At 66.3% G+C, this 56712-nt stretch carries 55 protein-coding genes (1 of these 55 only partly in view); 17 read left to right on the top strand and 38 right to left on the bottom strand.

Features of this window, described 5'->3' with window-relative positions; translation table 11 throughout:
• A protein-coding gene (locus JWN03_RS41215; RefSeq protein WP_297627499.1) for a hypothetical protein crosses the window boundary here: on the bottom strand, window positions 1-54 show its 5' portion. Its footprint begins 183 nt before the window's first position; 54 of the gene's 237 nt are visible here — the first part of the coding sequence; the start codon lies at window positions 52-54; its stop codon lies off the left edge, out of view.
• 66 nt (window positions 55-120) lie between these two features.
• Here JWN03_RS41215 and JWN03_RS41210 point away from each other — a divergent pair, with 66 nt between their 5' ends.
• Window positions 121-2172, top strand: a complete 2052-nt coding sequence (locus tag JWN03_RS41210) for a glycoside hydrolase family 15 protein (protein ID WP_441343160.1) — start codon at window positions 121-123, stop codon at window positions 2170-2172.
• 166 nt (window positions 2173-2338) lie between these two features.
• Here the strand turns inward: JWN03_RS41210 and JWN03_RS41205 are convergent, their stop codons facing one another.
• The 3 genes from JWN03_RS41205 to lepA form a co-directional block, all read right to left on the bottom strand.
• Window positions 2339-4126: a hypothetical protein gene (locus tag JWN03_RS41205; RefSeq protein ID WP_297627494.1), complete on the bottom strand. Its 1788-nt coding sequence runs from the start codon at window positions 4124-4126 to the stop codon at window positions 2339-2341.
• Between the two features lie 23 nt (window positions 4127-4149).
• Window positions 4150-6420: a hypothetical protein gene (locus tag JWN03_RS41200; protein ID WP_297627491.1), complete on the bottom strand. Its 2271-nt coding sequence runs from the start codon at window positions 6418-6420 to the stop codon at window positions 4150-4152.
• A 383-nt stretch (window positions 6421-6803) separates the two neighbouring features.
• Window positions 6804-8657: a translation elongation factor 4 gene (lepA, locus tag JWN03_RS41195; protein WP_297627488.1), complete on the bottom strand. Its 1854-nt coding sequence runs from the start codon at window positions 8655-8657 to the stop codon at window positions 6804-6806.
• 156 nt (window positions 8658-8813) lie between these two features.
• On the opposite strand from lepA, the gene JWN03_RS41190 reads away from it, so the two are divergent.
• On the top strand, window positions 8814-9392 hold the full coding sequence (locus JWN03_RS41190; RefSeq protein ID WP_297627485.1) for a type II toxin-antitoxin system PemK/MazF family toxin: 579 nt from the start codon (window positions 8814-8816) through the stop codon (window positions 9390-9392).
• A 52-nt stretch (window positions 9393-9444) separates the two neighbouring features.
• Here JWN03_RS41190 and JWN03_RS41185 read toward each other — a convergent pair whose 3' ends face one another.
• The 4 genes from JWN03_RS41185 to JWN03_RS41170 all read right to left on the bottom strand — a co-directional run bounded on the left by JWN03_RS41185 (window position 9445) and on the right by JWN03_RS41170 (window position 13780).
• Window positions 9445-10224 (bottom strand): aquaporin, encoded by a 780-nt coding sequence (locus JWN03_RS41185; RefSeq protein ID WP_297627482.1) that lies wholly within the window; start codon window positions 10222-10224, stop codon window positions 9445-9447.
• 63 nt (window positions 10225-10287) lie between these two features.
• Entirely contained in the window at window positions 10288-11130 is an 843-nt protein-coding gene (locus JWN03_RS41180) for a transglutaminase family protein (protein ID WP_297627480.1), read from the bottom strand.
• The gene (locus tag JWN03_RS41175) at window positions 11127-12095 is read right to left on the bottom strand and encodes an alpha-E domain-containing protein (protein ID WP_297627478.1); all 969 of its coding nucleotides are present in this window, start codon (window positions 12093-12095) and stop codon (window positions 11127-11129) included. Before JWN03_RS41175 ends, JWN03_RS41180 begins: the two co-directional genes overlap by 4 nt.
• Window positions 12096-12142: 47 nt before the next feature.
• A complete protein-coding gene (locus JWN03_RS41170; RefSeq protein ID WP_441343158.1) occupies window positions 12143-13780 on the bottom strand; it encodes a circularly permuted type 2 ATP-grasp protein in 1638 nt (545 codons plus the stop codon).
• Window positions 13781-13986: 206 nt separating this feature from the next.
• On the opposite strand from JWN03_RS41170, the gene rpsT reads away from it, so the two are divergent.
• Both rpsT and JWN03_RS41160 read left to right on the top strand, forming a co-directional pair.
• Window positions 13987-14250, top strand: a complete 264-nt coding sequence (gene rpsT, locus JWN03_RS41165; RefSeq protein ID WP_297627475.1) for a 30S ribosomal protein S20 — start codon at window positions 13987-13989, stop codon at window positions 14248-14250.
• A gap of 355 nt (window positions 14251-14605) precedes the next feature.
• Window positions 14606-15361, top strand: coding sequence for an LGFP repeat-containing protein (locus JWN03_RS41160; RefSeq protein WP_297627472.1), 756 nt, complete (start codon window positions 14606-14608; stop codon window positions 15359-15361).
• Here JWN03_RS41160 and holA read toward each other — a convergent pair.
• The 16 genes from holA to JWN03_RS41080 all read right to left on the bottom strand — a co-directional run bounded on the left by holA (window position 15358) and on the right by JWN03_RS41080 (window position 29526).
• On the bottom strand, window positions 15358-16329 hold the full coding sequence (gene holA, locus JWN03_RS41155; protein WP_297627470.1) for a DNA polymerase III subunit delta: 972 nt from the start codon (window positions 16327-16329) through the stop codon (window positions 15358-15360). The genes JWN03_RS41160 and holA overlap by 4 nt on opposite strands.
• Before the next feature lie 67 nt (window positions 16330-16396).
• Window positions 16397-17725, bottom strand: a complete 1329-nt coding sequence (locus JWN03_RS41150) for a ComEC/Rec2 family competence protein (protein WP_297627469.1) — start codon at window positions 17723-17725, stop codon at window positions 16397-16399.
• Window positions 17726-18170: 445 nt separating this feature from the next.
• Window positions 18171-19316, bottom strand: coding sequence for a ComEA family DNA-binding protein (locus JWN03_RS41145; RefSeq protein ID WP_297627468.1), 1146 nt, complete (start codon window positions 19314-19316; stop codon window positions 18171-18173).
• Between the two features lie 150 nt (window positions 19317-19466).
• Complete coding sequence (locus JWN03_RS41140) at window positions 19467-20309, bottom strand: DegV family protein (RefSeq protein WP_297627467.1); 843 nt, start codon at window positions 20307-20309, stop codon at window positions 19467-19469.
• 32 nt (window positions 20310-20341) lie between these two features.
• Window positions 20342-21244, bottom strand: a complete 903-nt coding sequence (gene octT / locus JWN03_RS41135; RefSeq protein WP_297627465.1) for a diglucosylglycerate octanoyltransferase — start codon at window positions 21242-21244, stop codon at window positions 20342-20344.
• Window positions 21234-21893: a histidine phosphatase family protein gene (locus JWN03_RS41130; RefSeq protein WP_297627462.1), complete on the bottom strand. Its 660-nt coding sequence runs from the start codon at window positions 21891-21893 to the stop codon at window positions 21234-21236. Before JWN03_RS41130 ends, octT begins: the two co-directional genes overlap by 11 nt.
• Window positions 21893-22327 (bottom strand): ribosome silencing factor, encoded by a 435-nt coding sequence (gene rsfS, locus JWN03_RS41125; protein WP_297627459.1) that lies wholly within the window; start codon window positions 22325-22327, stop codon window positions 21893-21895. Before rsfS ends, JWN03_RS41130 begins: the two co-directional genes overlap by 1 nt.
• Complete coding sequence (nadD, locus tag JWN03_RS41120; RefSeq protein ID WP_441343157.1) at window positions 22324-22965, bottom strand: nicotinate-nucleotide adenylyltransferase; 642 nt, start codon at window positions 22963-22965, stop codon at window positions 22324-22326. The genes rsfS and nadD overlap by 4 nt, the downstream gene beginning before the upstream one ends.
• A gap of 33 nt (window positions 22966-22998) precedes the next feature.
• Window positions 22999-23181 carry a hypothetical protein gene (locus JWN03_RS41115; RefSeq protein WP_297627457.1) on the bottom strand — a complete coding sequence of 61 codons (183 nt, stop codon included), beginning with the start codon at window positions 23179-23181 and terminating at the stop codon, window positions 22999-23001.
• A gap of 182 nt (window positions 23182-23363) precedes the next feature.
• Window positions 23364-23708 carry a type VII secretion target gene (locus JWN03_RS41110; RefSeq protein WP_297627453.1) on the bottom strand — a complete coding sequence of 115 codons (345 nt, stop codon included), beginning with the start codon at window positions 23706-23708 and terminating at the stop codon, window positions 23364-23366.
• Complete coding sequence (locus tag JWN03_RS41105) at window positions 23709-24083, bottom strand: hypothetical protein (protein WP_297627451.1); 375 nt, start codon at window positions 24081-24083, stop codon at window positions 23709-23711. It abuts the gene before it with no gap.
• On the bottom strand, window positions 24080-25363 hold the full coding sequence (locus tag JWN03_RS41100) for an amidase domain-containing protein (protein WP_297627449.1): 1284 nt from the start codon (window positions 25361-25363) through the stop codon (window positions 24080-24082). Before JWN03_RS41100 ends, JWN03_RS41105 begins: the two co-directional genes overlap by 4 nt.
• Window positions 25364-25479: 116 nt before the next feature.
• Entirely contained in the window at window positions 25480-25833 is a 354-nt protein-coding gene (locus JWN03_RS41095; RefSeq protein ID WP_297627448.1) for an MmcQ/YjbR family DNA-binding protein, read from the bottom strand.
• Window positions 25834-25843: 10 nt separating this feature from the next.
• Window positions 25844-27343 carry a vWA domain-containing protein gene (locus tag JWN03_RS41090; RefSeq protein ID WP_297627446.1) on the bottom strand — a complete coding sequence of 500 codons (1500 nt, stop codon included), beginning with the start codon at window positions 27341-27343 and terminating at the stop codon, window positions 25844-25846.
• Window positions 27344-27347: 4 nt separating this feature from the next.
• The gene (locus JWN03_RS41085; RefSeq protein WP_297627443.1) at window positions 27348-28232 is read right to left on the bottom strand and encodes an AAA family ATPase; all 885 of its coding nucleotides are present in this window, start codon (window positions 28230-28232) and stop codon (window positions 27348-27350) included.
• A 25-nt stretch (window positions 28233-28257) separates the two neighbouring features.
• Window positions 28258-29526 carry a glutamate-5-semialdehyde dehydrogenase gene (locus JWN03_RS41080; RefSeq protein ID WP_297627440.1) on the bottom strand — a complete coding sequence of 423 codons (1269 nt, stop codon included), beginning with the start codon at window positions 29524-29526 and terminating at the stop codon, window positions 28258-28260.
• A 178-nt stretch (window positions 29527-29704) separates the two neighbouring features.
• Between JWN03_RS41080 and JWN03_RS41075 the strand changes: the two genes are divergently transcribed.
• Both JWN03_RS41075 and JWN03_RS41070 read left to right on the top strand, forming a co-directional pair.
• Window positions 29705-31240 (top strand): MFS transporter, encoded by a 1536-nt coding sequence (locus JWN03_RS41075; RefSeq protein WP_297627437.1) that lies wholly within the window; start codon window positions 29705-29707, stop codon window positions 31238-31240.
• Between the two features lie 153 nt (window positions 31241-31393).
• Window positions 31394-32251, top strand: coding sequence for a ribokinase (locus tag JWN03_RS41070; protein ID WP_297627434.1), 858 nt, complete (start codon window positions 31394-31396; stop codon window positions 32249-32251).
• Window position 32252: 1 nt separating this feature from the next.
• On the opposite strand, the gene JWN03_RS41065 is transcribed toward JWN03_RS41070, so the two are convergent.
• Complete coding sequence (locus tag JWN03_RS41065) at window positions 32253-32825, bottom strand: TetR/AcrR family transcriptional regulator (protein ID WP_297627431.1); 573 nt, start codon at window positions 32823-32825, stop codon at window positions 32253-32255.
• Window positions 32826-32943: 118 nt separating this feature from the next.
• On the opposite strand from JWN03_RS41065, the gene JWN03_RS45900 reads away from it, so the two are divergent.
• The gene (locus tag JWN03_RS45900) at window positions 32944-34644 is read left to right on the top strand and encodes a nitroreductase family deazaflavin-dependent oxidoreductase (RefSeq protein WP_297627428.1); all 1701 of its coding nucleotides are present in this window, start codon (window positions 32944-32946) and stop codon (window positions 34642-34644) included.
• 301 nt (window positions 34645-34945) lie between these two features.
• Here JWN03_RS45900 and JWN03_RS41055 read toward each other — a convergent pair whose 3' ends face one another.
• From JWN03_RS41055 to JWN03_RS41025, 7 genes are all read right to left on the bottom strand, one after another.
• A complete protein-coding gene (locus tag JWN03_RS41055; RefSeq protein ID WP_297627425.1) occupies window positions 34946-35977 on the bottom strand; it encodes a zinc-binding dehydrogenase in 1032 nt (343 codons plus the stop codon).
• A gap of 1 nt (window position 35978) precedes the next feature.
• On the bottom strand, window positions 35979-37205 hold the full coding sequence (locus JWN03_RS41050; RefSeq protein WP_297627422.1) for an LLM class flavin-dependent oxidoreductase: 1227 nt from the start codon (window positions 37203-37205) through the stop codon (window positions 35979-35981).
• A gap of 123 nt (window positions 37206-37328) precedes the next feature.
• A complete protein-coding gene (locus tag JWN03_RS41045) occupies window positions 37329-38207 on the bottom strand; it encodes a VOC family protein (RefSeq protein WP_297627419.1) in 879 nt (292 codons plus the stop codon).
• An 18-nt stretch (window positions 38208-38225) separates the two neighbouring features.
• Entirely contained in the window at window positions 38226-39494 is a 1269-nt protein-coding gene (locus tag JWN03_RS41040; protein WP_297627416.1) for a ferredoxin--NADP reductase, read from the bottom strand.
• The gene (locus tag JWN03_RS41035; protein WP_297627414.1) at window positions 39495-39740 is read right to left on the bottom strand and encodes a hypothetical protein; all 246 of its coding nucleotides are present in this window, start codon (window positions 39738-39740) and stop codon (window positions 39495-39497) included.
• 11 nt (window positions 39741-39751) lie between these two features.
• Window positions 39752-40912, bottom strand: coding sequence for a Rieske 2Fe-2S domain-containing protein (locus tag JWN03_RS41030; protein WP_297627411.1), 1161 nt, complete (start codon window positions 40910-40912; stop codon window positions 39752-39754).
• Between the two features lie 85 nt (window positions 40913-40997).
• Window positions 40998-41510, bottom strand: a complete 513-nt coding sequence (locus JWN03_RS41025) for a flavin reductase family protein (RefSeq protein WP_366914553.1) — start codon at window positions 41508-41510, stop codon at window positions 40998-41000.
• 246 nt (window positions 41511-41756) lie between these two features.
• On the opposite strand from JWN03_RS41025, the gene JWN03_RS41020 reads away from it, so the two are divergent.
• The 6 genes from JWN03_RS41020 to JWN03_RS40995 all read left to right on the top strand — a co-directional run bounded on the left by JWN03_RS41020 (window position 41757) and on the right by JWN03_RS40995 (window position 48192).
• Complete coding sequence (locus JWN03_RS41020) at window positions 41757-42593, top strand: IclR family transcriptional regulator (protein WP_366914552.1); 837 nt, start codon at window positions 41757-41759, stop codon at window positions 42591-42593.
• Window positions 42594-42627: 34 nt separating this feature from the next.
• Complete coding sequence (locus JWN03_RS41015; RefSeq protein ID WP_297627408.1) at window positions 42628-43308, top strand: PadR family transcriptional regulator; 681 nt, start codon at window positions 42628-42630, stop codon at window positions 43306-43308.
• A gap of 73 nt (window positions 43309-43381) precedes the next feature.
• The gene (locus JWN03_RS41010) at window positions 43382-45106 is read left to right on the top strand and encodes an MFS transporter (protein ID WP_297627406.1); all 1725 of its coding nucleotides are present in this window, start codon (window positions 43382-43384) and stop codon (window positions 45104-45106) included.
• A 137-nt stretch (window positions 45107-45243) separates the two neighbouring features.
• Window positions 45244-46464 carry a bifunctional 3,4-dihydroxy-2-butanone-4-phosphate synthase/GTP cyclohydrolase II gene (locus JWN03_RS41005; protein ID WP_297627404.1) on the top strand — a complete coding sequence of 407 codons (1221 nt, stop codon included), beginning with the start codon at window positions 45244-45246 and terminating at the stop codon, window positions 46462-46464.
• Between the two features lie 32 nt (window positions 46465-46496).
• Complete coding sequence (locus JWN03_RS41000) at window positions 46497-47192, top strand: VirB8/TrbF family protein (RefSeq protein WP_297627402.1); 696 nt, start codon at window positions 46497-46499, stop codon at window positions 47190-47192.
• 31 nt (window positions 47193-47223) lie between these two features.
• Window positions 47224-48192 (top strand): alpha/beta hydrolase fold domain-containing protein, encoded by a 969-nt coding sequence (locus JWN03_RS40995; RefSeq protein WP_297627398.1) that lies wholly within the window; start codon window positions 47224-47226, stop codon window positions 48190-48192.
• Window positions 48193-48207: 15 nt separating this feature from the next.
• On the opposite strand, the gene JWN03_RS40990 is transcribed toward JWN03_RS40995, so the two are convergent.
• Window positions 48208-48567, bottom strand: a complete 360-nt coding sequence (locus JWN03_RS40990; protein ID WP_441343159.1) for a hypothetical protein — start codon at window positions 48565-48567, stop codon at window positions 48208-48210.
• A gap of 258 nt (window positions 48568-48825) precedes the next feature.
• Between JWN03_RS40990 and JWN03_RS40985 the strand changes: the two genes are divergently transcribed.
• The gene (locus JWN03_RS40985) at window positions 48826-51129 is read left to right on the top strand and encodes an ATP-binding protein (protein ID WP_297627392.1); all 2304 of its coding nucleotides are present in this window, start codon (window positions 48826-48828) and stop codon (window positions 51127-51129) included.
• Between the two features lie 13 nt (window positions 51130-51142).
• Here JWN03_RS40985 and JWN03_RS40980 read toward each other — a convergent pair whose 3' ends face one another.
• Both JWN03_RS40980 and JWN03_RS40975 read right to left on the bottom strand, forming a co-directional pair.
• Window positions 51143-51901: a trypsin-like serine peptidase gene (locus tag JWN03_RS40980; RefSeq protein ID WP_297627389.1), complete on the bottom strand. Its 759-nt coding sequence runs from the start codon at window positions 51899-51901 to the stop codon at window positions 51143-51145.
• Window positions 51902-52184: 283 nt separating this feature from the next.
• The gene (locus JWN03_RS40975; protein WP_297627387.1) at window positions 52185-52850 is read right to left on the bottom strand and encodes a hypothetical protein; all 666 of its coding nucleotides are present in this window, start codon (window positions 52848-52850) and stop codon (window positions 52185-52187) included.
• Window positions 52851-52868: 18 nt separating this feature from the next.
• On the opposite strand from JWN03_RS40975, the gene JWN03_RS40970 reads away from it, so the two are divergent.
• The 3 genes from JWN03_RS40970 to JWN03_RS40960 all read left to right on the top strand — a co-directional run bounded on the left by JWN03_RS40970 (window position 52869) and on the right by JWN03_RS40960 (window position 53995).
• Window positions 52869-53105, top strand: a complete 237-nt coding sequence (locus JWN03_RS40970) for a hypothetical protein (protein WP_297627386.1) — start codon at window positions 52869-52871, stop codon at window positions 53103-53105.
• Window positions 53106-53180: 75 nt separating this feature from the next.
• Complete coding sequence (locus JWN03_RS40965; protein ID WP_297627384.1) at window positions 53181-53660, top strand: hypothetical protein; 480 nt, start codon at window positions 53181-53183, stop codon at window positions 53658-53660.
• The gene (locus JWN03_RS40960) at window positions 53657-53995 is read left to right on the top strand and encodes a transcriptional regulator (protein ID WP_297627382.1); all 339 of its coding nucleotides are present in this window, start codon (window positions 53657-53659) and stop codon (window positions 53993-53995) included. Before JWN03_RS40965 ends, JWN03_RS40960 begins: the two co-directional genes overlap by 4 nt.
• A 16-nt stretch (window positions 53996-54011) precedes the next feature.
• On the opposite strand, the gene JWN03_RS40955 is transcribed toward JWN03_RS40960, so the two are convergent.
• The 3 genes from JWN03_RS40955 to hsaA all read right to left on the bottom strand — a co-directional run bounded on the left by JWN03_RS40955 (window position 54012) and on the right by hsaA (window position 56664).
• A complete protein-coding gene (locus JWN03_RS40955) occupies window positions 54012-54536 on the bottom strand; it encodes a DinB family protein (RefSeq protein WP_297627379.1) in 525 nt (174 codons plus the stop codon).
• A 112-nt stretch (window positions 54537-54648) separates the two neighbouring features.
• Complete coding sequence (locus tag JWN03_RS40950) at window positions 54649-55503, bottom strand: alpha/beta fold hydrolase (protein ID WP_297627376.1); 855 nt, start codon at window positions 55501-55503, stop codon at window positions 54649-54651.
• A complete protein-coding gene (hsaA, locus tag JWN03_RS40945; RefSeq protein ID WP_297627373.1) occupies window positions 55504-56664 on the bottom strand; it encodes a 3-hydroxy-9,10-secoandrosta-1,3,5(10)-triene-9,17-dione monooxygenase oxygenase subunit in 1161 nt (386 codons plus the stop codon).
• Window positions 56665-56712 lie beyond the last annotated feature (48 nt).

The raw sequence follows: 56712 nt of genomic DNA, 5'->3' as shown, positions 1-56712 counted from the left end.
CAGGCCGGCCACCCATAGTTCGACGCCGTCCCACCATCCTGCAATCGCATGCACGACACCACCCTAGGCCGAAAGCCTGAGGGTGGACGATTCGGGCCGACAGGACAGAAGATGGTGACTATGGAGTCCTATGACGAACCGGAGTCATATGCCCGCCCGCTGAGTAGCGGTGCGAGCGATATCGAGTCCGAGACGCTCGGCCCGCCCCGGGATGCGCTCGACCGGCCCGACGCCCAGCTTTCGGATGGCTATGTTCCGGCCGCCATCGGCGAGGCGCACTACTCGAACTTCCCGCCGATCGACGATTACGCATTCCTCTCCGACTGCGAAACCAACTGCCTCATCGCCCGCAACGGGTCGGTGGAGTGGATGTGCATACCGCGCCCCGACTCCCCCAGCATTTTCGGCGCCGCACTCGATCGCAGCGCCGGGCACTTCCGCATCGGCCCCTACGGCCGCAATGTGCCCGCCGCACGGCGGTATCTGCCCGGCGGGCTGATCGTCGAGACCACCTGGCAGACCGAGACCGGCTGGATCATCGTGCGCGATGCGCTGGTCATGGGGCCCTGGCACAACAATCGGTCGCGCAGCCGCAGCCACAAGCGCACCCCGATGGATTGGGATGCCGAGCACATGCTGCTGCGCACGGTGCGGTGCGTGAACGGGGTCGTCGAACTGGAGATGAGCTGCGAACCGGCCTTCGACTACCACCAGCAGGCGGCCAATTGGGAGTACAGCGGTGATGTGTACGAACAGGCCTCGGCCACCTGCGATATCGAGAGCTGCCCGACGCTGACCATCACCACCGATCTGCGCCTCGGGCTGGAGGGCCGGGAGGCTCGGGCCCGCACCCGCATGCGGGAGGGCGATCAGGTATTCGTGGCACTGTCCTGGTCGGATCTGCCGCCCCCCAAGACATTCGAGGCCGCCGCGGACAAGATGTGGCAGACCACGGAGGCGTGGCGACAGTGGATCACCCTGGGGCGCTTCCCCGATCATCCGTGGCGCGGATACCTGCAGCGCAGTGCGCTCACCCTGAAGGGGCTCACCTACGCGCCGACCGGCGCGCTGCTGGCCGCGGCCACCACCTCGTTCCCGGAAACACCTGGGGGGGAACGCAATTGGGACTACCGCTACACCTGGGTGCGTGACTCCAGCTTCGCACTGTGGGGCCTGTACACCCTCGGGCTGGATCGGGAGGCCGACGACTTCTTCGCCTTCCTGCACGATGTCGCCACCGACGGGAACGGCAGAGCTCTTCCGCTGCAGGTGCTTTACGGCATCGGCGGGGAACGCGAGATCACCGAGACCGAACTCCCGCACCTGTCCGGCTATGACGGTGCGCAACCGGTGCGCATCGGCAACGGCGCATACAACCAGGACCAGCACGATATCTGGGGCACGATTCTGGATTCCGTTTACCTGCATGTGAAGTCGCGTCAGCAGGTGCCGGAGACGCTGTGGCCCATGCTGGAACGCCAGGTGCAGGCGGCCATCGAGAACTGGCGCAATCCCGATCGCGGCATCTGGGAGGTACGCGGCGAGCCACAGCATTTCACCTCGTCCAAGGTGATGTGCTGGGTCGCGCTGGATCGCGGCGCGAAACTGGCCGAACTGCACAGCGAATACGACTACGCCAAGAAGTGGCACGATATCGCCGACGAGATCCGCCAGGACATCCTCGACAACGGCGTCAATGCCGAAGGCGTGTTCACCCAGACCTATGGCAGCGAAAGCCTGGACGCCTCATTGCTTCTGGTGCCGCTGCTGCGCTTCCTGCCGCCCGACGACCACCGGGTGCGCGCCACCGTGCTCGCCATTGCCGACCGGCTCACCGAGAACGGTCTCGTCCTGCGCTATCGCACCGAGACCACCGACGACGGTCTCATCGGCGCGGAGGGCTCCTTCACCATCTGCTCGTTCTGGCTGGTATCGGCGCTCGTCGAAATCGGCGAACTGCAACGCGCACAGCAACTCTGCCAACGCCTACTCGGCTACGCCAGTCCGCTCAAGCTCTACGCCGAGGAGATCGACACCCGGACCGGCCGGCACCTCGGCAACTTCCCACAGGCCTTCACCCACCTGGCTCTGATCAATGCGGTCATGCACGTGATCCGTGCCGAGGAATCACACAGCTCCGGCCAGTTCCACCCGGCCCACCCCGGGCGGTAAACAATTCTCCTGCAACGGATTTCAGAGCTAACCCACCACTAAGAGCTGGGGTAGCTCTGGCCGTCGCGGCCTGCGTACCCCGTCATCCCGGCGCGCTTTTGGCCGGGATCTACCACCGCCCAGTGGGTTCCGGCCAAAAGCATGCCGGAATGACCGGGGCAGGCGATCAGTACGTGGAATTGCCGCCGCGGGCATCGGCACGTTCGCGAAGATCGCGCAGGCGGACGAGGGCGGCTTCGATTTCGGTGAGACGCTGCTCGCGGCGCTGGCCGGAGTGCACGGCGGCGGCCTCCTCGGCGGCGCGCAACGAGGCATCCACCGAACGCAGTGTCTCATTGGCGATATCGGTGAAATGGTCGCGGAGATTGCGCTGCACGGCCCGCAGGCGATAGCGGGATTCCTTGCTCACCTGGAAGATCACATCGTCCATGAGACGGGATACGGCGACCTTGGCCTCCGACTGACGGCGCTGGCGGCGGTTCTTGCGGTCGTCCCACAGGGCGTTCACGCCGAGCAGCACACCCGCACCGGCCGAATACCAGTTGACCAGGGACATGCCCAGCAGGCTGGTGGCCAGGCCGACCATCAGAATGCCGCCGTAGGACCCGCGCAGCGTATTCAGCGCCGTTTGCGCCACCGCCGATTTCGCACTGTCCAGCCTGTCGAGCGAGGTCACCGGCTCCAATACCGCACCCACCTCACCCGGATTGTCCAGGCGCAGTTCAGGTGTCGGAATACCGCGGTCCGGGAACTTCGCGGCCACCTGCTCGGCCAGCTCGACCGAGCGGTAGTGCGCGATGACGAAGTTCTCCTCCACCGCCTCACAGATCTTGGCATCGAGATCGGCGCCGAAATCGTGCCAGCGCCGCACCGGATCGCGCTTCATGATGTCGGCCTCGGCATCACGAATCAGGCTGCGCAGGCGGTGCCGCAGATCGTGTTCGGTATCGGCCATCAGCTCACCCGCACCGTCGGCGAGGGTGACCTGCCAGTTGGCGCTGCGCTGCCGCAGCTGCTCGGCCTCCTCGCGGGTGCGCCGCAACTGCTCGGTGATGACGCCGTAGCGGCGCGGATCGCGCAGCGTCTCGGCCTCGGTCCGCAGGGCCAGCGCCAGATGGTCGGTAATCAGCCCGATATCGCGCACCGCCGCCTCGGCGGCCACCCCGTCGGCATTGCCGAGCACATAGCTGCGCAGATGGTCGAGTAGTTGCGGCACACCGGATTCCAGATCCAGCTGCTGATCACCCGTAGCGACGGCCTGCTCGTGCAGTCGCGCCGACGCGGGCGCGACGGCGAAGGCCAGTCCGGCCGCATCCAGCAGCCGCCGATCGTGCTGCTGCACCTCCGGCCACTGCGGCGACTGATCGATCTTGTTGAGCACGCAGACCACCGTCGGGCACACCTGCTGAATGCGCTGCAGCTGCCCGATCTGCCCACTGGTGAACGGATTGGCCGCGTCCGCGACGTAGAGCACCGCATCCGCGACCGCGAGCAGCGACCACGTAGCCGGGGTGTCGGCGGGCGAGCCGGGCGCGTCCAGCACCACAAAACCCTCCGCCAGCAGCGGGCTGGGCTCGGTGAATTCGGCCCGGATCACGCCTTCGGCATCCATTGCCGACACCGCGGTCGACGGTTCCACAGGCAGACGTTCGGCACTGCCGCCCGGCCCCACCCGCACCAGCGTGGCGGTGGACTGCGGCCCGTACTCGGCGATCACCGGCACGCTGACGGCATTCTCGGTGGCGCTGACCGTCGTCCCGATCAAGCTGTTGACGAGCGTGCTCATCCCGCTCTTGGACTCACCCACCACAACCAGGCGCACCCGGGGATCGGAGAGCCGGGCGCGCGCGATCCCGAGACGGCCGGCGAGATCAGCGCGACCTGCGGCGTGGATGGGCTCCAGCAGCTCGTCGAGCAGCCCGAGCAGCGGGCCCATCGCATCCGGATTCTTCACTACGACAAGGTGTTCGGCGCCGCTCACAGCAGCGCGTGATCGAACGGGCCGTGTACCTGGTAGTGGGTGTCGGCGAAGGAGGTATCGGTCGGCATGAGCCCGGTCGTGAGCCCACCGTCATGCATCAGGAAGACCGAGTGCAGCGCGGAATCATCCGCGATCGGCATCACGTGCAGACTCGAATCGATCGGATCTCCAGCGGGTTTCGCCGGGTGGGGTACATCCGGCACATGCGGCTGGGTGGTCGGCGGCTGCACCGCACCAGGCATGACCGGCACCGGCGGATCCACCGAAATACTGGGCTGGCCACCGTGTGTCGGCAGATCCGGCTGCGTGGTCGGCACGGTCGGCTGCGACGGATGGGTGACCGGCGGCTGATGCGTCGGCGCCGAATCGGTATCGCTCGGCACGGTCACCGGCGGAACATCGCCGTGCGTGTCGTTGTCGCCGGACGGATTGTGCGGCCGAGTAGTGGTGTCCGAGTCCGGGTCCGGAGTGACCGGGGCGACGGTCACCGGCGGGTTCGACGTCGTCGGCACGGTAGGAACCGTGGTGATCACCGGCACCTTGGTCACCGGATCGATCGCAGGCAGCTTGGTGATCGACGGGATCGTGGGCGCCGTGGTGAGCACCGGCACCGGCTTCACGGGCACGCTGATCTGCGGCACCGACCCACCGGGTGCGGAGGTCAGCGGCACCGGCTGAGCGATCACGCTCACCGGATGCTCGGAGTCACCGTGCACACCCGAGGCGAGCAGCACCGGACCGGCATGGTTGAACAGCCCCGGGGCATTCGCCGCGGAGGCGGTCAAGGGCGACTGGCCGGGCGTGGTCAGGAGATTCGCGATCGGATGCGTCGCGGCATCCGGCTGAATCGTGGTCTGCAGCGGTGTGGTGACCACCGGCTGCGCGACGGCCACCGGGAGTGTGAAGGCGGGCGCGGGCGCGACGGGCACGATCGGGGCGATGGCCATCGGGGCGACCGCGGCGGGCATCGGAGCCGCCGGGGCCGGCACCGCGGGGGCGAAAGCGGGAGCGCTCGGGGCGCTGTATGCAGGAGCGGCGGTGGGAGCGCCGACAGCGCCGACTCCGGGAGCACCGGCAGCGCCGACGCCGGGAGAACCGGCAGCGCCCAGGCCGGGAGAACCGGCAGTGCCGACCGGAGAACCGGGCAGTCCACTCGTCGGCCCCGCTCCGGCAACGGCCTGCGAATTAGCCTGCTGGCCTGCGGGATTCGTGGCCGAGTTCGGGCTGCCGGTCAGCCCTGCGGCGGAGGTGAACGGGTTGTTCGGGTCGACGGGCGTACCCGGCAGACCGGCGGGGATATGCGAAATCCCCTGTCCCATATCCTGCGTGAACTGATCGAGCTGGTGGCCGACATTGCCGACCGCGACATCTACCTTCAGATCCGATTCGAACTGCACACCGTCGAGTCCGAGGTGCATATTGACGGCCCAGTCGGTGCTGACGTACACGCCAACGGGCCCATTGCCGATACCGTCGAAAATGCCGCCGTGCGAACCCTCTCCGAAGCCTTCGCCGCTATCGTGTCCGAAGCCTTCGCCACTACCGTGCGGACCGAAGCCACCGCCGGGCTGGCCGAAACCGCCGCCGGGCGTCCCGGGTAGGTGCAGTCCGTCGAAACCGTGCGTGGCGTCACCACTCAGCCCGGGTAGGTGCAGTCCGTCGAAGTCCGGTAGGTGGAAGCCGCCCGGAATCTGGAACTGCTGATCATCGAGGGGCACACCGGGTTGGGTCCCGAACGGCAGGCCCGGGGATTGTCCGTCGGTGGGTAGCTCGAAACCGGACTGCGGCTGGTAATCGTGGGTGGACGGCAGCGCGAAGCTGGCCGGCAGGTCCGTATCGGGCAGGCCCATACCGTGGAAGCCCGCCATGGTCGGATCCGGCAGGGAGCTGGCGTCGAAGTGCGTCGGCAGCAACCCGGCGTCGGTGCCGAACTGCTGCTCCGGAGCCGCGACCGGCGCGATGCCGCCGTAGCCGCCGTGTACGGGCGGCATTCGATCGAGGGTCAGATCCGGGAAGGTGAGAGTCGGGCTGGGCACATTCGGCTGCGGATCATCGACCTGCGACCAGCCCACATTGCGGCTGTCGTGATCGATCGCCGGGGTGGGGCCACCCCCGCGCGTGCCCGCCGATGCGATGAGAGCTCCGCCCGTGACATATGCGCCCGCCCTCGCCACACGCGCGACCCCGTCGGCAATCCGATACGCGGTGTCGCCCGCGTCATCGCCGCCCACACCTGGTGCGTCGTCGAAGGGCAGGTCACGCGTCATACAAGCTCCACTCTCAAGGATCGGCGGTCCGCAACTGGCGGACCGCCGCTCTCAACTCGTTTCACACCCTATTTCCGTATAACCGGTCTGTCACATCCACCAGGTAAGAGGCGGTGTGCACAGCGGTGCGACACATAGCTTGTCATCCGGCATATCAGGACGGAAGCCCCAGATTTTGTGTGTATCGGGCCGGACTACTGATTTCGTGCGGGCCGGGTAACTCGTCGGGTACGTCCAAAATCGGGGTTGGCACTCGACCGCCGGCACGCGTCCACGACCGGTCCACGGCTCTCTGCTGTGCGCTGAAGGTTCGGGGAGGCGGGGGAGAGCACTGTGCCCCGCTGCCGATAGGGCAGCGGGGCACGAGAACTGGAGCGTCCGAACTACTTCTTGCTCTTGCTGTCCGACGGCGAATCGGTGGACAGCGCCGCCACGAAGGCTTCCTGCGGGACCTCGACGCGGCCGATGGTCTTCATCCGCTTCTTGCCTTCCTTCTGCTTCTCCAGCAGCTTGCGCTTACGGCTGATGTCACCGCCGTAGCACTTGGCGAGCACGTCCTTGCGGATGGCGCGAATGTTCTCGCGGGAGATGACCTTCGAGCCGATGGCCGCCTGGATCGGCACCTCGAACTGCTGACGCGGAATGAGCTCGCGCAGCTTGCCGGTCATCTTGTGGCCGTACGCCTGGGAAGAGTCCCTGTGCATGATGGCAGAGAACGCGTCTACCGCCTCACCCTGCAGCAGGATGTCGACCTTGACCAGATCGGCCGCCTGCTCGCCGACCTCCTCGTAATCGAGGGACGCATAGCCGCGTGTGCGCGACTTCAGTGAGTCGAAGAAGTCGAAGATGATCTCCGCCATCGGCAGCGTGTACCGCATTTCGACGCGGGTCTCGGAGAGGTAGTCCATGCCGAGCAGCTCACCGCGACGGTTCTGGCACAACTCCATGATCGTGCCGATGAATTCGCTGGGCGCGATGACAGTGCATTTGGTGATCGGCTCGAAAATCTGGCGGACCTTACCTTCGGGCCAGTACGAGGGGTTGGTGACAACCTGTTCGGAGCCGTCCTCCATCACCACCCGATAGATCACATTCGGCGCGGTGGAGATCAATTCGAGGTTGAATTCGCGCTCCAGGCGCTCCCGGGTGATCTCCATGTGCAGCAGTCCGAGGAAGCCGCAGCGGAAGCCGAAGCCAAGCGCCACAGAGGTTTCCGGCTCATAGGTGAGCGCGGCATCGTTGAGCTGCAACTTGTCCAGGGCATCACGCAGGTCCGGGTAGTCGGAGCCGTCCATCGGGTACAGGCCCGAGTAGACCATCGGCCGCGGTTCGCGGTAACCGGTGAGCGCTTCGGCGGCGCCGTCACGCATGGTCGTGACGGTGTCACCGACCTTGGACTGACGCACATCTTTCACGCCGGTGATGAGATAACCGACCTCGCCGACGCCCAGGCCCACGGTGGGCTTCGGCTCGGGCGAGACGATGCCGATCTCCAGCAGCTCGTGGGTGGCGCCGGTGGACATCATCTTGATCTTCTGGCGCGGGGTCAGCCTGCCGTCCACCACACGCACATACGTGATGACACCGCGGTAGGTGTCGTAGACCGAGTCGAAAATCAGGGCGCGAGCGGGCGCGTCGTCCTTGCCGACCGGCGCCGGAATCTCCGCGATGACCTTGTTCAGCAGCTCGGCCACGCCGACACCGGTCTTACCGGAGACGCGCAGCACGTCATCGGGATCGCAACCGACGATGTGCGCGATCTCGGCGGCATAGCGATCCGGGTCCGCGGCAGGCAGGTCGATCTTGTTCAGCACCGGGATGACCGTGAGGTCCTTGTCCATGGCCAGATACAGATTGGCGAGCGTCTGCGCCTCGATGCCCTGTGCGGCGTCGACCAGCAGAATCGCACCCTCACAGGCCTCCAGCGCACGCGACACCTCGTAGGTGAAGTCCACGTGACCAGGCGTGTCGATGAGGTGCAGGACGTACTCCTGACCATCGACCTCCCACGGCAGGCGCACGTTCTGGGCCTTGATGGTGATACCGCGTTCCCGCTCGATATCCATCCGGTCCAGATACTGGGCGCGCATCTGCCGCGGATCGACCACCCCGGTGAGCTGCAGCATGCGGTCGGCCAGGGTCGATTTCCCGTGGTCGATGTGCGCGATGATGCAGAAGTTCCTGATCCGGGCGGGATCGGTGAACGTCGTATCGGCGAAACTGCTAATCGGAGTCACTCCTCGGCATGGCGAAACAGCGGCATGTCAACCCCGAAGTCTACGGTGCGCGCAGGACCGGTCTCGCCAGTGGAGCACCCGGGCGGTGAACCGCGGCTCGGCGCAGGCGAATCCGGCCCGGATGAGAAACCGGACATCCGCCACTAGGCTGCCGAGATGGCCGGCAGGTGGAACGCTCTGGGGAAGCAGTTGGGAATCGTGGCAAAAGAGCAAAGCTCGCATCTCGTCAAGAAGCAGGCGCCCAAATTGATCGAGCGGATGCAGAACTCCTCGGTGTGGGGCCGAGCCCTGCGCGCGGTGGCGCCGCGGCCCGCGCCACCGGTCTCGGTGCGGCCGACGTCCTCCGCAGGGGTGCCGTCAGGGGAACGCGCGCGGCTGATCGTCTACAGCCCGCAATTGGACGGTCGCGCCGATCCGGGCGAAATCGTCTGGACCTGGGTGCCCTACGAGGAAGACCCCAGCAATGGCAAGGACCGGCCGGTGCTGGTCGTGGGCCGCGAGCGCGACACGCTGCTCGGGCTCATGCTCTCCTCCAACGAGGAGCACGAGCACCACCACAATTGGGTCGGCATCGGCCCCGGCGCCTGGGACCATGCGGGCCGGCCGAGCTGGGTGCGCCTCGATCGGGTGCTCGATGTGCCCGAGGGCGGCATCCGCCGGGAGGGAGCCATCGTGCCGCGCAAGATCTTCGACCTGGTCGCACACCGCCTGTGCGCCGAATACCACTGGCACTGAAACGCGTGCCCCGTTCCGCAGGGAACGGGGCACGGGAATCGCGAAAGAGGCGTCAGCTGGCCATATTCCGTGAGCGGCCGTACATCAGGCCGTAAACGAGTGCGCCGAGCACACCGCCCACGAGCGGGAAGACAATAAATACCCACAGCTGAGCCGGAGCCCCGTCCTGGAAGAAGGCGACCGCGAGGCTGCGCGCCGGGTTCACCGAGGTGTTGTCCACCGGGATCGAAATCAGGTGGATGACCGCGAGGGTGATGCCGATCGACACACCCGCCTGCGGGACATCCGAGAGCTGATCGGTGGAGGCCAGCACCACAAACACCAGCAGCGCGGTCAGCAGCACTTCGACCGTGATGGCGGCCGCCAGCCCGTACCCGTTGGTGGTGACGCCTGCGAGCTCCACCTTCGAAGGGCTGTGCGCACCCCAGCCATTGGCGCCGAGGCCGTTCGCGGCACGGTCATACGAGGGCAGGTTCTTCGCAATCGCGTATACGACCGCGCCGCCCAGCAGGCCGCCGACGACCTGCGCCAGCATGTAGGCGCCCGCCGCCACTGCCGAAAGCCGGCCCAGCAGCAATTGCCCCACCGTCACTGCCGGATTCACGTGACAGCCGGAGATCGGTCCGATGGCGTACACCAGAAACATCAGTGTGAAGCCGAAGGCCAGCGCCACACCCAGCGCACCCACTCGTTCCCCGGCGAGCACCGCGGTGCCCACACCGCCGAGGACCAGCACGAAGGTACCGAGCGTCTCGGCGAACAGCTTCCTGCCCAGCGGTACCGGATGATGTTCGACCCGTTCTTCTCTGACTTCCTGCGCTGTGGGAGACATCAGCCACCTTCCCGATAGACCCGCCGATTGCGGGAGAGCACCTGTGTTCTGCTGATTCACGCACTATGCGAGCCGAGTGATCTCCACTATCACCTCGAGATCGGTCGAGCCACTCCCGCTGAAGATACCTTTCAGGGGCGGCACATCCGCGTAATCACGCCCGACACCGACTGATACGTGTTGCTCCGTGACGGGGATATTGTTGGTCGGGTCGTAGCCCCACCACTGCCCCGTCCAGGCCTCCACCCAGGCGTGCATCTGCCCGGCGACGGTATTCCCCACTTCGGCCGCGGGATCGGGATGGAAATAGCCGGAGACGTATCGGCTGGGAATTCCCATGGTCCGCAACAGCAGCAGGGTCAGGTGCGCGTAGTCCTGACACACCCCCTGCCTTTCGGCGAAGGCCTGCACGGCCGAGGTGTGCACGGAGGTGCTCCCGGCCAGGTAGTGCATTTCCCGATGCACCCATTCCGCCGCTCGCACAACGGCTTTGGCGGGCGGAACCCCGCGCGCGAGCTGCCGCGCTATCGGCGACAACCGGCGCTCGCGTGGGACATACTCTGTGGGCGAGAGCAATTCGTCGAATCGGTCGACGATATCGTCACCGCGCAGCTCCTCCCAGGACAGCTCCTCGGCGGGGCCCGCGAACGGCTCGGTCTCGACCACGGAGGCGCTGGTGATCTCCAATTCGCTGTGCGGAGCGTGCAGATCGAAGGCGGTCACCGCGGTGCCCCAGTAGTCGACATAGCGGAAGGAACGGGTCGAGGGCACGGTCTCTACCCGGTTCAGGATGACGTTCTGCCGACTGTCCGCGCGCGGGGTGAGCCGCGCCTCGTTGAACGAGCGGGAGACCGGCGCGTCGTACACGTAACCGGTGGTGTGCACCACTCGCATGCGCCAGCTCATATCGTCTCCTCCACCAGTACGCCATTGCGGCCGTGCAGACCGGTCCAGGCCACCCAGGTTTCGGCGTGAAAGTACTGCTGCGCCACCGCTTCCCCGACTTCCCGGCAGGTCTCCTGCAACCAGAGCAGGCGGCCCTGCAGGTCCTCGAGCAGTACAGCGGCCGGGAGGAACTCCAGTTCGCTGCGGGCGCGGCCGAGTAGTCGATGCGCCTCCTGCCGGGCCGCGAATCGACTGTTGGGACGCTGATCCAGTTCCTGCAGACAGGTTTCGGCGACCCGCAGGGAATGGAATACCGAACGCGGGAAAAGCCGGTCCAGCAGGATGAATTCGGCGATTTGGTTGGCGTCGAGCACGCCGCGTTGGGTACGCAGATACGGATCGTGCGCACCGGCAGACCGCAGCACGGTCACCCAGGCGGGAGAGGAAGTGCGATCTCCGGCACGCGAAAGCAGCAGGCGCACAGTCATATCGACGCGTTCGATGGAGCGGCCCAGCAGTAGGAAGCGGTAGCCGTCGTCGCGGCTCAGCGTCGAATCGGAGAGTCCGGCGAACATGGCGGCACGATCGGTGATGTAGTGGCAGAACTCATGCGGGCCGAGCGCCCGCGCGGCTCGTTCAGCCGCGGCCAGGCCGTTATAGGTGGAATTGAGACATTCCCACATTTCGGTCGAGGCGACTTCTCTTGCACCCCGGGCATTCTCGCGGGCCCGGCTGACGGAATCGACAATGGAGCCGTCATGCTCCCGGCCGAAGGCGACCAGCTCGGTCACCGACCACACATCGAGTTCCTCTTCGGGAGTTTCGATCCCGAGTACCCGCAACAGCACCCGGGATGTTCGATCCGGATCGACCGTCGCCTCCTCGAGCAATTGATGCACCGCGACATCCAGGATGCGCGCCGTATACTCGGCGCGTTCGACGTAACGACCGATCCAGAAGAGAGATTCGGCATTGCGCGCCAACATAATTCGACCGCCTAACGTATTACTTCACCTACCCAGCAGCGCCGTTGCTATTGCTGTTGTTGTTGATTTGCCCGAGTGGGCGAGGGTTCTCGCGACTGCTCACGATCGCGCGAGATGTGCTGTTCGCTGACCAGCTGCGTGCCGGCCAGTTCGCGTTCTTCCACAGAGGTTCTCGGGGCCAGCACCCAGGTGTCTTTGCTGCCGCCGCCCTGGCTGGAATTCACCACCAGGGAACCATCGGGTAGTGCGACACGGGTCAAACCGCCCGGCAATACCCAGATATCGTCGCCGTCATTGACCGCGAAGGGTCGCAGATCCACATGCCTGGGTGCTAGTCGGCCACCGATTTTGCTTGGCACCGTGGACAATTGGACCACCGGCTGGGCGATCCAGCCGCGCGGATCGGCGCGCACCTTGCGGCGCACGGTATCCAATTCCTTCTGACTGGCGTCGGGGCCGATGACAATGCCGTAACCGCCGGAGCCCTCCACCGGTTTCACCACCAGTTCGGCGACCCGGTCGAGCACCTCGTCGCGCTCGTCCGGTTCCCAGCAGCGGTACGAATCCACATTGGGCAGAATCGGTTTCTCGCCCAGGTAGTACTCGATGAACGCGGGCACATAGGTATAGACGAGTTTGTCGTCGCCGACGCCGTTGCCGACCGCATTGGCCAGCACCACCGTGCCCGCGCGCGCCGCATTCAGTACACCGGCGACGCCAAGCATCGAATCAGGCCGGAACTGCATGGGATCGAGGAAGGTGTCGTCGATGCGGCGGTAGATGACATCCACCTGCCGCTCCCCCGCCGTGGTGCGCATATAGACGCTGCTGTCGCGGCAGAACAGGTCGCGGCCCTCGACCAATTCGACGCCCATCTGGCGGGCCAGCAGCGAATGTTCGAAATAGGCGGAGTTGTAGACGCCGGGGGTGAGCACCACCACGGTCGGATCGGCTTCATTGGGCGCGGCGGCCGCGCGCAGGGCGCGCAGTAGATGGCTCGGATAGTCGCCGACGGCCCGCACCCGGTGCGAGGCGAACAGGTCGGGGAACACGCGCGCCATGGTGCGGCGGTTCTCCATCACATACGACACACCGGACGGGGAGCGCAGATTGTCTTCCAGCACCCGGAAATCGCCGTGCTCGTCGCGGATCACATCGATGCCGGCGACGTGAATGCGCACACCGTTGGGCGGCACCAGGCCGGTGGCCTCGCGGTGGAAATGCGCGCACGAGGTGACGAGCCGTTTGGGGATGACCTGGTCGCGCAGGATGGTCTGTTCCCCGTACACATCGGCCAGGAACGCCTCGAGCGCCCGCACGCGCTGTTTGATGCCGCGTTCGAGTTTGGTCCATTCGGTGGCGGCTATTACTCGTGGCACCAGGTCGAGCGGGAACGGCCGCTCCTGACCGGACAGCGAGAAGGTGATGCCCTGGTCCACGAAGGCGCGGGCCAGCGCCTCGGCCCTCGCCGCCAGATCCGCCGCATCGATGGTGGCCAGGGCGGCGTAGATGCCTTTGTAGGGAGCGCGCGCCCGCCCGGTGGGATCGAACATTTCGTCATAAGCCTGGGCATAGCGGCCTGGTCGGTATCCCGCGAAGACACCCACCGCCGCATCGTCGGTCTCGACACGGCCGTTCGAATTGTGAGCGGCCGCTGCCGATCGTGCGGCTGCAGCGGGGGTCATGCCAAAATGGTCCATCACGCAGGAGCAACACGCAGTTGGACCGGGGTAAATTTCTCGCATCAGCCCCATTGCGAACGGGGCCGATTTCATGCCCGAGTCGTTGCCTGGTAACCTCGTTCGTCGGTGCTGCGCTACGTCTGCGTAGTGCGCCCGGAGACTTTGCTTCCCGCATAAACCACCAAACGAAGGAACACGAGGAAACACGCGTGGCCAACATCAAGTCCCAGATGAAGCGGATCCGTACCAACGAGGTTGCGCGTCAGCGCAACCAGTCGGTCAAGTCCGCGCTGCGTACCTCGATCCGCAAGTTCCGCGAGGCCGCTGCTGCGGGCGAGAAGGACAAGGCGATCGAGCTGCTGCAGTCGGCGAGCAAGAGCCTGGACAAGGCCGCCTCGAAGGGCGTCATCCACGCCAACCAGGCCGCCAACAAGAAGTCGGCGCTGTCGCTCGCCGTCAACAAGCTCGGCTGATCCAGCTTCACCAAGGTCAGCTGACAACCCCGGTATACATATCGGGCAAATATGCTTCGAACAGCCGCCGTGGCGTTGATGACCACGGCGGTTTTTGTTATAGCGCGGCCCGCCTCTCCGAACCTTTAGCGCACAGCCCGGGTGCCGTCGGACGTTGTGCACGCGTGCCGGCGGTTGGGTGCCGAGACGATTTTGGACGTACCCGGTGAGTTACTCCGACCGTACGAAATCAGTTGTTGCGCACATTTCTGGATGAGAACTTGCCGAGGGGGACGGTTCCCGGGAGGATGGCTGCGACTGTCGGGGGCATTCGATACCACCTGCGTTGGGAGTTCTCTTGTCATCGGTACGTCGCATGAAATCGTCCTGGAGCCGTGGCGCTGTGGCCGCCGGAGCAGTCGCGGTCGCGCTGACGACCGGGCTCGGGGTTGCCGCTGTCGGTATGAGCGGTACGGCCGCCGCGCGGCCGATCGGGCCGTTCGATGTGGGCGGGGCGATCGAGGTCGAGTACGACCAGGCCGGGGGGCCGGGCATGTTCGGCGATCCGACGAGTCCGGAGACCGATGCCGCGGTCGGTGGTAAGAAGCAGGACTTCACCAACAGCATCTCGATCTACTGGACACCCGCGACCGACGCGCATGCCGTCGGTGGCGCGATCCGCGACAAGTGGCGCGACCTGGGCTCCGAGTCCGGGGTGCTGAAGTATCCGACCGTCGATGAGGGCGCAACCGGTAAGCCCGGCCGCTTCCAGCACTTCCAGGGCGGCTCCATCTACTGGTCGATCGGGTCCGGCACGCACCTGATCAACGGCGTCGTTCGCGACAAGTACGCGGCCGTCGGCTGGGAGAACAGCCCGCTGGGTTTCCCCATCTCCGATGAGGCCACGACCAACAAGGGCAATGCCCGCTACATGCTCTTCGAAGGCGGCGCCATCTACGCGTCGCAAAAGGGTGGCACCCACATCATCTGGGGCGCCATTCGTGACGAGTGGGTCCGGAACGGCGCCGAGAACGGCCGCTACGGCTTGCCGACCGGTGACGAATACGATTACCAGGGCGGCAAGGCTCAGGACTTCACCGGAGGAAAAATCACCTGGTCGCCGACCAGCTAAGCCGATTCTCGGAGGTCGAGGATGCGGGCGAGGGCGTGTTCGAGGGCGTAGTTGGTATCGGCTGCGCCACCCTTGACGTCGGCGTTCAGGCCCGCGACGATCTGCAGGGCCGCGCCGATGGTGACGCCGGTCCAGCCGCGGGCTTGAGCCTGCGCCTTCTTGACCTTCCAGGGCGGCATGCCGAGATCGCCGGCGAGTTTGAACGGGTCACCGCGGCCGGCGGAGCCGACGCGGGCGATGGTGTGCACCGAGTCGGCGAGGGCGTCTGCCAGCAGGACCGCGGGGACGCCGCGGTCGGTGGCCCAGCGCAGGGCCTCCATGGCGGCGGGTCGGTCGCCGGAGACGGCGAGGTCGGCCACGTCGAAGCCGGTGACCTCGGCTTTGCCGGAGTAGTAGCGGTGCACGGCGGCGACATCGATCTTGCCGCCGGTGTCGGCCGCCAACTGGGAAGTGGCGGCGGCCAATTCGCGCAGTTCGGAGCCGACCGACTCGATGATCGCCTGCACGACGTCGGGTGAGACCCGCACGTTCGCCGCGCGGAATTCATTGCGCACGAACTCGACTCGCTCGCTCGCCTTGGTCATCTTGGCGGCCTGATGCACCACCGCGCCCAGCTTCTGCAGCGCGGGAACCATGGCCTTGGCGCGCCCGCCGCCGGTGTGCACCACCACCAGCACCGCACCTTCCGGGGGCGAGGAGGCGGCGTCCAGGATTACCGCCACCGCGTCCTTACCGGCCTCGGCGGCCGACTCCAGCACGATCACCCGCTCCTCGGCGAACAGCGACGGGCTCAGCAGCTCAGCAAGTTCCGGAGTGCTGGCATCGCCGGCCCGCAGCCGGTCTACCGGCATCGAATCCGGATTGTCGGAGGCGGCCCGCGCCTGCGCGGCAATCGTCGACACCGCCCGCTCGATCAGCAGTTCCTCATCGCCGAGCACAAGATGCAGTGGTGCGGGTCGTTGGCTCACGCACCGATCCTACGAGCCCGCCCCGACAACCCCGGCACCCGCCACTGCGCTCCGAGTCACCGCCCGATCACGTCCGGCCCGCCGGATCGGACTCGATCGCCTCGCCGCGCGGGCGTGGGCGTAGCGCCGTGATCAGCAAGCCGCACAGCACCGCGGCGATCAGGCCGGAGCGGATTCCGGTGGGCAGCGCGACCGAGGCGCCGAGCGCGGCCGCCCGATCGGCGACGGTGAGCAGCCACCACAGTGGCGGCGAGGTGCAGTGCAGTACGAATACCGCCGGTGGCGACCAGAGGCAGGCCAGTACGGCGCCCAGCGCTCCGAGAACGGTGATCGGCGCAATGACCGGTTCCACCAATACATTCACCACAATGGCGACCAGGCTGAGGTGCCCGGTCATGGCGATGACGACCGGTGTGGTGACCACGAACGCCGCCGCCGCGACGGCGAGACCATCGGCTGGAATTCGCCACCATCCATGTGCCCGAAGCCAATCCGACCATCCGGGCGCCAGCACGATGAGCCCGGCGGTGGCCAGCACCGACAGCGTGAACCCGGCATCCACCGCCAGCGCCGGCGACCATGCGATCAATCCGATGATCGCCGTGCACAGCGCGGGCAGCGCCTGCTTCCGGCGCCCCGTGCACAGGGCGAGCAGCGCCACCGCACCCATAACCGCCGCCCGCAGCACGCTCGGCGAAGGGCGCGCCAGAATCACGAACATCACCAGCGCGAGCCCCGCGATCACCGCACCCATGCGCGGATCGACGGTCAGCGCTCGCATCGAAACCAGCACGGCCCCAAGCAGAATCGTGATGTTCGCCCCGCTGACCGCCGTCAGATGCGCCAGATCGGTTTCCTCGAAGTTCTCCTGCACCCGTTCGGTCAGCCGCGAGGTGTCGCCGATGACCAACCCCGGCAGCAGTCCCGCCGCATCGTCCGGCAGACCCCGCTGTGCGGCATCGGCGAAGTGACCGCGCACCCGCCCCGCCACCCGCTGCCACCACGGCGACTCCCCCACCGCCGCCGGCGGCCCATCCGCCCGCAGCACCGCCACCGTCAGATCCGACCGCCACGCCCGACTCACCCGGGCCCGAAATTCCACCTCCTGCCCCGGCAACAATCCCCGCCACCCCGCCTCCGGAGCCATCACCACCACCGCTCCCCCACCCCGAACCACTTCCCCACCATCCCGAAACTCCACCAACTCGGCCCGCACCATCACCTTCTTCCCGCCGAACCGCTTCTCCGCCAGCGCCTTCGGGTCATCCGAAGCCACCGCCCGCACCCACACCCGTCGCCCATTCGCCACCTCGTGCAACGGGTGCCCCGCCACCACGTACTCCTGCCAAGCCCCCGCCGCCGCGAACCCCGCCCCGACAACAACCGCAGCCAGCACCACCCACACCCCCCGCGCACTCCGCCCACCCGCAGCCCGCCGAACCACCAACCCCCACAACCCAACCGCCACCACCCCACATCCCACGGCCAACACCACCCCGGCCCGCCACCCCACGACCACAGCAACAATCGTTGCGCCCCAACAACACACCGTCGAAGGAACCAACCGCGCATCCAACTCCTCCGGCACCTCCACCGGCCCCCGGTCCTCCCCCGAGCCGCTCCCACCAGCCACCGTCACCGTGAGACCCCCACTACAGCGCAGCACCGAGCAGAAGGCGATGCCGCCCGCCCACCTCCCGGTTGAGAACGATGCGACCGCGAACCGACAGTCCATCGACAAGCTGGCAGCCGACGACCGGTCGAGAGGTGCGATCGCCTGCGGCTGGGCCGAAGGTGGCGTGCCGGCGGTCGCGGTCTCCGTGTGTGCGCAGGCCAGGCGGTCATATGGTCACCACGGCGCGGAGGCGGGCGAGGCGGGAGGGGCCTATGCCTTCTATTTCGGCGAGTTGGTCGATGGAGGTGAAGCGGCCGTGGGTGGTGCGCCAGGTGAGGATGGCTCGGGCGGTGATGGGGCCTACGCCGGGGAGGGTGTCGAGCTGGTTTTCGGTGGCGGTGTTGAGGTTTACCTTCGGTGCGGGACCGGATGGGCGGGGTGATCCGGGGGCTGCGTCAGTGGCGGGTGAGGTTCCGACGGAGTTGACTACCGTGCTGCCTACCTGTTGCGGACTTGGACGCGGACCGTTTCGGCCGATGATGAGTTGGTCACCGTCACAGAGCTGTTGAGCGAGATTGAGGCCGGACAGGTCGGCTTCGGGCCGGGGCGCGGCGGCTCGAATAGCGTCGGCGATGCGGGCTCCGGAGGGGAAGCGGCGCAGACCACCGTGTTCGACCAGACCCACGACGCTGACAATGAGCTCGCCGGACGATGCCGAATGTCCGTTGCTGTCAGTCGGCGAGGCGCTGGAAGGCCCTTTAGTACCGGCGGACGCCTCCGGAATCGGTGCCGCACCCGGTGAATTCGGCCTTCCGGTCGGCGCGACACTGCTGGGCGCAGGGCTATTGGGCGCAGAGCTTTTCGGCGCGGCCCCCAGCACCGGATTTGCCACAGCTTCACCTGAGGTGGGCTCCGGCTCCGCGCCCGCGCTCTCCCCGGCCACCGCAATCGGCGGAACCGCCTGTGTCACCGGCCTTTCCTGAAATGACATCAATGCGGTCAACACGACCACGAGCGCCGCGACGGCAGCCAGAATCAGCACTCCGCGCGGGCCCGGATCCCATCTGGTCCCCCGGAAGCGTTCCGGCACCAGCCGCTCGTGCCACAGCGACACACTGCCGCACGGCTCGGTCAGCCAAGCGGGAGTGGACGATCCAGCCGGCGGCTCCGGCTCACTGTCGGCGGCATCGTGCTCGAACCCGTCCGCGCGACAACCCGTCGAGGCTGGCTGCGGGCTCGGCGGATCGAGCGATTCCGCATCCCAGCGGGGCGGATGCGCCGAGTCCGGGCTGAATTCCGGGGCGGCGCCGGACGGTTCGGACAGGCCGCCGAGACGGCGGCGGACCTGGGTACGTTCGTCGGTTCGTGGCATGAGGCCCACGCTATGACCGGAGCAGGTTCAGCCCACCACGCCGACCTGGGCTTTCGCCGAGCCTGTGGATAACGAAAGTGGTTGTGAACAGCCAGATTCCGCCCGGGCATTCCACGACAGCAGATCGCGCTGACCTGCAATGTCAGATGATCAGCCGCAGCCGCCGGGAACGACAAGCGCCCCCACCGCACCCATGCCGAGATGCACTCCGAGAGTCGGACCGAATTCGGCGACGATGAGTTCGCGAATACCAGGAATGAGATCGCGGAGTTGCGCCGCGATGGTGTTGGCCGACTCCTCGGCACCGAGGTGCTGAACCGCGACCGCGGCACCGTCCTCACCGGCCGCATCCACCACTGCGGCAATGAGTTTGGCAAAGGCCTTGGAACGAGTCCGCGCCTTCTCCCGCAGCTCCAGCCGGCCTTCGACGATCTGCAGAATCGGCTTGGTGACCAGTTCCGTGCCGAAGAAAGCCGCAGCAGTACTCAGGCGACCACCGCGACGAAGCTGTTCGGTCCGATTGACCACGATGAAGGCGCGCCCACGAGCGGCAGCGGCCACCGCGGCGTCATAGACAACATCGAGAACCGCACCACCGCGAGCGCGGCGCGCAGCGGCCAGCACCGGCAGCCCGGTGCCCAGACCCGCGCTCAGCGAGTCGACCAGCCGAACCCGATCCCCGGCATCCATATCGCGAATCGCCTGCCGGCCCGCCTCCCACGTACCCGAGAGCTGCCGCGAAATATGCACGGCGACAACACCATCGCCTTCGCTCAGCTCCCACGCCCGCTCATACACGGCCTTCAGATCACCGGGCGAAGCACCGGAGGTGGTGACCGTGGAGGATCCGTAGTCGATATCGCAATCGTCGATACCCTCCCGGATCTCCCGGTCGTCGACGAGCACGTGCAGCGGCACCGCGAGCACACCCAGTTCAGCGACGAGGCCGGCGGGCAGACTGGCCGAAGAGTCGGTGACAACCACCACTGCCATCGGCTAGCAGACCCCCTCGCGCACAACGCCTTTCATGCAGTCCGGACCTCGCGGGCCGAAACTTCGGACAGCACCTTGACCATGGCGCGGGCGACGGCGCTGTGCCCCTCCCAGCCCCAGTGGATGCCGTCTGGATTCGATTCACCGTTGAAGACGTTGTCGTACACGGCTTCACCGAGATCCACCAGCGGGATCGACTTCTCGTCGGCCCATGCCTGCACGGCCCGCACCATGGGATCGCGCCCACTGTGGTGACGCGCGTACGCATCACACTGATGCACGGACGGCAGCACCGCGATCATCGGCAGCTCGGGTCGCAACCCCGCCAGCGCATTTCGCGACTGCTCGAGGTAATCGACACTGACCGCCGGTGGCAGCGCCACCGGCCAACCCAGCGGCGACAGCTTGGGCTGCACCCAGGTGTAAGCGTTGCGCACCTGCCGCCGCACGGAAGACGGTCGGACGTAACGGATCAGCTCGCGCAGCGCGGTCGGCAGCGGCGAGGGCAGCGAATCCATTCCGGCCGTCGCGAACACCACGGCCCCGGCGCGCGGCACGGTCGCCCAGACCCGCGGATCGCCGATCAGCGCCCAGTAGGCGTCCCGGCAGGTCCAGCCGATGCGCGCGACCAGCTCCACGTCCCAGCCGAGTTCGGCCGCAACAAGATTCGGCCAGATGCGGGGATGGTCCGCGGCCAGTCCGCCCTTGGGGCCGAAGTAGGAGAGCGAGTCGGCGATGACCAGCAGTACCGGCCGCTGAGCCGGCTCCGCATCAACCGGCTCGCCGCTTTCAGCAGGAGCCGTCGATGCGCTTTCGGCAGGAGCCGCCGGTGCACCGAACAGGGTGTCCGGCACCGCCCGGACCTTCGTCACCTCGGAGGCCTGCCGGAGCAGTTCGTCGGAGACTTGCCGTTCGCCGGGAGTGTCAGAGGACATCAGGAGCTACCTTCGCCAGTGCGTTCCACACATCGAGGCGCCAGCCCGGCCGATCGATGCTCGGACCGTGGCTGGTGAGCTGCACCCAGCTGGTGTTGGCAAGCCCGCCCAGGGCCGGCCAGTTCACCGGCGGGAGTTCGAGCAGCGCCGCGGTCAGCGCTGCGATCAACCCGCCGTGCGCAACCAGGATGATGGTACGGCCGGGCCAGTCGGTGCGCTCGGTGAGCAATTCCTGCACCAGGGGCAGCGCGCGAGCGCCGACCTGCAGCTTGGATTCGCCGCCGGGTGGGGTGAAGGTGGCGTCGAGCCGCCATTGTTTGCGAGCGCCAGGAGAGATGGCGTCGACCTCGTGGTGGGTCAGGCCCTCCCACTGGCCGAGGTCGGTTTCGCGCAGCCGGGTGTCGGTGACAACCGACAGCCCCGCGTGTTCGCCGACGCAGAGCGCGGTGTCGTGAGCGCGCCGCAGATCCGAGGCGATGATGGCGATGACATCACTGGATGCCATCTCGGGTGCGCAATCCTTGGCCTGGCGCCGACCGACTTCACTGAGTTCGGTGTCGATCTGGCCCTGCATGCGATCGGTGGCATTCCATTCGGTCTGCCCGTGGCGCAACAGGATCAACCGGCGGACGCCGGCGAGCTTGCTCACTACTCTTCCCCGGCCTCGTCGTCTCCGGCCTCGAGATCGCCGGTGTCGGTCGACTGAGTTTTCGCGCGCTGATCGTCGAGTCCTTCGACGGGCACCTGCGGGCAGTCCTTCCACAGGCGATCGAGGCCGTAGAAGTCGCGCTCGTCATTGTGCTGGATGTGAATGACGATGTCGGTGTAGTCGAGCAGCGCCCAGCGGCCCTCACGGGTGCCCTCGCGGCGCACCGGCTTGTGCCCGGCATCCCGCAGGCGGTCCTCGATATTGTCGACGATGGCGTTGACCTGGCGCTCATTCGGCGCGGACGCGATGACGAAGCAATCGGTGATCACCAACTGCTCCGAAACGTCCAGAATCACTACGTCCGATGCCAGCTTCTCGTCGGCCGCCAATGCGGCCACCGTAGCCATCTTCACCGCTTCGACGGATGCGCTCACCCTGCTACCTTCCCGTTGCTTTCCGGCACGTAGAGGTGCCGCTTAGATATGTATTGCACGACCCCGTCGGGGACGAGGTACCAGACCGGCCGGCCTTCGCTCGCCCGCCGCCGGCATTCACTGGAGGAGATCGCCAGTGCGGGGATCTCGATCATGGTGATGGCGTCGGCAGGGAAGTCGCTGAGGTGGTCGGCCAGGTGATCGATGTTCAATTCATACCCAGGCCGGGTCACTCCCACGAATTTCGCCAGCTCGAACAGTTCCGCCCAATCCTGCCAGGTGAGGATGCTGGCCAGCGCGTCGGCACCGGTGATGAAGTACAGATCCGCGTCCGCGTATAGTTCTCGCAGCTCACGCAGGGTGTCGACGGTGTACGTCTTCTTCCCGCGCTCGATATCGGCGCGGCTCACGGAGAAGCTCGGATTCGACGCGGTCGCAATGACCGTCATCAAATAGCGGTCCTCGGCTGCGCTGACATACTGATCGGCCTTCTGCCACGGCTGACCCGTCGGAACGAACAGCACCTCGTCCAACTCGAACCGGTCGGCAACCTCACTGGCTGCGACCAGGTGTCCATGGTGGATGGGGTCGAAGGTGCCGCCCATCACCCCCAACTTGCGGCGCCCTGTCGTATGCACAAAAAACGAGCTTACCGGGGGCGAATCCCAGCGCTACGCGGCGGCAGTCCGCTCAGCCGCCCCCGCACTCGAAACCCCTGCCACGACAACACTGTGCGCCGCCACACCGACACCCGCGGACGGCGTGTCAGCCCGCGCCACCAGCGTCCCCGCACCCATCATGAGCGCGACGAACGCCAGCGCGATCAACAGATAAGCAATGAACTCTCGCATCATGTCGGCTCCGAAACACCAATGCGCCGAACAACCTCGGCGTCCCCCTCATTGTCGAGCCCGAAACCTACGGTTTGCTTAACGCCCGCTGGTAGTGACCAGCGCGTTTTCAGCCACCGAATCAGCCTTGCGTCCACCGGGATCCGCCCGCGGCCGCCGCCCTGCGGCCTCGGACAGAGGATCGGTCACTGCCCCGGCAGGACGGGCTTCGTCTGGCCGTTCAGTGCACTGAGCTCACGGAGCAGACCTGCGTTGTCGTCGTCGGTTGTCTGGTAGGACTGCGCCGCTTGCACGACCAGCTGGGCATTGGAGTCGAGATCGGTGATGAAGCCGTTCATCTCGCCGTGCAGCTTGTTCGCGAATTCGACCAGCTTCGCCCCGGTCGTGAAGCCGGGGTTGTCCTTCGCCGCATCGGCTTGAGAGTCGAAGTACTGGTTCGTCTTGGCGAGTGCTTCGGCGGCGATATCTGACAACTGCTGCCCGGTGTTTTGAACGTTGGCCGGCTCGATATACAGGTCATCGTCGCTCATCTACGCTCGCCGTTCCTTCAAGGTCGGACAGGGTTCCTCGGGGATAGGCTTGTTGTTGACCTCGAAACCACCCCACACCGTGAGCAGATACAGTCCGACGATTGCACAAAACATCAACAGCCCCACAGCAATCCATCTGGCTGCCGGCGACCGGGTTTTGATTGCGACGATCAGCGCGGTAGCGACAGTCAGTACGAAAATCGCTGTGATCACGTACAGGTATGTGCGCTCGGCGGGGTTGTACGGACCTACGACACACCGCTCGCCGGACCAATCACCTGCACGCTGCCGGACTATACGTATGCGCAGACCGAGCAGGACGATCATTGCGATTGTCAATGTGGTCGGCAGTGCGACCCAGCGGCCCGCTTTCACCACGTCACCTTCGGCTGCACGATTTCAATATTCTGCTTCCCCAGATCCGATTGGAATTCCGGCAGTCGGCTGTACAGCGGGTAGTTCTTAGCATCGTCCGAGTGCTGCGTGTACAACACCTGACCATCGGGCAGTACACCCGTGACTATGACCGTGTGGTGAGTTTCGCCGGGATGCGGATTGCCCGCAGTCTGTGCCCCGTTGTAGTACATCAGGTCACCTGGCCTGGCCTGATCCGCCGACACGACCTCGCCGCCGTTCCGAAGGAAGAAGTCATGGTTGGCTTGCGCCCCGCCCCACGACTTGGTGTGGGTATATCCCGGAGGCATCGGATCGCTGGCGTTGCCATTTGTCCCATCACTCCAGCCATTCTTGTCGTAGTGGCGCGGAATCAATCCGAACATGCTCTCCTTCTGCCTCATCCCGCCACCGTATTCGAGGGCATTCGAGGCAAAGTTCGTGCAGTTGTCCTTGCCTTCCCAGTCCATCGATGACTTGTCCCAGTTATCCAACGCGTACCGCACCGTGCCAACGGAGCTATAGCCCAGATCAGGCCTGTCGATCGCCTTCTTCGCCGAGTCCGGCATTCCAGGCAGGTCGTAGAGTTCGACCGGGCACGCGCGCGAAAGATCGAACTGCTCTTGTCGCGTCAGTCCGTTCCACCACTTGGCGACCTCGTCCGGCGGCAAGCCGTCCGGTAGCGTGTCGCGGATTTCCTCCAGGGCCTTCTTCGCGTCGTCGGCCTGGATCTTCTTGGCGTCGTCAATGCTTGTCTTGGTGATATCAGCGTTGCCTGCGTCAGTGAGAGCTTGCGCGCACAGCACATCCGCCTGGGTTGCCGCCTCGATGGCGTCGTTGATGAGTGTCTGGGCGTTGCTGCGCGCTTTGTTCTTGCTGTCCACCTCGTCCTTGGGAACATTCGGCGGCAGCGAGACCGCCCCGGTCGCCGAATCGACGACGAGCCCAGCATCCTGCGCTGTCGTTATGCCGTTCCGAAGCTCGTTCTGCGCGATCTGGATCGCATGATCAAGGGTGTCGAGCGGATCGACCGCCGCCCTGGCCAGGACCGAGGCCACCTCGGCCCGGTCCGCGACTTTGGTGAGAACATCACGGGCGCGGCCGTATCCATTGCTCCGCCAGCTCTCGTCGAGCGGCTTCACGCCATTGTCGTGAATATCGTCCTTGATCCGCTCGCACTGCTTCGCCGCCGCGAGAATGTCGTCGGCGGCCGTCGTCCACGATGCGGGTTTCGCATCGCGGAGTTCAGCGAACGTGACCACGGCCTTGCCCCTGCACGATCAAAGCGCCTCCCCGGACTCGTACCGGACCGCCCCCTGCGCGGTCACCTCCGGCAGCCTATCTCGTTGCAGCGACTAACGAGCGGTGCGATCGCTGGTCAGGCCGGTGGGCGTTTGGCCTTGGGGAGTTTGCTGAGAATGGCTTCGTAGGAGGCGTCGATCAGCTCGTGCAGTTCGTCGAGGGGGACTTTGCCGCCGATATTCACCCTGTTCCAGCCGAAGCGGCCGATATAGGACGATGGCGCGACGTCTTCGGGGTACACCGCGACCAGTTCATCGGCTTCCTCGCGGGTGCGGCCCAGTTTGAGGCCGATGGATTCGCCGTTGCCGAGGAAGGCGAAGACCTTGGCGCCTACCTTGGCGACGATGTCGCCTTCCCACGGTTCGTCCTGCCAGGCACCGGGTTTGGCGAGGCAGTAGGCCAGGATGTCTTCGTTGTAGAACTGTGCCATCGGATGCTCCTCAGACGGGGAGTAGGCGGCCTACTACGGCGGTCAGCTGGCGGGCGGAGCGGCATTCGTGCATTTCGATTATTTCGGCGTATTTCTTGGCGGCGGAATCGCCTGTGCCCCACATTTTCTCGGCTTCCGGATTCAGCCAGTAGGCGTGTTTCGCGACGCTCACCAACTGCTCGAGGGTGGCCAGAGCCGGGTCACGGTAGTTGTTGCGAGCGTCGCCGAGGATGAGCAGGGAGGTGCGGCTGGTGATGGCGTCGGGGAACTTTTCGGCGAAACCTTCCAGGGCCGAGCCGTAGTCGGAGTGGCCTTCGATGCCTACGACGTCGGCTTCGCTGAAGATGCGGCGCGTTATCTGATCCAGCGGGGTGGTGGGGTCGAACAGGTGGGTCACCTCGTCGGCGCGATCCACGAAGGCGAAGATCCGGACGCGCGAGAACTGTTCGCGCAGCGCGTTCACCAGCACCATGGTGAAGCTGGAGAAGCCGGCGACCGAGCCCGAGATATCGCAGAAGAGCACAAGATCGGGGCGGCCTGGGCGCGGCTTGCGGGTGATCAGGTTGATGGGCACGCCACCGGTGGACATGGATTTGCGCAGCGTCTTGCGCAGATCGATTTCCCCGCGCCGCGAGCGGCGACGACGAGACGCGAGACGGGACGCCAGGATTCGGGCCAGGCGCTGACTGCTGCGGCGCAGATCGTCGAGTTCGTTCTGCGAAATGCGCAGGAAGTCGGCGTCTTCGGCCTGGCGGGCGACGCCGTAGGTGGCGACCCGTTCGCGGCCGATGCGTTCGGCTACCCGGCGCCGGGTTTCGGCTTCGACGGTGCCACGGAACGATTTGATGCGCTGCCGCGCGGTGCGGCGGGCGACCTCGGTATCGAAGTCGGAATTGTCCATGCCTGCGGTAAGCCCGGCGATCAGCTTGGCGACGAGAATCTCGGGCTGCAGATCCTTGAGCGCCTGGTATGCGGAGAAGGACTCCCCGCTGGCACCCTGGTACTGACCCATCTGCTCGACCATCTGCGCGGCCAGCGCCTGCAGCTGTCGTTCCTGCTCCGGCGAGGGACTCTGAACGAGCAACTCCGCCAGCATCTTCCGCAGTTCGATAATATCGACCGCGCCGTCCGGCTTGTACGGGATCTCGACCTCTTCAGCCCCGAGACGCTCACCGAGCGCGGCCGGGAACCACAGATCGAAAAGTCCGTCGTAGGTGGCGCGCTGGGTGGTGCGGCGCAGCACCGCGCAGGCCAGCCCCTCGCGCAGCGCCTCACGATCCATCAGATCGAGCACGGTCATCACCTGTGCGGCATCCACCGTTTCGGACGGCCCAACCGGAATTCCCCTGGCGCGCAGGGCTTCCACGAACCCGACCAGATGTCCGGAGATCCCGTACTCGGCGGCCGGCCCGGGCACCCCGGCGGGTTTGGTCCCGGGTGCGCCTGCGATCACGGCGCGTTTGGCCGCGGACACGAGCCCGCGGGGTTTGTTCGATCCACCGCCGGCCATGGCCTCAGGCCAGCTTCAGCTCGGACTGGGCGCGCACGTGGTCGGCCTGATGCTTGAGCACCACTCCAAGCGTGGCGCGCACGGTCTTGTCGTCGAGATCCTTGACACCCAGGGCGAGCAAAGTCCTTGCCCAGTCGATGGATTCGGCGACCGAGGGTAGCTTCTTGAGCTGCATACCGCGCAGCACATGCACGATCCGCACCAGCTGCGCGGCCATGGCGGGCTTGAGCTCGGGCACCCGGCTGGCCAGGATGCGGCGCTCGAGATCCTCGTCCGGGAAGTCGATGTGCAGGTAGAGGCAGCGACGCTTCAGTGCCTCCGACAGTTCGCGAGTGGCATTGGAGGTCAGCACCACGAACGGCTTGCGGGTGGCGGTGATGGTGCCCAATTCCGGCACGGTGACCGAGAAGTCGCTCAAAACCTCGAGCAGCAGGCCCTCGATCTCGACGTCGGCCTTATCGGTTTCGTCGATGAGCAGCACGGTCGGCTCGGTGCGGCGGATGGCGGTCAGCAGCGGCCGCGAGAGTAGGAACTCCTCGGTGAAAACGTCGGCTTTGGTTTCCGCCCAATCGTTTTCGGAGGTGGCCTGAATGCGCAGGATCTGCTTGGCGTGGTTCCACTCGTAGAGTGCCCGCGCTTCGTCCACGCCCTCGTAGCACTGCAGGCGTACCAGCTCGGCGCCGGCCACCTCGGCCACGGCCTTGGACAGCTCGGTCTTGCCGACACCGGCCGGACCCTCGATGAGCAGTGGCTTGCCGAGCCGGTCGGCGAGGAAAACCGAAGTGGCGGTGGCCTTGTCGGCCAGGTAGCCGGTTCCGGCGAGGCGCTCGATCACATCGTCGACCGACGAGAAGATCGGCTCCTGGATGGGTGCTGCAGTAGGAGCCACGGGTGCTGCCCTTTCTTCGTAGGTTCTAGACAGCCCGGATTTGGCCGTCGCCCCACACAATCCATTTGGTGGAGGTCAGTTCCGGCAGGCCCATAGGTCCGCGCGCGTGCAATTTCTGGGTGGAGATGCCGATCTCCGCGCCGAACCCGAACTGTTCGCCGTCGGTGAAGGCGGTGGAGGCGTTGACCATAACGGCGGCGGCGTCCACCCGGTTGGTGAATTCGCGGGCGGCCTTCAGGTCGCCGGTGACAATGGCTTCGGTGTGGCCGGTGCCCCACTGGTTGATGTGCTCGACCGCGGCATCCAGATCGGGGACGACCTTGAGCGCGATATCGAGGGACAGGTATTCGTCGGCCCAATCGGTATCGGTGGCGGGCACCAGACCGGGCAGGTCACCGTGAATGGTGACGCCCTTGTCTTCGAGGGCCTTGATCAGCAGCGGCACCGCGGTATCGGCAATGGCCGCGTCGATGAGCACCGTCTCGGCGGTATTGCACACGCTCGGGCGGCGGGTCTTGGCATTGATCAGGATGGACTCGGCCATGGCCAGATCAGCGTTCCGGTGCACGAAGATATGGCAGTTGCCGGTGCCGGTCTCGATGGTCGGCACCAGCGCGTCGCGCACCACGGCATTGATCAGCCCGGCGCCGCCACGTGGAATGACCACATCCACCAGACCGCGGGCCTGGATCAGATGCGTGACGCTGGAACGATCCTCGGCGGGCAGCAGCTGTACGGCGTCTTCCGGAAGCCCCTGCGCCGCAAGCGCTTCCCGCAATACCGTCACGAGCGCCACATTGGATCGGACGGCCGAGGAGGAACCGCGCAGCAGCGCCGCATTTCCCGACTTGAGCGTCAATCCGAAGGCGTCGACGGTGACATTCGGGCGCGCCTCGTAGACCATGCCGACCACACCGAGCGGCACCCGCACCTGCCGGATTTCCAGGCCGTTCGGCAGCGTGGACCCGCGCACCACATCGCCCACCGGATCCGGCAGCCCGGCGACCTGACGCAGCCCGGACGCGATCCCGTCGATGCGCGGCTCGGTCAGCCGCAGCCGATCCAGCTGGGCCTCCGCGGTGCCGCCCGCGCGCGCGATCTCGATGTCCTCGCCATTGGCGATGAGCAACCGGTCCTTGGCAGCGAGCAGCGCATCGGCCGCGGCGTGCAACGCGGCGTCCTTCTGCGCGGTGGTGAGCTGGGCGAGCGTGCGCGATGCCACCCGGGCCCGGCGCGCCGCGGCATGCACCACCTCACGGACGTTGTCCAGTTCAGTGGTGGTCGAAGCTGTCATGGGTACAGCCTACTTTCCGAGTCGGACCGGCCATTCGGCGAGTTCGGGTGACGCTATCGCGCCATCGCATCATCGCCCGGAGGGAACAACGCCCGACAGGGGCCCCTGGTCGGAATCCGTAGAGCTCACTGGATTCGATCGAAGGACCCGCTGCCCGCCGGCGGGATACGGTGACGATATGACCGCGAGTATCAGGCTGTCTTCGGGCGCCGGACGTTGGGTTCTGCTGGCCACCGTCCTCGGATCCGGGATGGCGATGCTCGATGCGACCGTCGTCAATGTGGCGCTGCCCAAGATCGCCGACGAGTTCGGATCGTCGATGGCGGGACTGCAGTGGACGATCAATGCGTACGCCCTGACCCTCGCGGGGTTGATTCTGCTGGGCGGGGCGCTCGGGGATCGGTTCGGGCGGCGGCGAATGTTCCTGATCGGGGTGGTGTGGTTCGCCATCGCCTCGGCCCTGTGCGGTGCGGCGCAGGATATTTCGATGCTGATCGCGGCCCGTGCTCTGCAGGGAGTCGGCGGAGCATTGCTGACGCCCGGATCGTTGGCGATCATTCAGGCCTCGTTCCTACCCGGAGATCGCGCGCGAGCGGTCGGCGCGTGGTCCGGCCTGGGCGGCGTGGCCGGAGCCATCGGGCCGTTCGTGGGCGGATGGCTGGTCGAGTACGCCGGATGGCGCTGGGTGTTCCTGCTCAATATTCCGCTGGCAGCGGTGGTGGTCGCGGTCACGGCACGGCATGTGCCCGAAACCCGGGATGCCAACGCACACGGCAAATTCGATGTGCTGGGCGCGGCGATGGCGGCGCTGTGCCTGGCCGGAATCACCTATGCGCTGACCATGATGTCGGAGAAGGATTCGAATCGGGCGCTGGTGGTGGGCAGCGCGATAGTCGGTGTGGTCGCGGGCGTCGTATTCGTGATGGTCGAACGGCGGCGGTCTGCTCGGGACGACGGACCGCAGCCGATGGTGCCGGTGGATGTGTTCGGCTCCAAGCAGTTCACCGCGATCAATGCGGTCACCTTCGTCATGTACGGCGCCATGAGCGTGGTGTTCTTCCTGCTGGTGCTCACCCTGCAGGTGGTGGGCGGGTTCAGTCCGATCGCGGCGGGCACCGCCATGCTGCCCGGCACGGTGCTGATGCTTTTCTTCTCCGCGCGCTCCGGAGCCCTGGCCCAGCGGATCGGACCGCGCAAGCCGATCACCCTGGGCGTACTGCTGGCCGCCGTGGGCATGCTGCTCATGACTCGCATCGGCCCGCACTCCTCCTATGCCGGAGTGGTGCTGCCCGCCGCAATCGTTTTCGGCATCGGCTTGACCCTGGCGGTGGCTCCGCTGACCGCGACGGTCCTGGCCACCGCCGACGAGCGGCACGCCGGCGTAGCCAGCGGAGTCAACAATGCGGTGGCCCGCGCGGCGGGACTGCTTGCGGTAGCGGCGATCCCGCCCCTGGCCGGACTCACCGGCGACGCCTACACCAACCCGTCGAAGTTCGAGCACGGCTTCCGCATGGCATTACTGACCTGCGCCGTACTCATGATCGCGGCCGCCGTCCTCGCCTTCCTCACCGTCCGCGACGACGCCCTGAGCACTGCCCCGCCGTCGGCAGCCCCGCAGTGCAAGGTGCACTGCGCCATCGGCGCACCGCCCCTCGAGCCCGACCGAGTCACTCCGGGCAGCAGCGGAGAGCAACTACCGATCGCACCCGAGTGAGTTCGGCGTCCAGGGTTCCCTTGCGCCCGGACATCGCGATTGTTCGGCGAGTGCGTCGCGACGCTCGACCTTCGTCACGCTGCATTGTCACCTTTGCGGGCGACACACTCGCGGCGGGTGATGATCGGAGGGCGCTCGTCTAGGGTCGCGGTTATGGCGCGGATTGTGGTGGTGGGCAGCATCAATATGGATTTGGTGACAAGCGTGCGACGGCGGCCCGAGCCCGGGGAGACGGTGTCCGGCGACGGGTTCGCGCTGGTGCCGGGCGGGAAGGGGTCGAATCAGGCGATTGCGGCACGCCGGGCCGGTGCGGAGGTGAAGTTCGTGGGGGCTGTGGGGGACGATGTGTTCGCCGATGAACTACGGCGGGTGCTGCACGATGCGGGGGTGGGGGTTTCGCGATTGCGGCGGGTGGACGGGCCGAGCGGGGTCGCGGCGATTGTGGTGGACGGCAATGGCGAGAACAGCATTATCGTGGTGGGCGGGGCCAATTCCCGCATGACCGAGCTCGATGCCGCGGACCTCGAAGCCATTGCGGTAGCGGATGTACTGCTGTGTCAGTTGGAGATTCCGGTGCAGACCGTTTTGGCCGCGGCCCGCCATGCACACGCCAATGGAACGGCGGTGGTGCTCAATCCCTCACCCGTGCATGAGCTTCCGGCTGATTTGTGGGCGGAGGTCGATATCGCGGTGGTCAATGAGGGTGAGGCCGCGCAGCTGGGATCGGCCCTGGATGCGGTGCCGCATGTGATCACCACGCTCGGCGCGGATGGCGCGATCTACCGTGGACCGGACGGCATTACGCTCCCCCAGCCGGGTGTGCGGGTGAAGGTGGTCGATACCACCGCTGCCGGAGACACTTTCACCGGAGCGCTCGCCGCGCACTGGCACGAAGGCCCGGAGATCGCCCTGGCCTGGGCGAGCACCGCGGGCGCTCTCGCGACCACGAAACTCGGTGCCAGCGTATCGATTCCGACCCACAGTGAGATCGAACGGCTGCTATCGCGCTGACTCAGGCGACGGGCTTGCCGGTGTACATGCCGACCAGCTCCGCCATCTGCTTCCCGGCGCGCTCCAGCGGGTCGGTCGAGCGGGTGGCCAGCGACATGATGACCGCGCCTTCGACGGCGGCCACGATGGTGGTGGCTAGCGAGAGGGCGGTGTCGGGTGCGACGGCTTCGGCTTCGAGGCGGTCGGCGAGGATCGCTTCCCACTCGATGAATGTCGCTCCCGCCACATCCGCTGCCTCGGGCGATTCGCTGCGACCGAGTGCGGCGGCAACGATCGGGCAGCCGGCCGAGAAATCACTGGAGACCACAACCTCCCGCCACATCGCCGGGAAGGCGGCGATCACGGTGGCCAGGTCCGCGCCCGCGGTGAGGGTTCGCATGAGTGCGCTGGAGGCCTGCCCCGCGGTGCGGGTGGCCTCGGCGACGAGTTCGGATTTGCCCCCGGGGAAGTTCAGATAGACCGAGCGGCGGGAGATACCGCTGTGCTCGAGCAGCTGCGAGATGCCGGTGCCGGCGATGCCTTTACAGCGCATGAGGGCGATGGCGCTGTCGATGAGGCGGTCGCGCGCTCCCATGGGTGATTCCCTTCCTTGCTGTATACCGATCGGTGTACTACCGTTCCAATATACCGATTGGTCTACCGCCGAGTGTAGACCGCCGCCCTACCCACTCGACGACGATCGGGGCCCAGCCGTGACGACCCTGCACGATCCCCTGCCGCTGGCCAGTGGCCAGGTACTGCCGAACCGGATTATGAAATCAGCCCTGAGCGAGGGGCTCGGCACTCCCGATAAAGCCCCCGACGAACGCCTGGAAAGACTCTACGCGCGCTGGAGCGCCGGTGGATACGGGTTGATCGTCACCGGCAATGTAATGGTCGACAGCCGGCACTGCGGCGAACCGGGCAATGTGGCCATGGAGGACGAACGGCACCTCGGTGCTCTCACGCGCTGGGCCGAGGTCGCCAAAGCGGGTGGCAGCAAGGTGTGGGTGCAGCTGAATCACCCCGGCCGCCAGGCGAATCCGCTCGTCACGCGGACTCGGGCGGTGGCCCCGTCTGCGATCGGTATGAGCATTCCTGGCGTGCCCGCCCCGCGTGCGCTCACCGAGGACGAAATCCTCGACATCATCAAGCGTTTCGGCATCTCCGCGCGGATCGCGGAGGCCGCCGGTTTCGACGGTGTGCAGATTCACGGTGCACACGGATATCTGGTGTCGCAGTTCCTGTCGCCGCGCTCCAACCAGCGCACCGACGATTGGGGCGGCGACCCGAAGCGGCGCATGCGCTTCGTCCTGGAGGTGGTGCGTAGCATCCGCGATGCGGTGAGTCCCGGCTTCGGCCTCGGTATCAAGCTCAATTCCGCGGACTTCCAGCGCGGCGGATTCACCGAAGAAGAGTCGCGCGCCGTCATCGAGCAGCTCTCCGCCGAACGTGTGGACATGATCGAAATCAGCGGCGGCAGTTACGAATCCCCCGCCATGCTCGACCGTCCGAGCACGGCTTCGGCCAGCACCCGGGCACGCGAGGCGTACTTCCTGGACTATGCCGACTCAGCCCGCGCTGCGGCCGGCAGCGTACCGATCGCGGTCACCGGCGGATTCCGTTCGCGCGCAGCGATGTCGGAGGCGGTTGCCACCTCGACCTGCGACATGGTCGGCCTCGGCCGCCCGACCGCCGTCTTCCCCGGCGCCGCAGCGGATCTGCTCACCAATGGCACCGAAACCCTACGGCCCCCGGCAATTACGCTCGGCCTGCCCCCGCGCCTGGCTGCCAACTCCGGCCTGAAAGCCTTCGACGGCGCCCTCGACCTGCAGTGGCACACCGACCAGCTACACATTCTCGGTGCAGGCAACGATCCCGACCCGGATCGTTCACCGTGGCGTACCGCAGTAACCATGGTGCGCCGCAACGGTTTCGACGCCTTCCGCAGCAAGCGCTCCCCCGCCCCGCGCAATGCCACCGCACGCGACGCCCGCAAATTCCAGCGAGAACGCGCCATCGGCCGCTACGTCATGAACCCGACAGTCCGCGCCCTCGGCCGAATCGGCGTCCGCACCGCCCTGGCCGCCGAACTCGAAACCACCGGCCGCAAGTCCGGCCAACCCCGCACCGTCCCCATCTCCCTGCTCTTCGACGAAACCGGCGCCTGGGCCATCTGCCAGCACGGCCTCCGCTCCGGCTGGGGCCTCAATATCTCCGCCGACCCGAATGTCCGCGTCCGCCAGGGCGATCGGTGGCGTACCGGCACCGCAGTCCTCCTCCCGGACGACGACGTAGCCGCCCGCTCCCGCACCTTCGCCCCCCACCCCCTCCTCGCCCCACTAGCCCGCACCGCCTTCGCCGCCCTCGAAACAACACCGGTCACCGTCCGCATCACCTTCACCGACCGCTAGCCACAACGGAAAAGGGGCCGCGACTGCCGCGCCCGGTTGCAACCGCAGGAACCGGGTCCCGCACGTGAATTAGCTTCGCGCGCACGGAATCGGTGGCCATTTCGTGCGCGGCACACCAACCTGTGTACGCGGGAAGGCGGCTGGCAGAGCACAGGCGCGCCGACCGTTTCATCCGATTCCCGACGGCCACAGTCGAACCGGACAGCCCGCCTCTTGATCGCACAGCATGTACCAGAGCTGTGGGATCGAGAGACGGGCTGTGCGGAGTTCGGAATCCTGAGTCGCCGCGCTGTTCGGGCGGCTACAGGTTGGGGCGGACCAGGATTTGGATGTGGTCGTCGGGGTGGCGGAGGGATTCGATGGCGTCGGCTACGCCGTCGAAGCCGACCTGGGTGGTGACGAGGGATCCGGCGTCGATGACGCCGTCGGCTATGCGCTGCAGGGTTTTTGCGTATTCCTCGTGGGGGTAGACCATGCACATCTGGAGGGAGATGTCTTTGTAGATGCCGACGATCGGGCGAATGACGTCGTCGGTCATGACCGAGCCGATTTGCAGGATCTTGGTTTCGCGGGGGACCTTGTACATGAGGTCGTTGAGCAGGCCGGGGACGCCGGCGCAGACCCAGACGTGCAGCTGCTGGCCGGGGGAAGCCAGTTCGCCCCAGACCTCGACCGGATCTTCCACGGCCGGGTCGACTACTCGGTGTGCGCCCAGGCGCAGTGCTGCTTCGCGGCGCAGCTTGGACGGGTCGGAGGCGACGATCGGAGCGACACCGCGCTCGACGAGAGCGGCGACTGCGCCCAAACCGACTGGGCCGCAACCGATGACGATGCCCGTGCCCTCGGGGCCGATGCCGGTGCGCGCCACATTGCCGAAGCCGACGGCGAGCGGTTCGGTCATGGCGGCTACATGCGGGGGCACGTGTTCGGGGATCGGCTCCAAGGCCATAGCCTGCAGCACCATGCGTTCGCCGAAGCCGCCGGGGAAGTCGTTGGAGTAGCCGACACCGTGGATTCCACCGGCGGCGTCCAGTGCCCATGGCAGGGCAACAACGTTCTGTCCCTCGACAAACGGGGTGTCGGGGCCGGCACCGATGACGCGGGCGGAGAGCTCGTGGCCCATGACCAGGTCGCGACAGGGGTCGAAAAGGAATGTGGGAACACCACTGTCCCGCGACGCCTGTAGGAATTCGTCGGTGTAATCCAGTGCAGCCTTGTCCGAGCCGCAAATTCCGCAGGCGATGGTTTCGACCAGCACCTGGCCGGGCCCGGGCACGGGGTCGGGCACCTCGTCGACAATTAGCTTCCGGTTGCGCATGACTACCGCGCGCATATCAGTTTCCTTCCTCGGGCTGCAGTGCGGCGGCCAGGGCTTGGCCGTGCTTTTCGAAGGCGGCTTCGATTCCGGCCCGCAAGCCGGTCATGAAGCGTTCGCTGTTGTCGTTGGCCCAGTTCAGTGAGGCCTCACGATTGCGGTTGGCGCGGGTGAAGTGCGGGATGACGTGTTCGGCGAACAGGCGCGCGGAGCGCTGGGTGGCGTCCCAGTCCGCGACATTGAGGCCGAGCACCAGGAAGGTGCCGAAGCCGCCGGACTGCTGAGCGAGGGCCTCGATGGTGGCGATGGCATCGTCGGGGGTGCCGATGGTGGCGCGGCCGAAGGACGGGAAGCCGGGGCCGGTCCACTGCTCGACGGCTGCGGCCGCGGTATCGCCCCAGGGCATCTCCATACCGCTGAGCCGCTTCATGTAATCGACGAGATGTCCTACGCCCCATTCGGCTTCGCGCCGGGCCTGCTCGCGGGTCTCGGCGATATGCATGGGCGCAACGAGCCGCCACTTGGCGCGATTCACGGTGTGGCCGTTGGCCGCCATGGTCTGCTCGTAGACCTTCCAGTTCGGCATGAGCGCCTCGTACCCGCTCGGGTCGGAGGCCGCCAGTGAGAGCAGGCCCGCGCCGTGCTTCCCGGCCAGCACCGCACCGGACGGCGAAATCGTCGATGCCACAGCCAATTCGATGCCGTCCTGCTGATACGGCAGCAGCTGCAGGCGCGCGTCGTTCAGCTCGAACCAGTCCGTCTTGGCACTGACCACCTCACCGCGCAGCAGCGGCGCCAGCGCCTCGAGCGATTCGTGCATCATCTCGCGCTGCCGGGCCGGCGGCACGCCCATCATGGCGGCGTCGGAGGCCAGCTGGCCGGGCCCGATGCCCATCATCATGCGGCCCTTGCTGAGATGGTCGGCCAGCGCGAGCCGGTCGGCGAGCATCATGGGCTGGTGGTACGGCAGCGAATTCACGCCGGTGCCGAGCCGGATCTGCTGGGTGCGCTGCGCGGCGGCAGCCAGGAATACCTCGGGGGCGGCGATGATTTCCATTCCGGCGGAATGATGTTCACCGACCCAGGCTTCGGCGAAGCCGAGCCGGTCGGCCAGTTCCACCAGTTCCAGATCCCGCTGGATCTGCAGGGTGGGGTTGCCGTTGAGCGGGTGGTACGGCGCGATGAAGAAGCCGAAGCGGGTGGGTCCGGCAACTGTCACGTTGGACTGACCATTGGGCTGATTCAATTTTCGTCGCTCCTTTGCGAGATATTCAGTTGTGCTCCGAACTTCGCCGCGCACCCGCCGGGGCTCTGGCAGGTACGCGGCGGCCCGCCGTCACCGAGGACGGCGGGCCTGGTCTTCGGTGGATCAGCCTCTAGCCCATTCGTGGCCCCAGTAGCTGTCCGCGGTCATCTCCTCCGCGACATAATCGGGGCCGACAAGTGCTCCCTCGCAACCGAATTCGATATCCCAGTTGCCGGGGGTGCGGACGTAGAAGGAGATCATCTTGTCGTTGGTGTGCCGGCCCAGCGTCGAGGACAGGTGGTAGCCCGCCTTGGTGACGCGGTCGAGCGCGCGGCCCACATCGTCGAGGGAGTCGACCTCGACCATGATGTGCACGATGCCGGGGCCGTCCGCGCGGGTGCCCGGAATCAGCGCGAGGCTGTGGTGGCGCGGGTTCACACCCATGAAGCGAATCCAGATCGGATGCTCGGGCGGGCCGACGCGGAACGAGCCGCGCGAGGCGAAACCCAGTACCTCGGTGTAGAACCGGCGCGCGTCCTCGATATCGCGGACCGGCAGCACCACGTGGCCGAGACCCAGATCGCCATTGATGAACCGCGCACCGTACTTGGTCAGCACCGGGGTGTGATCGAGCAGCGGGCCGTGGAAGACCTCGACGGTGAAGCCGGACGGGTCGACAAAGCTGATGGCCTCCTCGACATGCCGGTTCGTGGCCGCTGCCACCGACAGCGCGGTGACGGCGATGCCGGCCTTCTCGAGAGTCTCGCGCACCAGGCTCAGCGAGCGGGTGTCGGCGACCTGCCAGCCGACCGCGATGACCTCGTCGCGGTCGCCGGGCACCAATTCCAGCCGGTAGGTGTGCTCATCGGTGCGCAGGTAGATGGAATCCGGATTGGGCCCGGTCCCCTCGGCGAAACCGATGGTGTCGAAGGCGAACTTGCGCCAGGCGTCGACATCCGCGATGCGGGCCCGGACGTAGCCCAGAGAGCTGAAAGCAGCCATGATGAACACTCCTTACGATCAGGAATAGGTGACGGAAACGGTGTCGGTCACCGGAACTGCCTGGCAGGCCAGCACATAGCCGTCTTCCAGGTCGGCGTCTTCGAGTACTTCATTGCGCCGCATGGTCACTTCGCCGGAGACCACCCGGCACACGCAGGCGCTGCACGCGCCTTCGCGGCACGAGTAGGGCGCTTCCAGCCCCTTGGCGAGCAGCACATCTAACAGTGTCTGCTGCCTGGGCCAGGTGACCTCGTGGTTTTCGCCGTCGAGTTCGACCTGGACGGTGGCATTGTCGCCGGCCTCGGCGGCGGCCTCCATATCGACCGCGGTCGTATCGGTCTCGAACGGGTTGCCCGAGAGCGAGACGAACTTCTCGATATGAACGCGCTTGCGATCCGCGCCGAGTGAGGTCATGGCAGCGCTGACCGCATCCATGAACGGTCCGGGTCCGCAGACGAACACCTCGCGCGCCGCCCACGGCTTCGCCAGTGCGGCAAGCTGTTCGACGCGCGGCAGGCCCTGCACCGACTGCAGCCAGTGCAGCACCAGCAGCCGATCCGGGTGCGCCGCAGCGAGTTCGGCCAATTCCTCGCGGAAGATGATCGCATTCTCGTGCTGGTTGGCGTAGATCAGCGTGACGTGACCGGAGCCCTGCGCCAGCGCCGACTTCAGGATCGACAGCACCGGAGTGATACCGCTACCGCCGCCGAACAACAGCAGATCGGTATCGAGGGAGCCCGGCGTGAACAGCCCGGCGGGCGGCAGCACGTCGAGGGACATGCCCTCGACGGCGTTGTCGCACAACCAGTTCGAGCCGTAGCCCTCGACCGTCCGCTTGACGGTGACCTTCAGCGGCCCGTCCTCGTGCGGCGCACTGGAGAGCGAGTAGCAGCGACTCACCGACCCGGTCAGCTCGCTCGGAATGCGCAGCGTCAGAAACTGGCCCGGCTTATAGGAGAACCGCTCGGCATGCGCCGCTTCCGGAGCCAGCTCGATCGACACCGCATCCTCGGTCTCCCGCACCACGCGCACAACCCGCACCGACGCAACCCCACTCGCCTGCGCGGAATCCAGCACCGCATCGACCTCGAGCTGCACCGCATCGGCGGACAGCTGCGCCGCCTCCGCATCGAGCTGTTTCGTGCCGGGCTCGACCTCTGCCACCGTTCCCATCCGCTCCACCAGTTCCGTTCCTGTGCTGTCTATTTCGTTCAGTGCCGTCGCCATCCCGGGCATCACCCTCGTCATCCCGGCATCACCCTCGTTCAGCAGGGATGGCGGGGTCATCTACGTGAGGGTTCGGCCGCGGGTGCGCACATCGACGTCGCGCGTGCTGGCGCTCAGCGAGCCTGATGCGACCGCTTCGTCGATACTGGCGCGCAAGGCATTGCAGGTGTGCGATTTCAAACCGGTGGTCGAGAGCTCCGTGCAGGCCGCTACGGCGGCGTTGTTCCATTGCACGCTGGTGTGCTGGGGGCTGAACTTCTCCACCAGCACGCAGGTCCCGCAGGACCGGCACGAAACCTGTTCCATGACAGTGCCTCTCAGGCCTGCGCCGCGGCGGCGTCGGCACGCTTGGCCAGGTTGTCGGCGACCTCGGCCTCCCAGGCGGTGACCGCGCGGGTGGTGTCCACCTCGAACTCGAAGCGGGTGGTCATCTCCTCGGAGACATCCGCGGCATCGGTGTAGAACTGCTCGTACCAGCGACGCAGCTGATAGACGGGCCCGTCCTCCTCGCACAGCAGCGGATTGTTGATGCGCGACTTGCGCTTCCAGATATTCGCGTCCTGCTCGAAGCCCTTGCCGAGTCCGCCGACGAACTTCTCCGCGATCTCCGCGGCCTGCTCGGGCGAGACACCCTCGGGTTTCTTGGCGATCGCGCCGTACATGAGCACGAACTGGTTCTCATTGATCGGGTAGTGGCAGTTGATGAGGTAACCCTCGACGACCAGACCGTTCGCGCTCTCGCTCTTCAGGTAGTCGATCATGTAGGACGGGCCGTAGTACGACGCCTCGGACTGCAGAACGTTCTTGCCGCCCAGCGCTTTAGCGGTCGCGCCCATCATGTCCTCGCGCGAGACCGAGGTCATGTACTGGCTGGCGATATGGCCTTCGAAGACATTCTTGAAGAAGGTCGGGAAGCCGTAGTGCACATAGAAGAAGTGCGCCATATCCACGACATTGTCGATGACCTCGCGGCAATTGGCGTCGACGATCATGGAGTTCCACGTCCAGTCGGTCCACTGCTCGTCGAAGGCGGCATCCACGCGCGGGATGGCGGCCTCGGCCGGCGGCTGCCTGTTCTCCGGATCGTTCCAGACGAACAGCTGCTTGTTCTCGACCATGGTCGGCCACGCCTTGGTGCGGGCCAGCGGCGGCACGCGGCGCGCATACGGAATGCCGGTGCACTTGCCCTTGCCGTTCCAGCGCCAATCGTGGAACGGGCAGGCCAGCGAATCACCCTTGACGGTGCCGTCGGCGAGGTTTCCGCCCATGTGCGGGCAGTACGCGTTGAGCACGTTCAAAGTGCCGTCCTCGGCCGCGAACACCACGATCTCGGTGCCGAAGGCCTTGACGGTGTGCGGCTTTCCGTCCCGGAAGGAGTCGGCCAGGCCCAGGCAGTGCCAGCCGCGCGCGAATCGGGTGGGCGGCGCGCCCGCATCGATGACTCGCACTTCAGTGACAGCACCATCCGTGGTGGTCATGTGAGTTCCTCTCCCTTGCCTTGTATTGATGGTTGCGGCCGATGTGACGCCGATGACAATGGCTGTCCCACTGGCCGGGAGGTTGCTATCGGTCTGCGAGACGTCCGAAGCTCGCGCGGTAGAAGAGCAGCGGTGTCGCCTCGGAGTGCTCGTTCAGGCCGGTCACCCGGGCGATCACCACGGTGTGGTCACCGCCGTCGACCTCGTCGTGCAGTTCGCAGTCGATCGTTGCCAGGGCCCCGGTGAGCAGCGGCGACCCATTTCCCGAGCCGGTCCAGTCGACGCCCGCGAACTTGTCGGGTCCGGGGCGGCCGAGCTGACGGCAGATGTCGGTCTGATGATCGGCCAGGATGTTCACGCAGAACCGCCCGGCGCGCCGAATGCGCGGCCACGTGCTCGAGGTCCGCGCGGGGAAGAAGCTCACCAGCGGCGGATCGATGGACAGCGATGCGAAGGATTGGCAGGCGAAGCCGACCGGCTCCCCCTCGTCAATGGCGGTGATCACAGTGACCCCGGAGGCGAACCGCCCGAGCACTGCTTTGAAAGCGGTCGGGTCGATCTCCGTAGGCATGCGATCCACCTCCAGCACCGGTTCCACGGCGCCTCCTTTATTTCGGTTCGAAATATGGCTGTCAGTCATAACAGCAGGTCAGGACGAGGAGGCGTCAATATGATGGTTCGGTCACCGAGACATGAATCCGTAGAACGGGACAAAAGCTACGTAGTTCTCCCGATTCCCCAGCCTGTGGCGCAGGGCACTGTGATGGGTAGCACAAGGTCCGAACCCGGCACATGCCTAATCGGAATATCCCTAGACTGGATGTCGGAACCAACGGAGGCTCAAATGTCCGTCGCACTGCTCCCCTCCGCGGAAGCTCGAAACCCTCATACCCCCATGCGCGCCAACCAGACTCGAAACGCCAGCGCCGAAGTCCCCGTCTCGATGATCGAGCGGATGACCCTCATCCTGGACGCGTTCGACACCTCCACCCCCACGCTCACCCTGCTCGGCCTGGTCGAGCGCACCGGGCTGCCGCGTTCCACCGTGCACCGGATCCTCGATCAGATGATCAAGCTGCGCTGGCTGGCACACACCTCGGGCGGCTACCGCCTGGGCATGCGCACGCTCGAGCTCGGCGGACTCACCGCTGATCACAACGAGATTCGCGATGCCGTCAGCCCGCTGCTGCACGAGTTGAGCCAGCGCACCGGCATGGTCGGCCACCTCGCGGTGCTCGACGGCCGTGATGTGGTCTACCTGGACAAGGCCGGCGGCCGCTTCGCCGCGAGCCTGCCCACCCGCCTCGGCGGCCGGATGCCCGCGCACGCAACGGGTGTCGGCAAGGCCATGCTCGCGTGTCTCGAGCCCAATATCGCCGAGGCCGCGCTGCGCGTCCGGCTGCCGCGCCTGACCCCGCGCACCATCTGCGAGCCGGAAGCGCTCCAGCGTGAACTCGCGCAGATCCGCCTGCGCCAGGGCATCGCCATCGACCGCGAAGAGGCCGTCGCCGGAATCGCCTGTGTGGCAGCGCCGCTGCGTGGCCGCGGTACCGCACCGGCCGCACTTTCGCTCTCGGGTCGCGCCGATGGCATGAGCTACGACCGGCTGGCCCGCGTCGTGCTCGAGGTCGCCCACGAGGCCGGGCGCACCCTGTTCCCGCGTCGTGCGCACTGGCGCTGACCGAGTGTTCGAACCGGACAGAGAAGGAACGCGCGTGCGAGAGCCATACAGTTCGACTATCACCGATGGCGCTTCGCGCCCCGCCCACGGCGCGGAACAGGCGATCCCGGATCTGCCCACCACGGCCTGGGCCGTGCTCGGAATGCTCTCGCACGCAGACGAACTCTCCGGCTACGACCTGAAGAAGTGGGCGGACTGGAGTCTGCAGTTCTTCTACTGGAGTCCGTCGTTCAGCCAGATCTACGCCGAGCTCAAACGGCTGGAGAAGCACGGCTACGCGACTTCGCGGACCGTGGTCTCCGAGGACGGCATGCGTGGTAAGCGCATGTACGCCATTACCGAGAGCGGGCGAGAGGCCGCCTCGCACTGGGTGAATCACTCCCCCGTCGAGCCCCCGGTGCTCAAACACAGTGTGATGCTGCGAGCTTGGCTCGGGCATCTCGCCGAACCGGACCGCATGCGCGAAATCCTCACCCAGCACATCGATTACGCCGAGCGCATGCAGCGCCGGGCGCAGATCGATGCCGACGGCGCGGACGCCAATCCGGACTGGGCCTATCCGAGCGCCGTTTTGCGCTGGTGTGTAAGGCATTACGAGGCCGAGCGCGAATTCGCCGCGGATTTACTGGCTGATCTGGACAAACTGGCGAAGCAGCGTAGCCGCCGGAAGAATGTGAAAAGGTCAAATTCCGAAAAGTCCCACTCAACGGACTAGTCCATAGTCGGCGTCCCCCGGTTGTGACACGGTTCACGTCACCGTGTTACCCACCCAATCTGGAGGACGCCACATGTCTACCTCCGTCGATAGCACGGCGCCCCCCAGCGCCGTCGACAACACCGGCCGCCTCGACGGGGCCTCGAAGCTACGGATCTTCTCCGTCCTCGCAGTGATCGTGCTGTTCACCGAGGTCGCACCCATGCAGTACGTCATGGTCTCCGCAGCGCTGCGCCAGATCGCGCCCACCTTCCCGACCCACGGTGCGAATATCAACTGGGCCATCATCATCTTCGGCGTCGTCGGCGCCGCGACCTCACCGGTCATCGGCAAGCTCAGCGATATCGTCGGCAAGAAGCGGATGTTCCTCATCTGCGGCATGCTGTTCATGATCGGCTGCGCCATCTGCGCGATCACCAGCAACTGGATGCTGTTCCTGGTGGGCCGCGGCCTGCAGGCGACGGCCATCGCGACCGCGGTCATCTCCTACGGCCTCATTCGAGACCTGATGCCGCGCAAGCTGGTTCCGATCGGCCTGGGCATCGCCTCCACCGGTCTCGGTGTCTCGGCGCTCGCCGGCCCGCTGATCGGCGGCTTCATTGTCGAGCACTACAGCTGGCGCGCCATCTTCTGGTTCCTGTTCGCCTTCACCGTGGTGATGATCCCGCTGGTGATCGCCATCGTGCCGGAATCCAAGCTGCGGACGCCGCAGAAGCTCGACCTCGTCGGCGCGACACTGCTCGGCGCGGGCCTGGTCCTGACCCTGATCTACCTGGACAACGGCCAGGACTGGGGCTGGAGCAAGCCGTCCACGCTGGCTTGGCTCATCGGTGGTCTGGTACTGCTGGCGCTCTTCCCGCTGGTGGAAAGCCGCGTGAAGAACCCGATCATGGACATGAAGCTGCTGTTCACGCCGCGAGTGAGCGTGCTGCTGTTCATCGCACTGCTGGCCTCGTTCATGATCGGATACCAGTCCTACGCAACGGGTTACATGACCCAGTCGCCGCCGGCCGCCGAGGTGGTCGATCAGGTCAAGACCGCCACCTGGGACCAGGTGAAGGCCGGAGCGCTACAGCAGGCTCAGGCAGGCGCCGAAGCGCAGGCCAAGGCCGCGCTGCCGCCGGGCGTCGAACTGCCGCCGGGCGCGGTCAAGGTGCCGCCGGAGGCGGTCTACTCGCAGCTGCCCCCGAATATGGTTGATGTGAAACTTGATCCGGGCTACACCTACGGCAACGGATTCAGTCTGCTGACGTACGCCACCCACCTCGCGGTGGTGCAGTCGATCATCGCCATGCTCTTCGGCTTCCTCGGTGGTCTCTGGATTCGCCGTGAGGGTGGGCGACAGCCGCTGGTGTTCGCACTCGTCATCTTCGTCGGCGCGGCCATCGCCTATGCGACGACCTCACACGGCTGGGGTATGCAGGCGCTGATCAGCGCGGTGTTCGGTATCGCGTTCGGCCTCTACTACGCGGCTACACCCAATCTCATGGTCGAGGCGGTACCCGCTGAACAGCAGGGCGTCAGCGCGGGCATGCTGGGCGTCATGCAGGCCATGGGCGCCGGTATCGGATTGGCGGTGGCCACGGCCTTCCTCAATGCCAACCCGGTCAAGGCGGACGTGACGGTATTGACTCCGCAGGGGCCGAACACGGTCACCAAGGAGATCCCGATGTTGTTCGCCGACAAGGGGTACGAGATCAGCTTCTACTTCATCGCGGGTGCGGCGCTCCTCGCGCTCGTCGGCGCGGTGATCATGAAGGCCGGTCGCACGCCCGCCACGGGCGGTACGGCGTACTGAGCACTGCATAGAACGCAGGAAATGGCCCGGAGGCAGCATGCCTCCGGGCCACTTTTCTTTCCGCTGAGCGGGACGCCACCTCGTTGTTCTTCGCTGCGCATATTTCTATTAGTAATACCCAGAGGAGGTGGTCGACGATGACCGGTGAACTCGACAGCATTACGACCGCGGTGGCCGCGATCGCGGCCGGCGGCATGGTGCTCGTGGTGGACGACGAGGACCGCGAGAACGAGGGCGATCTGATCCTCGCCGCCGAGAAGGCGACGCCTGCGAGCATCGCCTTCCTGGTGCGGTACACCAGCGGCGTGGTCTGCGTGCCCATGGCGGGCGAGGACCTGGACCGGCTGCGGCTGCCGCCCATGACAGCCGTCAATCAGGATCCGAAGGGGACCGCGTACACCGTGTCGGTGGATGCGATTTCCGGTGTGAGCACCGGGATTTCGGCCGCCGATCGCGCGCGCACCATGCGGCTGCTCGCCGATCCACGGACCGGTCCCGAGGAGCTTTCCCGGCCCGGGCACGTGTTCCCGCTGCGCGCGAATCCCCGTGGCGTACTGGGCCGTCCGGGTCATACCGAGGCCGCCGTCGACCTCATGCGGCTGGCCGGGCTGCGACCGGCCGGAGTGATCGCCGAGGTCGTCAACGACGACGGCTCCATGGCGCGGCTACCCGAACTGCTGGTCATGGCCCGCGCGCACGATATCCCGATCATTTCCATCGCCGATCTCATCGCCTACCGGAAGAGCCTGGAGAACGGCATCTCGCGCGTGGTCGAGACCCGCCTGCCGACCCGCTTCGGCGACTTCCGGGTGGTCGGCTACGCCGATGAGCATTCCGGCACAGAGCATCTCGCCCTCGTCTACGGCGATCCCGCCGGCGGCGAGGTTCTCACCAGGGTGCACTCCGAATGCCTCACCGGCGATGCCTTCGGCTCCCAGCGCTGCGACTGCGGCGAGCAGCTCGATGCGGCACTGGAAGCGGTGGCCGCACAGGGCCGCGGCGTCGTTGTTTACCTTCGCGGGCAGGAAGGCCGGGGTATCGGCCTGCTGAACAAGTTGCGCGCCTATGAATTACAGGACCAGGGCGCCGATACCGTGGACGCCAATGTCCAACTCGGCTTGCCCATCGATGCCCGCGACTACGGTGCGGCCGCCCGCATCCTCGCCGATCTCGGCGTGAACTCCGTTCTGCTGCTGAGCAACAACCCCGCCAAGCAGTCCGGGCTGGAAGCGCACGGTATCGCGGTGGAGCGCCGCGTCCCTCTGCAAACCCTGCCTACCGAACACAATGTGCACTACCTCCGTACCAAACGTGACCGGATGAGCCACCAGCTCACCGAGGTCGACGCGGCGGGATAGCATCTGCGCACAGTCATCGCGAGGGGGATTCAGTGTCGACGCCCGACGACGTACCGCAGCCGCAGGTGATGCCGACCGAGCAGCAGATCCCTCCGGCTCCCGTGTCACAGCAGCCGAATTCGCAGCCCCCGATGCAGCAGCAGCCGATGCCGTCGTATTCGATGCAGCCGCCGGTTGCGCGGCGGTCGCGCGCGGCGACGATGATTCCGGTGATCTCAGCGGTGCTGGCGGTGGTGTGTGTCGCCATCGCGGTCACCTTCTTCGTCATGTACACCCAGCAGCGGCATACCGCTGACCAGCGGGGTAACACCATAAGTCAAATGCGGCAGCAGGTTTCGGATGTGGACGCGCGGCAAGCGGTGGTGCGGCGCGCGGCGTGTGACTATGCGACGGCCTTGTCGACGTACTCGTACACCGATCTCGACCCTTATTTCAAGGCAGTGCTGAACGGCTCGACGGGCTCGTGGCATCAGAACTTCTCCGAGAGCTCGGCCGGGCTGCGACCTGCGATGATCACGGCTCAGGTGCGCAGCACCGTGGCGGATGTGCACTGCGGGGTCAGCTCCATGACCGCGCACGATGCGGAAGTGCTGGTCAGCGCCAAGCAGACCAGGTCGACCGCGACCAACCCCACCCCGGACGCCGTGGTCGTTCCCGTGCTCATGACCTTGCAGGAACAGCCGGACGGCCGCTGGCTGGTCAGCGACATCAAGACACTGTTCGGATAGCCGTGCCGCCCGGCGACGGTAGTGTCGCAACATGACGGCGTACAACCCTTCGCAGGAGGCAATGATGCCGAGCTTCGCCAGTCGCTGGGTTATCCCCGCGTACCTGCGCGTGATTCGAGCCAACCGGCCGTTCCTCCGGCCGGAAGCGGCGCGGAAGCATCTCCGGGAGCGCAGCCTGCGACCCAAGAGCTACGGCCCACCACGGCGACTGCGCTCGGATGTGGTGGTATCGGTGGACCACAGCCTGGGCTGGCCGGTCTACACCATCGCGCCGCGCAGCGGCCCGGTCCGCGGGAATGTCGTGTATGTGCACGGCGGCGCCTGGGTGAACGAGATCGCGCCACAGCATTGGGCTTTGGCCACGGAGATCGCCGCCCGGGTGGGCACCACGGTCACGGTTCCGATCTACCCGCTGGTTCCCATCGGCACCGCGCTGGAGGTGGTCGACGAGATCGCCGGGCTGGTGTTGGACAACCGGGCCCGGTACGGGGAGGTATGCCTCGCCGGGGACTCGGCGGGTGGGCAGATTGCGCTCTCGACCGCTGTGGTGCTGCGCGATGAGCATCAGCTGAGTGTGCCTCGGACAGTGCTGATTTCGCCTGCGGTCGATCTGTCGCTGAGCAATCCGGAGATCGATGTGGTGCTGCCGAGCGATCCGTGGCTCGGCAAGGAGGGCACGCGGGTCTTCATCGAGCATTGGCGCGGGCAGCTGTCGCTCTCCGATCCCCGGGTCAGTCCGCTGGCCGCCGACCTACGCGGACTGGGTCCGCTGACGATCTTCAGCGGCACCCGGGACATTGTGCTGCCGGATGTCCGGCTGCTGGTGGCGAAGGCGCGTGCGGCCGGTGTGGAGACCGACTATTACGAGGGCACCGGGCTGGTCCATGTCTATCCCTTGACTCCGACACCCGAGGGCAAAGACGGACGCGCCGTTGTCATCGCAGCGCTGTGTGACGCCCTGGCCGCCGAGAAACGCTGCGCCGCAGGTGAGTCCAGTTAACAGTCGACGGCGCGGCTAGGGGTGCGCTGCGAGCCACTGGCGGGCCCGGGGCGGGGACGCCCGGGAGAGCCAGGCGTCCTGGATCACCTCGGCCAGTTCGCGGACCGTCAGTTCCTTCAGACGAGAGGCGCGCAGCAGGACCGACAGATGGCCCTGGAAGTGCGGCGTGGTGAAGAACGGCGAATCCGGATCCTGGACGAGAGCCAGTTTGTCGGACTCGGAGGGCACCCAGAAGACGATGACATCGGCATAGCGCTCGCCGGTGTCCGGATCGAAGGCATCGGGCCGGGGAGTGCGGAAGAAGATGAAGGATTTGCGGCCCACCTGATAGACCGGATTGCCGGCCGGGCCCTGCTCGACGGTGACGTGCGGCATGGCCTCGGCTAGTTCGTGCACATCCGCGAGGCGAGCGCGGCGGGGTCTGGTCGACACGAATCGAGCTTAACTACTTATTCGCTCCGCACATGGGTTGTCCCGACAAATCGGACACCCGAGCGGGGCATCCCCTGCTCGGCGGCATACGAGTTGTAAGCGGGGGCACAGTGCTCGGCAAGCACTTACCAGAACGACGCGAACTGCGTTTATGCCACCGCCGGTGGCAATCAGCGTTACGGATCACATAGGTTGGTGCTCATGGCGCGGCGTGTCAACGGAAACCTCCCTGCGGAGGTCACCAGTTTCGTGGGCCGGCGCGACGAAATGGCTACCGCGAAACGGCTGCTGCCCACGACTCGAGTGCTGACCCTGCTCGGTCCCGGCGGTATGGGTAAGACCCGTTTGTCGCGGCAGATCGGGCAGTTGGTGTCGCGCGCGTTTCCCGATGGCGTGTGGTTGGTGGAGCTCGCCGATATCCAGGACCCCAATCTGGTCACGCTGAGCGTCGCCGAGGCCTTGAATCTGAGCGATGAGACCACCGCGCCGCTCCCCCGGCTCACCGAATTCCTGGCGAACAAGCGGCTGCTGCTGATCCTCGACAATTGCGAGCATCTGATCGAGGCCTGCGCCACGCTGGTCGGCCGGATCATCGCCACCACACCGGATGTGCGGGTGCTGGCGACCAGTCGCGAGGTGCTCGGGATTCCGGGCGAGCAGGTGATGCCGGTGCCGCCGCTGGCCGTGCCCGATCACGATGTGCTCGGCGACAGCGATGCGCTGCAACTGTTCATGGAACGGGCCAGCGCCGCGAACCCCGAATTCAAACTCACCGCGGGCAATCGCGCGGTGCTGACCGAGATCTGCCGTCGCCTCGAAGGTATGCCGCTGGCACTGGAATTGGCGGCACTGCGGCTGCGCATGTTCACCCCCGAGCAGATCCTGCACCGGCTCGACGACACCATGGGCCTGCTCAGTGCCGGGCCGCGCACCGCGCCGGAGCGGCAGCAGACCATCGAGGGCGCCATCCGCTGGAGCTACAACCTGTGTACGCCCGCCGAACAGCGGCTGTGGGAACAGCTTTCGGTGTTCTCGGGCGGATTCGATATCGAGGCCGCGGAGGCGGTCTGCGAGCTGGGCTCCGGATCGCTCATCGACGCGCTCACCGGGCTGGTCGACAAATCCGTGGTCATGCAGCGCTATGACGGTGATACAGCGCGGTTTTCGATGCTGGAGCCGATTCGCCAGTTCGCCGCCGATCGGCTCCGGGAGCGCGGTGACGCACCGGCGGTGCGTGGCCGGCATCGCACGCACTACCGCGACCTGGCCATGCGCGGGCAGACCGCGTACTGGACTTCGGCCGATGTGGCCTGGTTCCGCGAATTGAGCCGCGAACACGCGAATCTCCGTGCGGCACTGCGCTCCGGGCTCGAGGATGACCCGCTGGAGACCATTGCGACGGTGACGGTGCTGCGGCCGTTCTGGGAGCACAATCGATTCCTGTCCGAGGGCTACCGCTGGCTCACCGACGCCCTGGCACGCAATCCGGAACCGACGGCAGAGCGGGCCAAGGCGCTGTCCTCGGCCGCCTCGCTGGCGGCGCTGCTGGGCGACCGGGAGTCGGCGGCCCGGCTGGTCGCCGAATGCCTGGAATTGGCTGCGACGCTGGACGATACCGACATCATGGCGGAGGCCGCGCTGGATCGGTCGCTGCTCGCCTTCGCCGACGGCGATCGCGAGCGCTCCCTGGAATTGGGCCGCCAGTCCATCGATCTGGCGGCCGCGAACGGCCAGAACGCCATCGAAATGGACAGTCACGCTTTCTCGTTCATGTGCGCCATGGTGCTGGAGGCGCCGGGCCGCACCGAACTGGCCAACCGCTTCCTGGAACTCACCACCGCAAGCGGCTCCCACCTGCTCGGCGGGCTGGCGCTGTGGACGGTCGGCATAAACCACTGGCGGCTGGGCGATCTGGAAGCCTCCGCCGAATTCCACAGTCGCGCTATCGAAGCCCTCGCACTGTTCGACCGCTGCGTCTGGCTGTCCTCGGCTTTCGAGGGCCTGGCCTGGACCGTCTCCGCCGGTGGCGACCACCTGCGCGCAGCGACCCTGCTGGGCGCCGCGGAGTCATTGCAGCGCAGCACCATTCGACTGGCACACACCATTACTGTCGCCGTCGGCGACAAGGAACGCCTGAAGGTGCGAGATGCCCTGGGCGAGGACGGTTTCCGTTCCGCCTATGGTGCCGGCGCCAATATGCCCCTCAACGAGGCCATCGACTACGCCCTCGGCCGCACCACCGCACCCACCCCCGCCCCGGAACCCGTCGGCCCCAAGCGCATTGCCCGCAAGTCCGCCGCAGCCGCCTCGGAGACCAGCCTCCTCACCCGCCGCGAAAAAGACGTCGCCCGCCTGGTAGCCGCCGGCCACAGCAACAAGCGCATAGCAGCCGACCTGGTCATCTCCATCCGCACCGCGGAAACCCACGTCGAACACATCCTCACCAAACTCGGCTTCACCTCCCGCACCCAGGTAGCCGCCTGGGCCCACGAACACGCCCTCTGACTCGGTTTCGCTTTCAGCAGGCGTTCGCGGTGAAACCGATCGGGAGCACGTCGCCATTGCCGCCTGCCGCGGCGCGGCTCAGGAGGGCCTGGACATCGGGGCCGAACGGCGTGCTGTACTCCACATCAGGGGAACATCCGCCCTGTTCGGGTCCGCCGATCACACCGACAACCTGACCGTTCTGAACCCACGGCCCGCCGCTGGTCCCCTCACCGAAACCACTGCAGTGAATCGCGGAGCCGTCTTCAACGGCCTCCAACGGTGCGGTGCAAGTCAGCGGCCGACCGCCGCTGCCCATCGGGTACCCGCTCACGGTGACAGGCTCCCCCACGCGCGGCGCGGCGAGCGGCAGCCCCGCCACCACATCCTCGATCTTCTTCCCAGCACGCGGCGCAACGCGAAGAAACGCGACGTCGTGGCGCGGATCGAAAGACATCTGCCACGCCGGGTCGATATACATATCCGTCACCGTCCACACTCCCTCCGGAAGTTCAGCGTCGTGCAGCTGCGGCGCGAACTCGATAAGGGCGCCAGGCCCGAGAACACAGTGCGCCGCCGTCACCAGCAGATCGTGCGAGGGAGAGGCCACCACACCCGCCGAGCAGAAATGCGGCCCACCGAGCCGGGGAACCACACCGGACACACTGGGGTAGAAGAGCGCCCCAGCCGCCGGAACCATCTCGACTTCATACGCCGCCGGTTCCGCCCACGCCCACTGCGGCGCCACAAAACCGAGAAGCACCCCACAAACAAGAGCCGCAATCCGTCGCATCCCTCGGACGGTAACGCAGCACACCCGAATCGCGAAGCTCCAGAGCCATTCACGCACCACAATGCTGACAGCGGCAAATATCGAGAAGGTCCCACCGCCAGTTCCTGGGCGGCGCCACTCCGCATTACCGAGCGTGGATAAGCACGCGCTACTGGCGCTTCCCGCGCTGACGGTGCGGCCAGTGCGGGGCCTCGGAAGATCAGCGGGCCACGGGGATCTGGCGGCAGCCGAACGCACTGGACTGCCAAAATCAGGGGCCCTCACGCTGTGTCGTGGCCGATGCCTACCCGGTGGCGGGATCCGTGGCGGCAGGTGTCTCGATGGAGATTTCGCCGCCGAGTTCGTAGCCGGCGCCCAGTTGCAGTCCGTCGCCGCTCCAAAAGCGGCCTGGGTCATACCAATTGGGGTTGCGGTTCTGTGGGAGCAGGCCCATTTCCTGGTAGGTCGCGGCCACGATTTCGGCGCAGTAGGCGCTCTCCAATTGGCGTGCGGCGGCCTGATGGGACTTGTGGCGGGGGAAGCGGGCGCGGCCGCGGAGCCAACGGCCGGCCAGAGCGGTGGTGGAGGGGAACGGGGTGCCGTCCAGGCGGGCGATGGTGCGCAGCAGGCTTTCTTCCATATCCCGGGTGACGGGGCGGTTCAGCTGGCGCAACCAGGCCTGCTGTTCGTAGCGGTGGGACCAGACCTGGACGGCGTCGCGCAGATTGTGCAATTGCACTCCGCGGTGGGCGTTTCCGGACCACATGTCGGGTAGTGAACGGCCGAGTTCCGCGTGCCAGATCAGTGCGGGCAGATCGTCGATCACGACCGACATGCCGACGTGGTTGACCGGACTGTTGGTGGTCATGCGAATCGCCCGGTCTGCGGCCGAATGTCCACGGAACAGCCAGATGTCGCCGGTCCTGGTGAGCTCGAGTGCTCGGTCCAGACCGATGCCGGTACCCGTCATGCCCGTAGCCTATGCGGTATGAGGTGGTGGAAGGCAGTGGGATTGGCGGGTGCGGCCGGAGTGGTCGCCACCGGTGTGGTCGTCGTGCGTGCCGAGCGTCGTCGCCGCGCCTACACCCCGGACCAGGTCCGCGAACAGCTACACGTGCGATTCGTGCAGGCGGCCTCGGCCGAGGGGGTGACCGAAACCGCCTCTCCCGCAACGCAGAACGCCTCCGGCATTCGCGAACGCCTGCGCCGCGTGTTCCGGCGCTGACCACAGCCGGCAAAAATCGTTCCACATCGCCCGCATCTACTTTCCAAATGGAAAGTAGATGCTACGCTGACATCTATGAGTGGTGACATACCCCCTGAGACGGCACTCGAAGCCGCTCAGACCGCCCGGCGTACTGCCGTCGATGCGACCAGGATGCCCCGATGGTTCCCCGCGTTGGCGGGCCTGAGCTATGCGCTCGGGTTCGGCCTGCTCGGTGTCTCGGCGCTGACCCACGGCAGCGGCCGCGCAGCATTCGCGATTGGCGGTCTTCTGCTGTGCATCGTCAATATCGCGGCCTTCGTCCTCCTGGCGAGACGGTGGCTACGCGCGGGGGTCATGCCGCGCTCCGGCGACACGATGCCATCGGTGCCACGGCGTTGGGTGTGGTTGTCGACAGGCATCGTTCCCGCTCCGATTGCGGTGGCCGGCCTGGTCTGGCTGGTGACCGGCCAAGTCGGGTGGGGAAGCCTTGTGCTGGGAGTCCTGCTGGAGGCATCGACCTGGTGGCGTCTGTCCGCCGGGCGGCGGTCTGTCCAGGAGCGGCGAGTTCGATGACCGGCCTCGACGAAGCCTTCGCCACGATGGTCAGGCTCAAAGTCGCCGCATTCCTCGCCGGCTGCGCCGAAGCCGAATTCGGCGTCGTCGCACAGAAATGCGATGTCGCGGCCTCCGCACTGTCGAAAGCGGCGATCACGCTGGAAGAGGCGGGTTATGTGCGGATTCGCAAAGGCCATGTAGGTCGTCGGCCGCGGACCTGGCTGTCCCTTACCGTGGTGGGCCGCGAGTCCTTCGAAGCCCACCTGGCCGCGCTTACCGAGCTGACCAACCAGGGTCGAGCGCTCACGGCGGAGGGGACCACGACGGAAGAATCATCCAGCGCGACAGGCTGATTCATCCCGCTGCCGCTCAGTAACCGGTGGCGCCGTCGATGCGTTCACGCAGGAGGTCGGCGTGGCCGGCGTGGCGGCCGTACTCCTCGATCATGTGCAGGTAGATCCAGCGCAGGGAGAGGTCCGTGCCGGTGCGGGGGTGGGTGACGGTGTGATCCAGCGGCAGGGCGGCAACGGCCTTGTCGCACAGGATGAGTTCGTCGAGGAAGCGGGCGTAGTCGGCGTCGGCCGCGCCGGGCACCAGGTCGTCGAAGTCGCCGTCCTCGTTGGTTCCGAGGGTGCAATAGAGGTAGTCGAGGTCTTCAGCGGCGGCCCGCTTGCGGAACCAGCCGCGCTCGGTCTCCGTCATATGCCGCAGCAGGCCGAGCAGTGACATCGAGGAGGGTTCGACGCTGCGGGTGGCGAGCTGGATTCCATTGAGGCCCTGGCATTTCCAGAGCAGGATATTGCGGCCACGGTCGAGCAGGGATTGGAACATGGCCCGCTCCTCGCCTACCAGTTGCTGCGAGGTGCGTTCGACTTCCGGCGCGATCCACGTCATGACCGGAACCTACCCTCGGGTCACCGGGTGCGAAACCGACTTTCCGCAGACGACTTCGCGCCCGTCCCCCGCCCGGGGATACGGGCGTGGAACGGGCGCGAAAGCCTGTGTCTTACAGACCGTTGTTCAGGAAATCGATCACCGAACGCTCGAAGGCGTTCTTGCGCTCCACCTGGACCCAGTGGCCACAGCGGGAGAAGATGCGCAGGTCCGAATTCGGCAGCTGCCGAGCCGGAAAGAGCGAGCCCTCGACCGGGGTGACGCGGTCATCGCGGCCCCACAGCATGAGCACCTCGTGCTGCAGGCTCTTGAGCCGCGCCCACAGCGGGAGCGGTTCGGCGAACTTCGGGTTGTAGAAGGTGGCGTAGGCATCGCGCAGTGCGGCCTGGCCGCGGAGATCGGCGGCGGCCTCGAGGCGCGTCGCCACCAATTCCGGGGTGAGCGTGGCCTCGTTGAAGACCATGGCCCGCAGGAAGCCCATGGCGCGCTCGTCGGAGGGAGCGGCGTTGTATTCCATCAGCCGCCGAATGCCTTCGGACGGTTCGGGTCCGAGCACATTCACGCCGACACCGCCGGGAGCCATGAGCACCACGCGGTCCACCCGGCCCGGATGATCCAGCGCGAGCATGGCGGCCACGCCGCCGCCCATGGAATTGCCCAGCAGGTGCGCCTTTTCGATGCCGAGCTCATCGAGCAGCCCGATCACCGCATCGGCGGCAATGCGAAGGTAGTTGCGCTCGTACACTTCCGGGCGTTCGCTGGCGCCGAAGCCCGGCTGATCGAGAATGAGGCAGCGGAAGTGCTCGGCCAGCACCGGCAGGTTATTGCCGAAGTTGGCCCAGCCCGAGACGCCCGCACCGGAGCCGTGCAGCAGCACCAGCGGCGCACCCGTGCCCGCCTCGTGATAGCGCAGCTTATGCCCGTCGACGGTGACCCAACGCTCCGTATTCTCCACGGTGAGAGTCATTTACAGCATCCGATCCGTGACCTCGAGGCCCATGGCGCCCTTGCCGAACATGGCCAGCGCGCGCTCGATGTCATTGATGGCGTGCACACTGCCGGCGTGCGCATCACGCCAGTGCCGCTCGATCGGATTCGGCTGCTTGATGGAGTGGCCACCGGAGTTCTTGAACAGCAGATCGATTGCCTCGAGCGCACGTTCGGTGCCGCGCACCTGATCGCGGCGGGTGCGCAGGCGGACCTCGAACGGGATCTCTTCGCCCGCTTCGGCATAGCGCAGCTGCTCGGAGGTATTGCGCTCCATCTGCAGGATGGCGGCGTCGATCTCGCTGGCGGCGCGGGCAATTCGCACATGCGCGAACGGATCGTCGGAGACCTTCTGGCCGCCGTAGGACAGGCGCACACGCTCACGCTGCTTCTCGATATGCGCCTCGTACGCACCCTCGGCCGCGCCGATGATCGGGGCGGTGATGGTGTTGGAGAAGACACTGCCGAACGAAATCTTGTACAGCGGAGCGGTATTCACCTCCTGGCCGGGGCCGATGAGGTTGGCCTGATCGGTGGCGGAGTACATGCGGTAGGCCGGGACGAAGGCCTTCTCGATCACGATGTCATTGGAACCGGTGCCCGACAGTCCGGAGACGTGCCAGACATCCTCGATGCGGTAATCGGTGCGCGGCACCAGCACCGTGAAGTAGTCCATGCCCTTGTCGGTGGGCAGCAGCGCGCCCAGGAAAACCCACTGCGCGTGGTCGCAGCCGGAGGAGAAGCTCCAGCGGCCGGACATCTCGAACCCGCCCTCGACGGCGGTCAGCTTGCCGGTCGGCGCGTAGGAGGACGACACCCGAATGTCCGGGTCCTCGCTCCACACGTCCTGCTGCGCGCGATCGTCGAAGAGCGCCAGCTGCCACGGGTGGGCGCCGAGCACCGAGGTCACCCACGCGGTGGACGGGCAGGCGGTCGCGATGGCACGCACCACCTGGTAGAAGTCCACCGGGGAAGCCTCCGCGCCGCCGAAGCGCCTGGGCTGCAGCATGCGGAACACACCGGCTTCGGTCAGCTCGGCAATGCTGGCGTCGGGCACCCGCCGCTGCTCTTCGGCCTGCACCGCCCGTTCCCGGATCGCGGGCAGCAGATCCCGAACCTGATCGAGCACCTTGTTCGTCATGCGGGTGTTTCCTCCTCGTGCAGTGGTTCCTGCACCCGACGCTATGGC

The sequence above is a fragment of the Nocardia sp. genome (assembly GCF_025465275.1).
GTDB lineage: Bacteria > Actinomycetota > Actinomycetes > Mycobacteriales > Mycobacteriaceae > Nocardia.
The sequence above is the reverse complement of the archived record's forward strand: the minus strand, read 5'-3'. Positions and strand labels throughout refer to the sequence as shown.

Excerpts from the sequence above, each read along its gene's own strand:
- JWN03_RS41210 (WP_441343160.1), top strand. The coding sequence starts at position 121 with ATGGAGTCCTATGACGAACCGGAGTCATATGCCCGCCCGCTGAGTAGC.
- JWN03_RS41200 (WP_297627491.1), bottom strand. The coding sequence starts at position 6,420 with ATGACGCGTGACCTGCCCTTCGACGACGCACCAGGTGTGGGCGGCGAT.
- JWN03_RS41190 (WP_297627485.1), top strand. The coding sequence starts at position 8,814 with ATGGCCGGCAGGTGGAACGCTCTGGGGAAGCAGTTGGGAATCGTGGCA.
- JWN03_RS41185 (WP_297627482.1), bottom strand. The coding sequence starts at position 10,224 with ATGTCTCCCACAGCGCAGGAAGTCAGAGAAGAACGGGTCGAACATCAT.
- JWN03_RS41180 (WP_297627480.1), bottom strand. The coding sequence starts at position 11,130 with ATGAGCTGGCGCATGCGAGTGGTGCACACCACCGGTTACGTGTACGAC.
- JWN03_RS41175 (WP_297627478.1), bottom strand. The coding sequence starts at position 12,095 with ATGTTGGCGCGCAATGCCGAATCTCTCTTCTGGATCGGTCGTTACGTC.
- JWN03_RS41170 (WP_441343158.1), bottom strand. The coding sequence starts at position 13,780 with ATGACCCCCGCTGCAGCCGCACGATCGGCAGCGGCCGCTCACAATTCG.
- JWN03_RS41160 (WP_297627472.1), top strand. The coding sequence starts at position 14,606 with ATGAAATCGTCCTGGAGCCGTGGCGCTGTGGCCGCCGGAGCAGTCGCG.
- JWN03_RS41145 (WP_297627468.1), bottom strand. The coding sequence starts at position 19,316 with ATGCCACGAACCGACGAACGTACCCAGGTCCGCCGCCGTCTCGGCGGC.
- JWN03_RS41140 (WP_297627467.1), bottom strand. The coding sequence starts at position 20,309 with ATGGCAGTGGTGGTTGTCACCGACTCTTCGGCCAGTCTGCCCGCCGGC.
- octT (WP_297627465.1), bottom strand. The coding sequence starts at position 21,244 with ATGTCCTCTGACACTCCCGGCGAACGGCAAGTCTCCGACGAACTGCTC.
- JWN03_RS41115 (WP_297627457.1), bottom strand. The coding sequence starts at position 23,181 with ATGATGCGAGAGTTCATTGCTTATCTGTTGATCGCGCTGGCGTTCGTC.
- JWN03_RS41110 (WP_297627453.1), bottom strand. The coding sequence starts at position 23,708 with ATGAGCGACGATGACCTGTATATCGAGCCGGCCAACGTTCAAAACACC.
- JWN03_RS41095 (WP_297627448.1), bottom strand. The coding sequence starts at position 25,833 with ATGGCACAGTTCTACAACGAAGACATCCTGGCCTACTGCCTCGCCAAA.
- JWN03_RS41090 (WP_297627446.1), bottom strand. The coding sequence starts at position 27,343 with ATGGCCGGCGGTGGATCGAACAAACCCCGCGGGCTCGTGTCCGCGGCC.
- JWN03_RS41080 (WP_297627440.1), bottom strand. The coding sequence starts at position 29,526 with ATGACAGCTTCGACCACCACTGAACTGGACAACGTCCGTGAGGTGGTG.
- JWN03_RS41075 (WP_297627437.1), top strand. The coding sequence starts at position 29,705 with ATGACCGCGAGTATCAGGCTGTCTTCGGGCGCCGGACGTTGGGTTCTG.
- JWN03_RS41070 (WP_297627434.1), top strand. The coding sequence starts at position 31,394 with ATGGCGCGGATTGTGGTGGTGGGCAGCATCAATATGGATTTGGTGACA.
- JWN03_RS41065 (WP_297627431.1), bottom strand. The coding sequence starts at position 32,825 with ATGGGAGCGCGCGACCGCCTCATCGACAGCGCCATCGCCCTCATGCGC.
- JWN03_RS41055 (WP_297627425.1), bottom strand. The coding sequence starts at position 35,977 with ATGCGCGCGGTAGTCATGCGCAACCGGAAGCTAATTGTCGACGAGGTG.
- JWN03_RS41045 (WP_297627419.1), bottom strand. The coding sequence starts at position 38,207 with ATGGCTGCTTTCAGCTCTCTGGGCTACGTCCGGGCCCGCATCGCGGAT.
- JWN03_RS41040 (WP_297627416.1), bottom strand. The coding sequence starts at position 39,494 with ATGACCCCGCCATCCCTGCTGAACGAGGGTGATGCCGGGATGACGAGG.
- JWN03_RS41035 (WP_297627414.1), bottom strand. The coding sequence starts at position 39,740 with ATGGAACAGGTTTCGTGCCGGTCCTGCGGGACCTGCGTGCTGGTGGAG.
- JWN03_RS41030 (WP_297627411.1), bottom strand. The coding sequence starts at position 40,912 with ATGACCACCACGGATGGTGCTGTCACTGAAGTGCGAGTCATCGATGCG.
- JWN03_RS41020 (WP_366914552.1), top strand. The coding sequence starts at position 41,757 with ATGTCCGTCGCACTGCTCCCCTCCGCGGAAGCTCGAAACCCTCATACC.
- JWN03_RS41010 (WP_297627406.1), top strand. The coding sequence starts at position 43,382 with ATGTCTACCTCCGTCGATAGCACGGCGCCCCCCAGCGCCGTCGACAAC.
- JWN03_RS41005 (WP_297627404.1), top strand. The coding sequence starts at position 45,244 with ATGACCGGTGAACTCGACAGCATTACGACCGCGGTGGCCGCGATCGCG.
- JWN03_RS40995 (WP_297627398.1), top strand. The coding sequence starts at position 47,224 with ATGACGGCGTACAACCCTTCGCAGGAGGCAATGATGCCGAGCTTCGCC.
- JWN03_RS40990 (WP_441343159.1), bottom strand. The coding sequence starts at position 48,567 with ATGCCGCACGTCACCGTCGAGCAGGGCCCGGCCGGCAATCCGGTCTAT.
- JWN03_RS40985 (WP_297627392.1), top strand. The coding sequence starts at position 48,826 with ATGGCGCGGCGTGTCAACGGAAACCTCCCTGCGGAGGTCACCAGTTTC.
- JWN03_RS40980 (WP_297627389.1), bottom strand. The coding sequence starts at position 51,901 with ATGCGACGGATTGCGGCTCTTGTTTGTGGGGTGCTTCTCGGTTTTGTG.
- JWN03_RS40975 (WP_297627387.1), bottom strand. The coding sequence starts at position 52,850 with ATGACGGGTACCGGCATCGGTCTGGACCGAGCACTCGAGCTCACCAGG.
- JWN03_RS40970 (WP_297627386.1), top strand. The coding sequence starts at position 52,869 with ATGAGGTGGTGGAAGGCAGTGGGATTGGCGGGTGCGGCCGGAGTGGTC.
- JWN03_RS40965 (WP_297627384.1), top strand. The coding sequence starts at position 53,181 with ATGAGTGGTGACATACCCCCTGAGACGGCACTCGAAGCCGCTCAGACC.
- JWN03_RS40960 (WP_297627382.1), top strand. The coding sequence starts at position 53,657 with ATGACCGGCCTCGACGAAGCCTTCGCCACGATGGTCAGGCTCAAAGTC.
- JWN03_RS40955 (WP_297627379.1), bottom strand. The coding sequence starts at position 54,536 with ATGACGTGGATCGCGCCGGAAGTCGAACGCACCTCGCAGCAACTGGTA.
- JWN03_RS40950 (WP_297627376.1), bottom strand. The coding sequence starts at position 55,503 with ATGACTCTCACCGTGGAGAATACGGAGCGTTGGGTCACCGTCGACGGG.
- hsaA (WP_297627373.1), bottom strand. The coding sequence starts at position 56,664 with ATGACGAACAAGGTGCTCGATCAGGTTCGGGATCTGCTGCCCGCGATC.